At 44.2% G+C, this 41,974-nt stretch carries 35 protein-coding genes; 25 read left to right on the top strand and 10 right to left on the bottom strand.

The genetic code is table 11. The annotated features are described in order from the left end of the window. Positions 1-204 precede the first annotated feature (204 nt). Both V7L07_RS07410 and V7L07_RS07405 read right to left on the bottom strand, forming a co-directional pair. On the bottom strand, positions 205-1,158 hold the full coding sequence (locus V7L07_RS07410) for a heme o synthase (protein ID WP_335056407.1): 954 nt from the start codon (positions 1,156-1,158) through the stop codon (positions 205-207). 279 nt (positions 1,159-1,437) lie between these two features. Continuing rightward, positions 1,438-2,373, bottom strand: coding sequence for a COX15/CtaA family protein (locus tag V7L07_RS07405; protein ID WP_335056405.1), 936 nt, complete (start codon positions 2,371-2,373; stop codon positions 1,438-1,440). A gap of 593 nt (positions 2,374-2,966) precedes the next feature. Between V7L07_RS07405 and V7L07_RS07400 the strand changes: the two genes are divergently transcribed. From V7L07_RS07400 to V7L07_RS07380, 5 genes are all read left to right on the top strand, one after another. Next, on the top strand, positions 2,967-3,971 hold the full coding sequence (locus V7L07_RS07400) for a cytochrome c oxidase subunit II (protein WP_335056403.1): 1,005 nt from the start codon (positions 2,967-2,969) through the stop codon (positions 3,969-3,971). A 92-nt stretch (positions 3,972-4,063) separates the two neighbouring features. Next, positions 4,064-5,800, top strand: coding sequence for a cytochrome c oxidase subunit I (gene ctaD, locus V7L07_RS07395; RefSeq protein WP_335056401.1), 1,737 nt, complete (start codon positions 4,064-4,066; stop codon positions 5,798-5,800). A gap of 159 nt (positions 5,801-5,959) precedes the next feature. Next, the gene (locus V7L07_RS07390; protein WP_335056399.1) at positions 5,960-6,586 is read left to right on the top strand and encodes a cytochrome c oxidase subunit 3; all 627 of its coding nucleotides are present in this window, start codon (positions 5,960-5,962) and stop codon (positions 6,584-6,586) included. Positions 6,587-7,444: 858 nt separating this feature from the next. After that, the gene (locus V7L07_RS07385; RefSeq protein ID WP_335056397.1) at positions 7,445-8,683 is read left to right on the top strand and encodes a serine/threonine-protein kinase; all 1,239 of its coding nucleotides are present in this window, start codon (positions 7,445-7,447) and stop codon (positions 8,681-8,683) included. Between the two features lie 198 nt (positions 8,684-8,881). After that, positions 8,882-9,961 carry a PstS family phosphate ABC transporter substrate-binding protein gene (locus tag V7L07_RS07380; protein ID WP_335056395.1) on the top strand — a complete coding sequence of 360 codons (1,080 nt, stop codon included), beginning with the start codon at positions 8,882-8,884 and terminating at the stop codon, positions 9,959-9,961. Positions 9,962-10,161: 200 nt separating this feature from the next. Here the strand turns inward: V7L07_RS07380 and V7L07_RS07375 are convergent, their stop codons facing one another. The 6 genes from V7L07_RS07375 to shc form a co-directional block, all read right to left on the bottom strand. Further along, on the bottom strand, positions 10,162-10,425 hold the full coding sequence (locus tag V7L07_RS07375) for a hypothetical protein (RefSeq protein ID WP_335056394.1): 264 nt from the start codon (positions 10,423-10,425) through the stop codon (positions 10,162-10,164). After that, positions 10,376-11,554, bottom strand: coding sequence for a DNA double-strand break repair nuclease NurA (locus tag V7L07_RS07370; protein WP_335056392.1), 1,179 nt, complete (start codon positions 11,552-11,554; stop codon positions 10,376-10,378). Before V7L07_RS07370 ends, V7L07_RS07375 begins: the two co-directional genes overlap by 50 nt. Positions 11,555-12,206: 652 nt before the next feature. After that, positions 12,207-12,587: a hypothetical protein gene (locus tag V7L07_RS07365; RefSeq protein WP_335056390.1), complete on the bottom strand. Its 381-nt coding sequence runs from the start codon at positions 12,585-12,587 to the stop codon at positions 12,207-12,209. A gap of 56 nt (positions 12,588-12,643) precedes the next feature. Further along, the gene (locus tag V7L07_RS07360; protein WP_335056388.1) at positions 12,644-12,787 is read right to left on the bottom strand and encodes a hypothetical protein; all 144 of its coding nucleotides are present in this window, start codon (positions 12,785-12,787) and stop codon (positions 12,644-12,646) included. A 128-nt stretch (positions 12,788-12,915) separates the two neighbouring features. Further along, the gene (locus tag V7L07_RS07355; protein WP_335056385.1) at positions 12,916-13,614 is read right to left on the bottom strand and encodes an SRPBCC family protein; all 699 of its coding nucleotides are present in this window, start codon (positions 13,612-13,614) and stop codon (positions 12,916-12,918) included. Positions 13,615-14,365: 751 nt separating this feature from the next. Continuing rightward, complete coding sequence (gene shc / locus V7L07_RS07350; protein ID WP_335056383.1) at positions 14,366-16,282, bottom strand: squalene--hopene cyclase; 1,917 nt, start codon at positions 16,280-16,282, stop codon at positions 14,366-14,368. A gap of 657 nt (positions 16,283-16,939) precedes the next feature. Between shc and V7L07_RS07345 the strand changes: the two genes are divergently transcribed. From V7L07_RS07345 to V7L07_RS07315, 7 genes are all read left to right on the top strand, one after another. After that, a complete protein-coding gene (locus tag V7L07_RS07345) occupies positions 16,940-21,253 on the top strand; it encodes a CHAT domain-containing tetratricopeptide repeat protein (protein ID WP_335056381.1) in 4,314 nt (1,437 codons plus the stop codon). A gap of 34 nt (positions 21,254-21,287) precedes the next feature. After that, complete coding sequence (locus tag V7L07_RS07340; protein WP_335056379.1) at positions 21,288-21,662, top strand: hypothetical protein; 375 nt, start codon at positions 21,288-21,290, stop codon at positions 21,660-21,662. Positions 21,663-21,788: 126 nt separating this feature from the next. After that, complete coding sequence (locus V7L07_RS07335; RefSeq protein ID WP_335056377.1) at positions 21,789-22,820, top strand: hypothetical protein; 1,032 nt, start codon at positions 21,789-21,791, stop codon at positions 22,818-22,820. Between the two features lie 84 nt (positions 22,821-22,904). Then, complete coding sequence (locus tag V7L07_RS07330) at positions 22,905-24,359, top strand: right-handed parallel beta-helix repeat-containing protein (RefSeq protein WP_335056375.1); 1,455 nt, start codon at positions 22,905-22,907, stop codon at positions 24,357-24,359. A 145-nt stretch (positions 24,360-24,504) separates the two neighbouring features. Further along, entirely contained in the window at positions 24,505-25,725 is a 1,221-nt protein-coding gene (locus tag V7L07_RS07325) for a glycosyltransferase (RefSeq protein WP_335056373.1), read from the top strand. 153 nt (positions 25,726-25,878) lie between these two features. Next, positions 25,879-26,004 carry a hypothetical protein gene (locus V7L07_RS07320; RefSeq protein WP_335056371.1) on the top strand — a complete coding sequence of 42 codons (126 nt, stop codon included), beginning with the start codon at positions 25,879-25,881 and terminating at the stop codon, positions 26,002-26,004. A 454-nt stretch (positions 26,005-26,458) separates the two neighbouring features. After that, positions 26,459-26,605, top strand: a complete 147-nt coding sequence (locus V7L07_RS07315; protein ID WP_335056369.1) for a hypothetical protein — start codon at positions 26,459-26,461, stop codon at positions 26,603-26,605. A gap of 185 nt (positions 26,606-26,790) precedes the next feature. Here the strand turns inward: V7L07_RS07315 and V7L07_RS07310 are convergent, their stop codons facing one another. Continuing rightward, entirely contained in the window at positions 26,791-27,141 is a 351-nt protein-coding gene (locus V7L07_RS07310; protein ID WP_335056367.1) for an ArsR/SmtB family transcription factor, read from the bottom strand. 80 nt (positions 27,142-27,221) lie between these two features. On the opposite strand from V7L07_RS07310, the gene trxA reads away from it, so the two are divergent. From trxA to V7L07_RS07260, 10 genes are all read left to right on the top strand, one after another. Further along, entirely contained in the window at positions 27,222-27,545 is a 324-nt protein-coding gene (gene trxA, locus V7L07_RS07305; RefSeq protein ID WP_012412473.1) for a thioredoxin, read from the top strand. 184 nt (positions 27,546-27,729) lie between these two features. Beyond that, positions 27,730-28,524: an SDR family NAD(P)-dependent oxidoreductase gene (locus V7L07_RS07300; RefSeq protein ID WP_335056365.1), complete on the top strand. Its 795-nt coding sequence runs from the start codon at positions 27,730-27,732 to the stop codon at positions 28,522-28,524. Positions 28,525-28,639: 115 nt separating this feature from the next. After that, complete coding sequence (locus V7L07_RS07295; protein WP_335056363.1) at positions 28,640-29,752, top strand: alkene reductase; 1,113 nt, start codon at positions 28,640-28,642, stop codon at positions 29,750-29,752. Positions 29,753-29,924: 172 nt separating this feature from the next. Then, positions 29,925-30,590 carry a nitroreductase family protein gene (locus tag V7L07_RS07290; RefSeq protein ID WP_335056361.1) on the top strand — a complete coding sequence of 222 codons (666 nt, stop codon included), beginning with the start codon at positions 29,925-29,927 and terminating at the stop codon, positions 30,588-30,590. 119 nt (positions 30,591-30,709) lie between these two features. After that, a complete protein-coding gene (locus V7L07_RS07285) occupies positions 30,710-32,005 on the top strand; it encodes an MFS transporter (RefSeq protein ID WP_335056360.1) in 1,296 nt (431 codons plus the stop codon). Between the two features lie 4 nt (positions 32,006-32,009). Then, positions 32,010-32,699 carry an SDR family NAD(P)-dependent oxidoreductase gene (locus V7L07_RS07280; RefSeq protein WP_335056359.1) on the top strand — a complete coding sequence of 230 codons (690 nt, stop codon included), beginning with the start codon at positions 32,010-32,012 and terminating at the stop codon, positions 32,697-32,699. A 34-nt stretch (positions 32,700-32,733) separates the two neighbouring features. Next, positions 32,734-33,501: a class I SAM-dependent methyltransferase gene (locus tag V7L07_RS07275; RefSeq protein WP_335056358.1), complete on the top strand. Its 768-nt coding sequence runs from the start codon at positions 32,734-32,736 to the stop codon at positions 33,499-33,501. 921 nt (positions 33,502-34,422) lie between these two features. Continuing rightward, entirely contained in the window at positions 34,423-35,508 is a 1,086-nt protein-coding gene (locus V7L07_RS07270) for an ABC exporter membrane fusion protein (protein WP_335056356.1), read from the top strand. Next, positions 35,505-36,701, top strand: a complete 1,197-nt coding sequence (gene devC, locus V7L07_RS07265) for an ABC transporter permease DevC (protein ID WP_335056354.1) — start codon at positions 35,505-35,507, stop codon at positions 36,699-36,701. The genes V7L07_RS07270 and devC overlap by 4 nt, the downstream gene beginning before the upstream one ends. Before the next feature lie 26 nt (positions 36,702-36,727). Further along, entirely contained in the window at positions 36,728-37,864 is a 1,137-nt protein-coding gene (locus V7L07_RS07260) for an ATP-binding cassette domain-containing protein (protein ID WP_335056352.1), read from the top strand. A 233-nt stretch (positions 37,865-38,097) separates the two neighbouring features. Here the strand turns inward: V7L07_RS07260 and V7L07_RS07255 are convergent, their stop codons facing one another. After that, positions 38,098-39,063, bottom strand: coding sequence for a class I SAM-dependent methyltransferase (locus V7L07_RS07255; protein ID WP_335056351.1), 966 nt, complete (start codon positions 39,061-39,063; stop codon positions 38,098-38,100). 935 nt (positions 39,064-39,998) lie between these two features. On the opposite strand from V7L07_RS07255, the gene V7L07_RS07250 reads away from it, so the two are divergent. The 3 genes from V7L07_RS07250 to V7L07_RS07240 all read left to right on the top strand — a co-directional run bounded on the left by V7L07_RS07250 (position 39,999) and on the right by V7L07_RS07240 (position 41,902). Beyond that, positions 39,999-40,697: a glutathione binding-like protein gene (locus V7L07_RS07250; RefSeq protein ID WP_335056349.1), complete on the top strand. Its 699-nt coding sequence runs from the start codon at positions 39,999-40,001 to the stop codon at positions 40,695-40,697. Positions 40,698-40,748: 51 nt separating this feature from the next. After that, a complete protein-coding gene (locus V7L07_RS07245) occupies positions 40,749-41,018 on the top strand; it encodes a YciI family protein (protein WP_335056347.1) in 270 nt (89 codons plus the stop codon). An 89-nt stretch (positions 41,019-41,107) separates the two neighbouring features. After that, on the top strand, positions 41,108-41,902 hold the full coding sequence (locus tag V7L07_RS07240; protein WP_335056344.1) for a Tab2/Atab2 family RNA-binding protein: 795 nt from the start codon (positions 41,108-41,110) through the stop codon (positions 41,900-41,902). Positions 41,903-41,974 lie beyond the last annotated feature (72 nt).

Genomic DNA, 41,974 nt, shown 5'->3' with positions numbered 1-41,974 from the left:
AGAACAACAAGTTGAAGCCCGAATGATGCTCCTAATAGCTAAAGCTGAACGGGAGAGATTGGTGCTAGCGATCGCCTTACAAATCCGCTCATCCCATCGTAGACATCGCAAATCCGCAAAACTCTAATTATTATGTGTATTTTTTAATTTCTGAAAATGCGATCGCGCCACTTTACCAAACGCGATCGCGAAATTTTCCATCCCCTAACCTATAAAATGCAGCTGATTGATTGCTGCACAAATTAGATTATGGGTAACGGGAAGACTATCAACTACCATCCCCAGACACAACAGCATCATGTAGGAGATGGAATAGAGAAACAACTCTCTCGCGACAGTGCGATCCTCTGGATTTTGCAACAGCCGCCAAGATTTGTGAATAAATAATCCTCCCAGACTGACGGCGATCGCAGCATAAAGAATTCCACTTGCACCCAAGGGATAAACTAATAACACGGTTGCAAATACTGTCACCAGCGTATAATACCAAATTTGCTTCACCGTTGCCGTATCACCTTCAATCACAGGTAGCATTGGTATCCCTACCTTTGCGTAATCATCCCGAATCATCAGAGCTAAAGCCCAGAAATGGGGTGGTGTCCACAAAAAGACGATGGCAAAAATTAACCACGCTGACCAGCTTAAAGTGCCCGTGACAGCAGCCCAACCTACTAAAGCCGGAATTGCCCCAGCCGCCCCACCAACAACGATATTTTGAGTGGTGTGACGTTTTAGCCAGTGGGTATAGACCAAAATATAAAAGACAATACCAGAGAAGGCTAATAGGGCGGCTAACAGGTTAGCAAACACTGCTAGGAGTGTAAAGGAAATCGTCGCTAGTGCGATCGCAAAAATTAGAGCATCGCGTGGCTGCACCTTACCCGAAGGTATCGGACGATGGCGCGTCCGCTCCATGTCATAATCAATATCCCGGTCATAGACACAGTTAATCGTCTGGGCGCTTGCAGCAGCCAAAGTGCCACCAGTGAGAGTTACTAGCAACAGCAATGGGTCTACTTCTCCCTTAGCAGCAATCCACATACTCCCAGCCGTGGTAATCAAAAGCAACGGAATAATCCGAGGCTTGGTTAGCTGGTAGTAGCTTTGAACTACCTGTAAAAATGTTTCGTGGTGGCGAGAGACATTAGTCTCAATCATTTTGGCTCTGGTTCCTTATTTTTCAACAACTTACAGCAGAATTCAGAATTCAGGAGTCAGAATTCAGAAGTAAAACAGGTTTTATACCTGGCTTTGAGACGCAAGCTTGTGTACTTCACTTCTCTTGAAATCCGCTGTATATGCAGCCCCCGCTCAAGCTGGCTCTTTCAGACAAATGAAAACTGAGTGCTGAGTTAAGAGTAGAGACGCGATTAATCGCGTCTGTACAAGAGTTATGAATTAGGAGTTCTTTTCCTGCTCCCTCATCTCCTCCACTCCCTACTCAGCACTCAGCACTCGTGACTCAGCACTCACCGAGTCGCGTAGTGATAAAACTGTGAAAGCCACCAAAGTACCTAGTAAAGTAGCTCCTATAGCTTGATGAGAGACAGTGAGAGGCTCGACTTGGAGGTGTAATTTGAAGGTGGCGAATCCCAACAGGCTTTGTAATGTCAACAACCCACCAGCCATATTTGCCAGTCGCCGTAAGGCTGGATGTAGTGCTGGTGTCCGCCAACAGATAAATACCATTGCCAAGGTTGCCACTGTTGGCGGCACCAAACCAGCAATATGACTGTACATTACAGTACAAAGTTGAGAACCGCCAAGGCATTGGTGTAGCGCCCAGCGAGAGCCTACCAAAGCACCTAGAATACTTTGCAGGTAAACCAGAACAGCGGCAGTTAAACCAACCCAAGGCAACTTACCAACGGTTCCATTTCCCTGGTAGGGTGTGAGTGCTGTGCCAATAATCAGGAGGGTGGTAAAAAACAACAACGCTGTTCCCAGATGAGCGGTAACGATATCAAACCGCAACAGTTCGGTAACGGTGAGTCCCCCTAAGATACCTTGGAAGACGATTAGAAACAGGGCAAATGTGGATGCCCAAGGCAGCCAAGAGGGTAAGAAACGACGACGCCACCAGGACAAACCAAAAAGTGCGATCGCGCTTACACCAATTAAAGCTGCATCCAATCTGTGAAACCACTCCAAAAACACTTGGAGATTCATTTGCTTGGCTGGCACGAGTTCGCCATAGCATAAGGGCCAGTCTGGGCAAGCAAGTCCAGCATTCATGACGCGGGTGGCACTGCCTATGGCCATCAAAATTAAGGTGGCTATGCACATTTTCCACACCAAGCGCCGAATCATTTCCTTGGGCTTTTGCTGCTCAACTACCGCTTCATTTTGTTGTTGTAGGACAAATTCGCTCATGAACGATACCTTCTGCCCGCTCTTGGTGGATCTCTTAAAATTTTCAATTTTCTTTTAGTAGTGTCCCATCTTCACCCTAGCGTATAGGCTAAAGGTTTATAGATTAGCACTCACTTATACTTTGAATCACTCCAGCAATGTTTTGCCCGAAGCTTTAGGTATTTTTCAAGATGTCAGAAATTAATTGGACTGGGGACTGGGTACTGGCTACTGGGGACTGGGAAAGAAGAGTATTTTTCCCAATTTTGGTTAGTAGGGTTTGAATACCCATCAAAATTTTCCCAATCCCTAGTCCCCAATCCCCAATCCCGAAGCGCCCATTCCTCACCAACTTCAGCACAGAGAGTTGGCGATGAATGGGGGCGACCCGTTAATGGCAATTAATTTAAACATCCTAAATTTTTCCTTAAATTTTTTCACTGATTTACATCTATTTTTGGCGTTGTATGATAGTAAACTCATACTCAAAATCACTAAAATAGCCAAAAAAATTAATAAAAATTTCAGACCTTCCTCCCCCATGTCTGACAGCCTAGACTACCTTAGTAAGTGAGTAGCTTCGAGATAACATAGTAAATTCAATTAAGTAAGCCGTGAAGATTCCAAGTTCCATCTGGACATTACTCATTGGCATCGTGCTAACGCTAGCCAGCCTTTGGTACGGTCAAAATCACGGTCTGTTGCCAGCAGCCGCCACTGATGAAGCCGTCTTGGTGGATGGTCTATTCAACACGATGATGATCGTTTCCACAGGGATATTTTTGCTCGTTGAAGGTATTTTAATTTACTCTGCATTTAAGTATCGTCGGCGTGCAGGTGACAATGAAGACGGCCCACCAGTTGAAGGTAATATACCTCTAGAAATTCTCTGGACGGCGATCCCAGCAATTATCGTTATCGGTATTTCTGTTTACAGCTTTGATGTTTACAACGAAATGGGTGGCTTTGATCCCCATTCTATTCATGAAGCACCGATGAATCAGGAATCGATGAAAATGCCAGGGGCAGCGATTGCAGCAACTTTAAGCGATGCATCCACAAATACTGCATCTGACCACGATCATGCTCAAATGGTTCAACAACATTCTGTTACCATTGCTCAGAATGTTGAAGAAGAAGACAAACCAGCAGAATTACAAGTCAACGTCGCTGGTCTACAATATGCCTGGATTTTCACCTATCCTGAAACTGGGATAACTACAGGTGAAATGCACGTGCCCATCGGGCGAAAAGTGCAAATCAATATGACCGCCAACGATGTCATCCACGCTTTCTGGGTGCCAGAGTTCCGCCTGAAACAAGATGCGATCCCCGGCAGACAAAGTGAGTTTCGTTTCACCCCCAAAACAGCAGGAGATTATGTCCTGATCTGTGCCGAACTTTGTGGCCCCTACCACGGTGCAATGAGAGCAACAGTAGTTGTTGAGCCACAAGAAGCCTTTGACAAATGGGTGCAAGAACAGCTAGTTGCCAGCAAAGAAACACTCAATCAAGCGATCGCTGTTAACCCTGCCGATCTCTCCCCAAATGAATTTCTCGCGCCTTACACCAAGGACATGGGAATTAAGCCAGAAATCCTCCATCAAGTTCACCATTAATCAACAGTCCACCTCAAAAGTTTAATAAATAAGCACTAAGCACGGGCTAAACGCCCCACTACCGCTAACAGGACTCAGCACTCAGCACTCTTATGACACAAGCTCAGTTGCAGGAAACTGCCAATATCCCCGCCCTTCTTGAAGAACCAGGGGTCAGAAAATGGCAAGACTTCTTTGGCTTTCAAACCGACCATAAGGTGATTGGGATTCAATACCTAGTCACTTCGTTTATTTTCTACTGCATTGGCGGCGTCATGGCTGACTTGGTTCGTACTGAACTACGAACCCCAGAGATAGATTTTGTCACCCCGGAAGTCTACAATAGTCTGTTCACGCTGCACGCCACGATCATGATTTTCCTCTGGATCGTGCCAGCCGGGGCAGGGTTTGCTAACTATCTAATTCCCCTGATGATTGGGGCAAAAGATATGGCATTTCCTCGGCTGAATGCTGTTGCCTTTTGGATGATTCCCCCTGCGGGTGTGTTGTTAATCGCTAGTTTAGTGGTTGGCGATGCACCAGACGCCGGCTGGACTTCCTACCCTCCCCTAAGTTTGGTGACAGGACAAGTGGGTGAAGGCATTTGGATTATGAGTGTTCTGCTGCTAGGTACGTCCTCAATTTTGGGGTCGATAAATTTCCTGGTGACATTGCTGAAAATGCGTATCCCCAGCATGGACATTCACAAAATGCCCTTGTTTTGTTGGGCAATGTTCGCGACTTCGGCGCTAGTTTTGGTATCAACTCCAGTTCTAGCAGCAGGTCTGATTCTCCTTTCCTTTGACTTAATTGCCGGGACAACATTTTTTAACCCAACTGGCGGGGGTGACCCAGTAGTATACCAGCACATGTTTTGGTTTTACTCCCACCCAGCCGTTTACATCATGATTTTGCCCTTCTTTGGCGCAATTTCAGAAATTATCCCCATTCATTCGCGCAAGCCGATTTTTGGCTATAAAGCGATCGCTTATTCCTCTCTCGCTATTAGCTTTTTGGGGCTAATTGTTTGGGCGCACCACATGTTTACCAGTGGTGTTCCCGGTTGGTTGCGGATGTTCTTTATGATCACCACCATGATCATTGCCGTACCCACAGGAATTAAAATATTTAGCTGGTTAGCAACTCTATGGGGTGGAAAAATCCAGCTGAACAGTGCCATGTTGTTTGCCATCGGCTTTGTTGGCACTTTTGTAATCGGCGGGATCAGTGGCGTGATGTTGGCAGCAGTGCCTTTTGATATTCACGTTCACGACACTTATTTTGTGGTGGCACACTTGCACTACGTCCTATTTGGTGGTAGTGTGCTAGGGATTTTTGCAGCCATTTACCATTGGTTTCCAAAAATGACGGGACGGATGGTAAACGAATTTTGGGGTAAGGTTCACTTCGCCCTGACTATTGTCGGTCTAAACATGACCTTTTTACCCATGCACAAACTGGGTTTAATGGGCATGAATCGCCGTATTGCCCAATATGACCCCAAATTCACCACACTAAACGAAATCTGCACCTATGGTTCTTACATACTGGCAATTTCGACATTCCCCTTCATCATTAATGCAATTTGGAGTTGGTTATACGGCGAGAAAGCTGGCAATAATCCTTGGAGGGCGCTTACCTTAGAGTGGATGACGACCTCACCACCTGCGATCGAAAATTTCGATCAAACCCCAGTACTGGCTACAGGCCCTTACGACTACGGTTTGGAAAATGCTAGTGAGGGTGTACCCTTATCTGATCCCAATCCATTATTATCTGGTGGCCCCAACTCAGTATTAAGAGCAGAACCCGACCCAGCGGTTGCCGCCAATCCCGAAGACCGGAAATAAACAGGGGACTGGGGACTAGTGACTGGTGACTAGAGAATAAATTCAAAGTACTATTTTCCAATCCCCAATATCCAATCCCCAATCCCCATTACCCCTTATCCCCAGAGGGGGCCCCACCTTCCCCAATCCCCATTCCCCATTCCCCACTTATTAAAATTCATGCAAAGTCAAACTATTGACCCAGCTAAAACGGAACTGAATCATCACCACGAGGCGGAAGCGTCTGTTGGTCATCACGAAGAACATCCAGACCATCGCCTATTTGGGCTGTTTGTCTTTCTGATTGCTGAGGGGATGATTTTTATGGGACTGTTCGGAGCCTATTTGGCTTTCCGTGCAACCTTACCTGTGTGGCCGCCAGCAGGTACTCCAGAATTAGAACTATTGCTACCTGGAATCAACACCATCAATCTAATTTCTAGTAGTTTTGTCATACACAATGCCGACACTGCGATTAAAAAGAATGATACAAAGAGTGCGCGAATCTGGTTAGCAATTACCGCTACAATGGGTGCTACTTTCTTGGTGGGTCAAGTATATGAATATACCCATTTAGAATTTGGTTTAACTACCAATTTATTTGCTAGTGCATTTTACGTTTTGACTGGTTTCCACGGATTGCACGTTACCATTGGCGTTTTGGCGATTGTTGCTGTGTTGTGGCGATCGCGCGTTCCGGGTCACTATAGTAACGAAAAGCACTTTGGCATTGAAGCAGCCGAAATCTACTGGCACTTCGTTGACGTAATTTGGATTATTTTGTTCGGATTACTGTATCTACTGTGAGTATTAATTAATTAGTTGTTCAATCCACGCTGACAACATAATAAGCCCCCTAGTACAGAAAGGCAAAAGTAAAAAGGCAAAAGTAAAAGGAAAGAAAGCTTACAAAATAAGCATTCTGGCTATTTTAAATGGTTGCTTTATTTACACCGTGTCTTACTAGTAGGGGCTTTTTTATTTCATATAAAAATTTTTATGCTTGTACCATAGCAAAAAATTGTAGGTTGGGTGGAGGCTTTGCCAAAGCTAACATCCTGATATATGTTGGGTTGCGCTCCGCTCCACCCAATCTACAAATATTCTTAACCGAAACATATTAGAAGGAATATAAATAAATTTAGGGGATTTAACAAAGACGCTGTATTTCTTACAAGTGACATCAATTTCCCTCAAGGACTTAGCTGCTATTTTTTAGTTTTGTCGAACTCAGGTTGATATGACAAAGCGATCGCATTTAGTAATGATGAAAATCTGGTAACAAAATTGTGGCGCACACTGTAAGGTTATTTGTGCTTTAAATTCCACTTTTCTGGGTTTTGTTCAGTAATCAGACTGAGCCATTAAAATAACTAAGCTTCACGACTCCTGAATATTCTCTTCTGCTCACAGTTCTAAATACTGTGGATTAGTGTTAGATTTACTTAAGTGATAAAATTACAGACTATTCCAAAAATAAATTTTATATTAAGATACCTCTAAAGGTGTTGAATGAACCAATCAAGCGGCTAACCATCAAACAGATCCAAAGTATCGGTCGTCTAATCAGATGAATGCCTTAAATACTAGTAAATCTAGCCGCAGGTATTCATAACCTCGCCCAAGCTCTGAATGGTCAGTAAATTAAAAACTAGTATACGCCACATGAGCCAGAACCCTTTAGTCAGAAAAACACTCCGAAGTCGCTTTGAGACTGTCAAACTGATGGGAAGCGGAGGATCTGGTAGTACTTACTTGTTAGGAGGTGCTATACGTAATAGATATAGATACTCTATTGCCAGAAAAACACTTCGGAATCGGTTTGAGATTGTCAAACACTTAGGAAGTGGAGGATCTGGTGATACCTACTTAGCTGTTGACTTGGATTTACCAGGACAACCCCATTGTGTCGTCAAACATTTCCACCCAAAAGATTCCAATCCTGCTGTTCTACCCATTGCTAAAAAGCTATTTGCTCGCGAAGCAGAAGTTTTATACCAACTAGGCAACAACCACGATCAAATTCCGAGACTGTTTGCCCATTTTGATGAAGATGGAGATTTTTATTTAGTCCAGGAATTTATTGACGGTCATGCCTTAACTCAAGAAATTCTACCAGGTCAGCATCTTAGCGAGAATGCAGTCTTAAGTTTATTAAAAGACATCCTGGAAGTGCTGGCCTTCGTCCACGAACACAATATTATTCACCGAGATATTAAGCCTCAAAACTTAATGCGGCGGCACTCCGATCAGAAGATAGTGCTGATTGACTTTGGAAGTATTAAGAAAATTGGTGCTTTAGGAACAGGCTTAACAATTTCTGTTGGAACTCCTGGCTATATGCCAAGCGAACAGGCTAAGGGAAAGCCAAAACTTTGCAGCGATATCTATGCAGTAGGGATGATCGCCATTCAAGCTTTGACAGGTTTGATACCTGAGCAATTACCAGAAGATCCCAATACTGGAGAAGTTATCTGGCGTGATAAAGCACACGTAAGTGAGGCTCTGGGAAATATTTTAGATACAATGATTTGCGATCGCTATAACCAGCGTTATCAGTCTGCTACAGAAGCTTTGCAAGCGCTTAATTCTGCTCTGCTGTCATCACAATCCTTACAATCTGCTGTCATCAACCAAAACACTGATGATAGCTATTTGCTAACTTATAGAAACTTTATTTTGCTACTAGGTATAGGTCTTGGTGCCGCCACTAGTTTGATAGTATTAGTTTTAATCTATACATTTATTCATACGGGGACATCGCTTCCGAACCAACCTACTCAACTAAAGAGATTTCTAGAAAAATTTGTTGAGTTACCGTTAAATAATACAAATATCCTAGTAGACAAATCAGCAGCTAACAGAGGAGTTTGTCAAAACAATTGCACCATTGCAAAAGACTAAAAAAGAGCAAATTTAGTCTCACCACATTAGAAAGAATTAATCATCTAGTAGCAATCTTGAATAATTCTGTTTGATAAAACTAGATATTAACTATTTATGAAAAATTTATTTTAAATCTAAATATCTAAAGATTACTGTAGAATAAATACTTAAGTATTCCTGTAAGATAAATACAATAAACAATATTAAATTAAAAAAATGGATAATACAAATCAAAAAAAAGCTTTAATTAATGCCGAAATCGGACTATTTCTCAGAGGTTTGATTATTGGTAAAGTGCTGACACTTATGGTTATTGGCGGATTGCTTTGGTGGTTACTGAAGCCGAGTTTATCGTCCCGCAGTAGCACTGATTCTTCCTCCAATCAAAGTTTCAAAACTGTTTCTAGTAATGCATCAACTTTTGGGACAATTGCTGATGTTCCCCCTGCTTCATTCAACTACGGAGGTAGTACAGCTTGGGCATCTATCCGGCAATTAGTAGATTCTCAGATCCAGAGCGATCGCCCCGAACTACAATTACGCTATGTAAACCCTATTAATGGTAGCCCTGGTTCTAGCTCCGGTATTCGGATGTTGCTGGATGGGAAACTAGACTTTGCTCAGTCCTCCCGCCCTCTTACAGATGAAGAACAAGCGATAGCAAAAGAGCGAGGCTTCACCCTTGAGCAACGTCAGATTGGTATGGATGGGGTAGCAGTGGTAGTCAATCCATCACTCAAGGTATCGGGTTTAACTGTTGAACAATTGCAGCAAATTTATTTGGGGCAAATTACCAACTGGAATCAAGTAGGTGGGCCAAACCTAGCCATCACAGCTTTTTCTCAACGACCAGAGGACGCAGATACAGTAATATTCCCTAGTAACAGCAACTTGAAGGGGCAAGCACTTGGCTCTAATGTGCAGTATGTCTACTCGACTACAGAGGCAGTGCGCCAACTCAGTAAAAACCCTGGTGGTGTGTATTACGCTTCTGCCCGTTCAGTAGTATTTCAATGTAGTGTCAAGGCTTTGCCATTGGGTAGTACTTCTGGTCAGCTAATACCCCCCTATCGGGAGCCGATGGTGTCGCCTGAGCAGTGTCCACGTCAGCGCAACCAGCTAAATACTCAGGCGATCAAAAATGGCAGCTATCCTATAATCGCTAATTTGTTTGTGATTATTAAGCAGAATAAAGGTCGGGAGCAGCAGATTGGGGATGCATACACCAAACTTTTATTAACTGACCAAGGGCAAAGGGCAATTGAGCAAGCTGGTTTTGTCGGGGTTCGCCAGTAGATTAGCACAAGTATACTGATACTTGATGTACAGAGATGCGCTTACGTCAAGAGATTAATTATTAGTTATTCACGTATAGCATTTCCTACCTAATAAGGTACACCCGTAGGGGCACGGCAGTGCCCATTGGTGTCAACTTAAGTTGACACCAATGGGCAGGAGGGGGAGCCACCCACAAGGGTTTTTGTCCCCCAAAAATGCTAATCGCCCGCAAGGGGCGAGGCTTGAAACCCTCTTGGCTTCGTCAATAATCTTAATTCCTGCCTGCTACCTCCTGACTGGAAAGTGCTGTTAGCGGTAGCGGAGCGTTTAGCCCGTGCTGAGTGCTGAGTAAAAATACTAGTTCCCAGTCCCCAGTCCCCAGTTATTCTTTCATTCAAGGCTGTGAAACTTGTTTCATCAGGACTGCCTTCTTCACGCAATGCTCCCGCGCTTTCGGGCTTCTTTGTAGGAAGTTCCCACATTTTTTAAACCAGCTTTAATCATTTGTTGTTCGAGGAGGGCAAAGAAACGCGCTCGATCACCACCTTTTACCACTGCTTGATTATGGGCTTCAGCGATCGCTACAGGGTAGCCGTATCCTTTTTGCACTTGTGCTAACATCAGTCCCAGCGCTTGATCTAACATAGCTGCATTCTCCGCTACCCATGCCGGGACTTCAATTCGGGCGATTTCGGTGCCAACGTGGACATAACAAAAGTAAATTGTTTGATTGCCGTAGAGTTCGAGAATGGGAGAATTACTGCGCCACAAGGTACTGCGTTGTCCTGGTTTGAGTCGGGTTGCCCAAACAGAAGTATCTCGCAACTGTTCAAAAATTTTACAAGGTACTTTTTCTAGCTGATTTGGGCAATGACTTTTACAGTCTGGCGCTGAATGAGGACAAGCCAACAAGCGTAAAAAGTTCATTGTTTCGATACTGCGAGAGGCGCTAAGATAGCCCATCAACGGAATTTGAGCATCACGCATTTGCTGCCAAGCTTCGAGAATGGGGGGTAAAATGCGATCGCGTGCATCCATCGGCAACTGTTCTAAAAACCAGTAAATTAGCGAACCATCTACCATTGCTAGTGCTGGCGTTTCCTTTTGCGCTGCATCACACGCCAGTTCTGCCAACACCGTTGCTTCTGAGGCAGTGCGGCGAAAACTCATCCATTCCTCAGTTCTAATTCCCCACTGCCGAGACATATATAAATCTTCTGGGCGATAAAATACTTCTGGCAAACTATCGAGTAGCGGATGGCGATTTTGTCCGTAGTGCAAGACGACTCTGCCGATATTTAGGAGATAACAATAAGCAATTTCGTGATGGTTGGGGGCAATTTGGGAACCATCGGTAGCGATGACAGTATGAATTTTTGGGGGAACTGGAATATCAATGCAGGTTTCTAGCGGCTCGATTGGGGTAGCATTAGCAAAGAGAATGCGATCGCGCCATTTTTCCTGGCGATCGATTAAATCTTGTTGAGACTCGTAAGCATTTTTTAAATGTTGTTGTGCCAGTTCTAAACGCTGACGACTGGCAGCAGCTTCTAAAGTAAGATGCTGACTTAAACCCTGCATTTGTCGCGCTAGTTTTGTTAGGTCAAGCATAAAAGTTGAGTGCTAAGTGAGGAGTGAATATTTATCAATTAGAAATTTTCCTAATTCCTAATTATTTACCTATATCTTTTAAATATCTTGCTTTGCAGCCATTATGCTAGAAAATCAAAATAATTCGTAATTGATAATGACATTCTCATACTCATAGGACTTACGCACGAGTTAGGGAATAACGTAGACGCAGGCTTGCCGCAGGCTACTGCAGAGGCGCAGAGAACACGGAGAAATCAGAGTTTGAGAGATATTTTGCGTAACTCCTAACTCATACTAACTAATATCAATTCTCTGTGAAGCTGCACATTATTTTCACCCGCCTCTCTTACTGGCGGCAGAGCCGCTTTTGAGTTGCATTTCCAGCCTCCGGCTGAAAACGAGGTTTTAAAGAAGTTTTAGCTTAAGTTGACACCAACGAGCAATGCTGTGCCCTATTGTCTATTGCAGACGACAAAACCCGAACCAGCAAGTGCTTGATGGTTCGGGTGTATAGGTAAATATGCTTGGGTGAAGGGCTACTAGCAACAATTTTAGGTTTTCGAGACGCGATAATTATCGCGTCTCTGTAATTAATCAAAGCTTATTTGACCATGTGCAAGTCAAATTTTTCGACTCAAAATGTTCTACCAAATTAGCTGATATTTTTCAGTTATTTGTTAGAAGTATTGTGATAATAACCTTCTCTGTCTCTATTAGAGGATGAAGCTTTATCTTCGGTTGTGTTTTTTGTCGGATCAAAAAACTCTTTTGTAGCTTCAGGAGTTTTTTCATCCAAATTTAACTTTTCACGGATATTATCAACAGCACTTTTTAAGGGATTTTGGCTGTTTGTGATTTGGGTATCATTTCTAATTTCACCTTGCTCATTTGGTGTTCCCTTGTAATAAGTACCCTCTGGAGTTTTAACATCAGCTTGTGCTACGTTAACATCGCTAAAAGCCTGACCTAGTAAAAACATAAATCCGACTAGAAAAACTACAAGGATTTGAGAAATGCGAATATTTTGCAGCCATGAAATTACTCGATTCATAAAAACCTCAATTGCATTATGTTGGGTGTACAGTCTAAAATGCTGAATGACATTTATCATTCAGGTTTGAAGAATAACTTTGATGCAGTTATCCTTTTTTGTTGAAAAATGTGATAGCCTGCCAAACTAACAGCATCAATGTCACAGCTACCACTCATCTGTTTCAACGTTTCGCCAGCATTAACTTCTTGTGGGGTCATTTTCGGAGTTAATTATCTCTGCTTTGGCAAACTTTGTCGCCATTTCTAGGCGTTCGAGAAAGCGAATAAGAGCGATCGCTTTTTCGGCTCCCATCATCTAAACACTAGTCATGGGATTGGGTAAATAACTAACTGCGTCCAGAAGGTTGACCTTCAGTAGTGGCAATTTCGCCTGTTTCCATTAGCATCTTGAAGCGGTGCAATTCATCACCAATTTGCTGTTCTGGCTCTTCACCAAAAAGTTTAGCCACGGTAGACCCCAATGCCCCGCCAGGTGGGTTATACTCCAAGACAACCTTTACTTCCGTACCGCGCTCGCCTGGTGCTTTTTGGAAGCGGACAAAACCAGAATTATCAATATCTGCACCTTCCACAGAAGCCCAAGAAATAAATTCATTTTCCCGGTCTTCGAGAATTTCTGCATCCCATTCTACGCTGTTACCTAAAGGTGCATTAGCTATCCAATGAGAACGTTTTTCGTCGTACACCTGGACAGATTTAAGATGCTTCATAAATGTAGGCAGATTCTCAAAGTTGTGCCAGAAACGATACAATTCTTCTGCCGATTTATTAATTGTTATTGTCTTTTCAATTTTGATCGGTTGGTTTATACCTATTGCTTCCTGTGCTTGCTGGATTGTGCTTTGCTTCGTTGCACCTTGATAAATCAAACCGCCACCAGCTAAAGCTGTTAACACTCCCCGCAAAGAACCTTGCTTTAAACCCATCAACACCATAGCACCGCCACCGATGAGAGATGCCCAACGCTCTGTTTCACTAGCTTCGCCCTGGCTTGTACTTGGTTTATCGCCTGATATCGAAGTCACTTTTTTATCTCTCCATTACAGTAAATTAACCACTTTATCTCTGCGTTGTTCTCTATGAGACGTTAGGAAATACGCCTCGTTGGCTACGCTGATATAGCTGCCCTTGAAGTGGACAGTTAAAGATTCAATTAAAGAGTCAATGTTGTTATTTCTGCCCAATAAAAAACAGCTATGAGTGGGAATTTGGCTACTGAATAATTTCGGTTTGATAACTCCTAAGTTAATAACTAAAAACTTTAACTACAATTTGATTGACCATGAATTTATACTTACAATCCTATGGTGCGATCGCTAGTTTAGCTTCGTTCCCAGGGGATAGATTCATTTATTAGCTATACACCTCTAGTTAGACAAGGGATTTCCAGTTAAAAAAATATCCCATCCCTGTAGGATGCTCCACTGAACATAGGGGCGCAAGCACTTGCGCCCCTACAAAATATACAAATAATTTAGGATAATTTAACGTGAGTTCGATGAATCTCTCCCTCCCAACCTCCCTCTCCGAAACGGAAAGAGAGGAGCAACGAAAAATTAAGCTTTTTGCTCCCCTCTCCGACACGGAGAGGGGCTGGGGGAGAGGTCAAATAAGACTTGTCGAACTCACGTTAATTTATTTTTTGGAAGTCCCTGATTAAGAAGGCAGAAAAGAAAGCCCATAAATAAATTTAGGGGCTTTAAACCCTTTTAGCAGAGAGCAAAAATTATATTTTCTTCCTTATGCCCTCTGCTTTTCTTCGGTAAGAACAATTAACTAACCTTTTTGAATCACTGCTTGATAACGACCTAGCGCAATTAAAGGAAAGTATTGTTGATACAGATGATACTTGAGATAAAAATGGCAAGGGAAACCCGTACCTGTAAAGTCTGCCTCAAACCAAGTACCATCAGGTTTTTGAGTTTCTACTAGATAGCTGATTCCCCGCTCAATCACCTCAAGAGCTAATTTACCAGTGGCTTCACCTGCTGCTATTAACCCTATTATTGCCCAAGCAGTTTGAGATGCAGTACTATTTCCTTTTCCTTTGAGACTAGGATCGTTGTAGCTGCGGCAAGTCTCACCCCAACCACCATCTGGGTTTTGACAGCCAATTAACCAAGTGGCTCCCCGCTCTATATTGGGTTTATGTCTTTGAGGATCGATTAACGCCAAGGCTGATAGAACGCCACTAGTACCGTAGATATAATTTACACCCCAACGACCAAACCAACAGCCTTCGGTTTCTTGTTCGTTCAAAAGATAAGTAAGCGATCGCTCTAAATTATCACTATCAATTGACAAATCACAAGCACCAAGCATTTCTAGTACCCTAGCCGTAACATCTGCGGTGTTTGGATCAATCATGGCTTTTAAGTCGCCATAAGGAATAGAGTTGAGCCAATCTTGATCGTTGTCTAAATCAAAAGCAGCCCACCCACCTGGTTTACATTGCATAGATGCAATCCAGTTTAAGGCCCGAGCGATCGCAGCCTGCTTAATTTTTTCATTCGGGAGTTTCGCTAAATGTAGCGCCATCACCACCACCGCCGAGTCGTCTACATCGGGATAAAAGCGATTGTCAAACTCAAAAGCCCAAGCCCCTGGTTTTCCTTGGCGATTTTTGACAGCCCAATCTCCGTAATCTAAAATTTGTTTTTGCAACAACCATTCTCCAGCCTTGACCACAGCTGGATGATCTGGTGCAAAGCCAGATTCTACTAAAGCACGCATCACCCAAGCTGTATCCCAAACAGGTGAAACACAAGGTTGTACCCGGTAGCTATTCTCTGTTTCAATGGCAAAGTTATCAATTGCTTGCAAACCTCGTTCCACAATGGGATCGTTTCGGTCATAATCTAGACACCGCAAAGCTAGCATTGAATTCAGCATCGCCGGAATAATGCCGCCCCAGTCGCCTGTAGCCTCTTGGCGCTCTAAAATCCATTTTTCGGCAGCTTTGATGCCTTCTTGGCGAAAGGGTACTAAATTAAGGCTTTCTGCCAACTTGAATCCTTGATCGAGGGTGAGGAATAAATCTGTCCAATCGCCACTTTGGGGTAATTCCCATCGGACTTGATCAACACCTTCGGCGTATAGTTCATCTAGGTTGATCGCTGAATCGGTGAGAAAAACAGGTTTGCGATCGCATACAATCAGTAATGGTACTGTACTGGAACGTGCCCAGCTAGACATCTCGTAGATATTGACAGGGAAAGCTTTCGGCAATAGCATCACCCAAGCTGGTAGCGAGGGAATACCGCGCCAGTTGTAGCAACCAATCAAGGCTAAGTGCAACTTGGTAAAAATCCGAGTTTTGCTGATCCCACCTCGTTGGAGAATAAAAGTTTTCGCCCGAAGCATCGCCGGATCGGTTGCTGGTACACCTAGCAATCTCAGCGCCATATACGCTTCAACCGAGGTGCTAAGTTCTCCGCCATCACCGTAGTAAAGTTCCCAGCCGCCATGCTGCCGTTGTTCTTGACGCAAATATGCTTCAACTTTGTGTAAAGCTCTGGTTTGGTCTGTTCCCCAAATTTTATGTAGAAGGACGACTTCAGCAGTGATGGTGACATTAGATTCTAACTCTGCCCACCAGTAACCTGCCGGATTTTGAATTGAAAGCAGATATTCTTGGCTAGCTGCGATCGCTTCTGCGACTTGATTGACTTTTACTCTGTCTTGTGTTTGCATCAAATCCTATTTAACCTCAACACCCAACCCTAGTTTTGAATACGGCAATCCGATAAAAAAATTTTTCCTATATCAGTAGACATAGTATTGTGTCTGAGTCACTGAAAATTTGCAATAGACCTCTTGCAAAAGTCCCTAACATCCCTCCCCTTACCAAGGCTACCGTGTATACACAAGTCTGTTTTCCCCTTGTATCCCAAAACTACCCCCCTTAATCCCCCCTTATAAAGGGGGGAAAAAGAAATCTAGTTCCCTCCCCTTTATAAGGGGAGGGTTAGGGTGGGGTAATTCGACAGACTAATTGTGATTCGATAACAAGGGGAGGGGAGCGTTTGCTTTACTCAAATGCGGGGTGGGGTTCTTGATTTTTGATTTATGCAAGAGATCTAATAGATTTAGACTCCTTCGGTAGAAATTCCAACACCACACTAACTCACCAGATCATAAAAGCTCTCCCCGAAGTTCTTTCAAAAAGCGACCATCTTCAAATCTGGCTAAAATTATACAGGTGTGTAGCCAAAATTTCAGGAAAAGCCAATCCTTGTTTTGTAGTGTTTTTTTGTAACGGCACAGAGAGCGATCGCAGTCACTAAATCTAAATATCAGGGTAAGAATCGCAGTTAATTCCTAATCTTTGACTTTTGGAAACCTCTGGTTATGGATGAACAACGGATACGGGCTTATAACCTTATTGAGCGACTTTTAGATTGTGCTAATCGGGAAGAGTTAGCAGTAGTCTTGCAGCAGCACGCCGAGTTGGTGGATGCGGAACTGTTGGTGGTGATGCGGCAGTATGCGGCATATCTGGACAATCAAGGCAATGTGAATGTGGCACGGTGGCTATTGGGAATGGCGGAAGAGTTGGCAAAATCCTTGGGAATCACGGATGCTGGAGGAAACGAGTCGTCGAAAGATTCAGAGCAGTTTTTGCTGGCAGTGTTACAACTTGTAGCAGCTAGCCAAGGCGATGCCCAGCAAGTTTATCCGTTTTTAGCACAGCATCAAGATCGGCTGAATGAACAACTGCTGCAAACTTTGCCGGAAGTGGCAGCAAGTTTGATGGTGGGCGAATCAGACCGGCAACAGTTTTTTGCAGCTGTTATCGCTGAATTTGGCAACTTGATTAACCAGTTTCCGTTGGGAGAACGCTGGCTGAACCTGGAATTGGGCATCAGCGCCTATGAACTCGCCCTGCAAGTTTTTACCCGTGAAGCCTTTCCTATTGATTGGGCAGCCACCCAGAATAATCTGGCAAATGCCTACAGCGATCGCATCAAAGGGGAGAGGGCTGATAATCTCGAACTTGCCATCACTGCCTATCAACTCGCACTGCAAGTCAGAACCCGTGAAGCCTTTCCTATTGATTGGGCATTGACTCAGAACAATCTCGCAAATGCCTACAGGGAAGCGATTAAAGGGGAGAGGGCGGATAATCTCGAACTAGCTATCACCGCCTATCAACACGCGCTGCAAGTCAGAACCCGTGAAGCCTTTCCTATTGATTGGGCATTGACTCAGAATAATCTCGCAATTGCCTACAACAACCGCATTAAAGGGGAAAGGGCTGATAACCTGGAACTGGCGATCGCTGCTTTTCAACTCGCCCTACAAGTCAGAACCCTTGAAGCCTTGCCTGTTGATTGGGCAGCCACCCAGAATGATCTGGCAAATGCCTACAGCCAGCGCATCAAAGGAGAGAAAGCTGATAACCTCGAATTTGCCATCACCACCTATCAACAAGCACTGCAAGTCAGAACCCGTGAAGCCTTTCCACATGATTGGGCAGGTACTCAGAATAATCTGGGACTTGCCTATAGCAACCGCATCAAAGGGGAGAGGGCTAATAACCTTGAAGTAGCAATCACCGCCTATAAACTTGCCCTACAAGTTTATACCCGTGAAGCCTTTCCTGTTGATTGGGCAGGTACTCAGAATAATCTGGCACTTGCCTACGGCAACCGCATCAAAGGGGAAAGGGTTGATAACCTCGAACTTGCGATCACTGCCTGTGAATTTGCCCTGCAAGTCAGAACCCATGAAGCCTTTCCCGAACAGTGGGCAGCTACCCAGAATAATCTGGCAAATGCCTACAGCAACCGCATCAAAGGGGAAAGGGTTGATAACCTCGAACTTGCGATCGCTGCTTTTCAACTCGCCCTGCAAGTCAGAACCCGTGAAGCCTTTCCTGTTGATTGGGCATTGACCCAGAATAATCTGGCGAATGCCTACAACATCCGCATCAAAGGGGAGCGGGCTGATAACCTCGAACTTGCGATCGCTGCTTTTCAACTTGCCCTGCAAGTCAGAACCCATGAAGCCTTTCCCGAACAGTGGGCAGCTACCCAGAATAATCTGGCAAATGCCTACAGGGAAAGGATTAAAGGGGAGAAGGCTGATAACATCGAGCTTGCCATCACCGCCTATCAACTCGCCCTGCAAGTTCATACCCGTGAAGCCTTTCCACATGATTGGGCAGCTACCCAGAATAATCTGGCAAATGCTTACAGTGACAGGATCAAAGGGCAGAGGGCTAATAACCTGGAACTTGCGATCGCTGCGTTTCAACTCGCCATGCAAGTTCATACCCGTGAAGCCTTTCCACATGATTGGGCAGGTACTCAGAATAATCTGGCACTTTCCTACAGCGATCGCATCAAAGGGGAGCGGGCTGATAACCTCGAACTTGCCATCACCGCCTATCAACTCGCTCTGCAAGTTCATACCCGTGAAGCCTTTCCCCAAGATTGGGCAGGTATCCAGAGTAATATGGCAGGAAGCTATAAGAACCGCATCAAAGGTGAGAGGGCTGATAACCTCGAACTAGCGATCAAGGCTGCTAAACTCGCACTGCAAGTTTATACCCGTGAAGCCTTTCCTCAACAGTGGGCAGCCACCCAGAATAATCTGGCAATTGCCTACAGCGATCGCATCCAAGGGGAAAAGGCTAATAACCTCGAACTAGCAATCACAGCCTATCAACTCGCGCTGGAAGTCAGAACCCGTGAAGCTTTTCCCCAAGATTGGGCATTGACACAGAATAATCTGGCACTTGCCTACAGCGATCGCATCAAAGGGGAAAAGGCTGATAACCTCGAACTTGCCATCAACGCTTTTCAACTCGCCCTCCAAGTTTTAACCCGTGAAGCCTTTCCTGTTGATTGGGCTATGACCCAGAATAATCTGGCACTTGCCTACAACAACCGTATTAAAGGAGATAAGTCCGAGAACCTGGAACTAGCGATCGCAGCTTTTCAACTCGCTCTGCAAGTTTATACCCGTGAAGCCTTTCCCAAAGAATGCCTGGGAACTGCGCGTAACCTCGGCAACCTCTACTTTGAGCAACAAGCTTGGGCAGAAGCCGCTAGTGCCTATACCAAAGCCCTTGAAGCAGCTGAAATTCTCTACCAATCTGCTATCCTCCTTGATGGCAAAGCTGCCGAACTTGCCGCAACTAATAGCCTCCCGTCCCGCGCTGCTTACGCTCTTGCCCGCAGTGGCAACCTGCAAACGGCTGTGCTTACCCTAGAGCAAGGTCGCGCTCGTGGACTCAGTGAAACCCTAAACCAAGACAGAGCCGACCTCACCCAACTCCAGCAAATCCACCCCACCCTCTACACTCAATATCAAGACATCGCCACCCAACGCCGTAACTTCGACACCCAACAACGCCTGCGGATGACCTCAGATGATCGCCATAGCCTCACCCCCTCAGCCTTCCGCACCCAAGCCCTACAATTACACGAAACCTTGAGGAAAATCATTGATCAAATTCGTCAACTTCCCGGTTATGAAGACTTCTTAGCTCAACCCAGTTTCGATGACATCCGCCAAGCTTTCCGCCCTGGCATCCCCCTCGTTTACCTCATAAACACTCCTGCTGGCAGCCTCGCCTTGATTGTCACCCCAGACGGCATTGATGATCTTTGGTTGGATGACTTCACTCAAACTAGTCTAGGAGAACTCCTCATTACCTGGTTCAACGCCTATGAACAATCCCAAACCAACCGTCAGGCTTGGCTAAACGCGATTGACCAAGGTACTCGCCAACTCTGGGAACCGCTGATGTCTCCCCTAATCAACCACCTCCAGCAGCACAATTTCCAGCAAGCTACCCTCATTCCTACAGGTTTCCTCAGCTTCTCGCCCCTCCACGCTGCCTGGGTCGAAGATTCTACTACCCCCACAGGACGGCACTATGCTCTTGATTCCATCCACTTTACTTACGCCCCTAATGCGCGATCACTCTCAACGGCTCAGGAAATTGCTCAACGGACTTTCGCCGATTCGATACTAGCAATTGATGAACCCGAACATGAAGGCGCAAATCCCTTGCCCAACTCAAAACGAGAAGTTAAAGCGGCGATCGCCACTTTCCAAAGTTCCCAAGTCTTCCCTCAAGAACAAGCAACGAGAAAAGCCGTTCTCGCTGCATTACCCCATTACAAAGTTTTGCACTGTTCCTGCCACGGCAACGCTAATCTGCAAGAACCTCTCAAAAGTGGTCTTGCGATGACAGGTGAAGGTGAAGAAGCCGTCCTCACCCTGCGTGACCTCCTTGACCTCAAGCTGGTAGAAAATAATCAGGGAGGCATCCGCCTTGCCATCCTCTCCGCCTGCGAAACTGGACTGCCAGGAATTGAACTGCCAGATGAAGCCATCAGTCTACCTACAGGCTTACTTCAGGCAGGTGTTGCTGGAGTCGTCGCTTCTCTCTGGTCTGTCTCCGAGATTAGTACAATGGTTCTGCTAACTCGGTTTTACACACTTTGGCGTGACCAGCACCTAGAACCATCACAAGCTTTAATCACAGCCCAAAAATGGCTGCGGGATGCTGAACCCCGTGATTTAGTTGCTCATTGTCAAACATTTATTCCCGAACTCGCATCTAAGAAAGGAGATTTGTATAAAGATTTGCGAGCTTATTTCTCTCATCCCTACTACTGGGCAGCTTTCAGCTACATGGGAGTTTAAACATTATTGCAACCTGTTACTTATTCAAGCGACTATGACTGATAACCTCTCAATTTTAGAAACCGCCCTCGCCATTCGTCCCCACTTTTCCCAATTACTGGATATTGAAGCCGGAGAACAAATGCGTCAACAACTTGACCAACTCCTACAACAGGTTCAAGCTGGAGAATCCGTTGAGGACTCCATCTTGGAGTTACTGACGGACGAAAGAGCGACTGGCACCTGGGTGACAGAATTCCAGCAAGCGAATGCAACTCAAAAAGGATTCGATCCACTAGCTGGTAATATATCTAAAATTTCTGCCCCCAGATTTAAATGTCCTCTGTGCGACTACACTTGGTCACGCGATCGCATCGGTCGCCCCACGCCTCTGTGTCGCACTCACAATGTTCCCCTAGAACCCGCTTAACCATAAGGATACAATACTCCCACGCATCCTCGCCGTCTATGAACAAGAGAGCGTAGGCATCGCTTACCCGTCCCACCTTTTGCCGAATTCTTTAGCCTCAGCCCTATCAAGTCTCTCGGTCGTACCATGTCCGCAAAAATCCTGGAAAGCTTTGGCAGCAAACTCGCCGAACAATGGGTTGCCACCCTCCTCACCCCCGCTTTTGTCTTTTGGGCAGGGGGAGTTGCCGCCGGACTACAGCGCTTTGGCTGGAAACCTGCTAACACTTGGTTCAGTCAACAATCCGAACCCCTACAAATCGCCCTCCTCGTCGGGGGCTTCTGCCTGATTGTCGCCTCTGCTTTTGTGGTGCAACGCTTCGATTTACCTGTGCTGCGCTTTTTGGAAGGCTACTGGCATCCCTGGCTGCGTCCTTTGTGTCGTTGGTTGATTGCTAGAGGAAAGAAACGCAGTCAAGGGATTGAGGATCGAAAGCAAACACTGGAACAACTCGATGAGCAATCTCAGCAATTTGCAGCCCTTAATCTATTGCAGCTTACAGATCAGCAAAGGGATGAAGCCATACAGCTAATCTGGCACATAAAGAATCGACCCCAATCCCACAAAAAACAATTACAAAAACTCACCAACCAGGATCTAGCACAACGCTTCACCCAAGCGATCGCTGAACTAAAGGATGAGTGGATATCGCTGGACTGGCAACAACACTACCGACCCCTGGACAACCAACTTATGCCCACACGCCTGGGCAACATCCTCCGTGCTGCCGAACAGCGCCCCCTAGAAAAATATGGATTAGATGCGATCGTCTGCTGGTCACGCCTGTGGCTTCTCCTCTCTGATGCTGTCAAAAAAGACCTGCAAGAAGCCCGCGCTGACCTCAACGCTGCCATCCGTATCTGGCTGTGGAGTCTGCTATTTATCCTCTGGACAATTTGGGCATGGTGGGCGGCTCCTGTGGGCATCATCTCTGCTATATTTGCTTATTACTACTGGGCAGTTGATGCCGCCAGAAACTATGGGGAACTAATTGAAGCCACCTTTGACCTGCACCGCCATCTGCTCTATCAATCTCTGCGTTGGAATTTGCCCCCCGATCCAAACGAAGAACGTCGTGTGGGACGGCAACTGACCGAATACTTATGGCGGGGTTTCTGATTCTAGAAATAGGCGATCGCTTATCCCTTTGTACAACAATACCCGAACTGTGAGATATTAACTTAGAGAATATAAAAAAGCACTATGCAGGAACTGGTTGTCTGTCAGCGAGGTACAGGACAATATTCAACTATCAGTGAAGCCCTGGTCGTTGCTCAACCTAATTCACGAATTTACGTGCGGCCAGGAGTTTACGAAGGTATCAGCATTGGTATACCAGTAGAGCTTATTGCTGATGGCACTCAGGAATCAGTCGTGATCCAAAGCAAAGAGTTCAACTGCATTCAGATCATGACAGGTGGTGTATTGGTGCGGGGATTCACCCTGCGCGGCCGGTCTGGAACCAAAAACCTTTTTACGGTACATATTCCCCTGGGAAATTCCGTGTTAGAGGATTGCGATATTACCAATAATAACTCAGCTAGCTGTGTAGGGATTTCTAGTACTGAGGCTCATCCGACAATCCGACAATGCCGTATTCATGATTGCTCAGACGTGGGGATATATATAGATGAAGGCGCTCAGGGCACGATTGAAGACTGCTACATCTTCAATCATGCTTCCTCTGGAATTGGTATATATCAGGGAAGCTACGCAAATGTTCGCAGATGCCATATCCATAGCAATCAAGGGAATGGTATTTTGTGGACTGGCGAAAGTTCGGGAGTGATGCAAGACTGCGATATCTTTGCAAATAAGCTCGCTGGAGTAGGCATTTGTCAAAATAGCAACCCTTTGCTGTGGAGATGTCGTGTTTATGATGGAACGGATGCTGGTATAGTTATCAACGAATCTGGTAAAGGAAGCATTGAAGATTGCGATATTTTTAATAATTATCTTCAGGGGATCTACGTAGATAAAGAGAGTGAACCAAAATTATGGAATTGTAATATTTATCACAATCAAGAAAATGGTTTTCTCTTTATTGGTGGTAGCAAAGGACTCATTGAGAACTGCAATATTTTTGATAATACCTACCCAGAGATTTGTATTCTCTACGGAAGCAAGCCAACGTTTCGCCGTTGCCGCATACATCATGGTCAAAGGAATGGAGTCTGGGTGAATGAAAATGGCTATGGTGTAATTGAAGAGTGCGATATCTATGACAACAAGGCAGCAGGGATTGGTATTGAAAAGGGGAGTGACCCCATCATTCGCGGCTGTCGAGTTCACGGTAATACTGGGCAAGCGGTATGGGTTGCTAATAAAGGGGCAGGTACAATTGAGAACTGCAATTTAACAGGTAACAAAGCTGGGGCTTGGTACATTGAGACAGGGTGTTTGGTGCAACGTAACCGAAATGAGGATATTGAAGCATCTGGCTTCTCTCCTGACCCAAATGAACAGATAAAACCACAGCCAAATGATTCCAAAGTTAATAACAATTGGTATGAAGAAATTCGACTTTGGGCCAATAAATTAGGAAGAAGACCACATAAACAAGAAATCAAACAGAAGTGGCACGAATTAACAGGACAAGAATTAAACGAAAAGGGCGTTACCCTACTGCTAGAAAATCTGGGCTACCTGGACAATTAGACTGGGATGCTCGGTACGATGAGGCATCAGCTTCCGTTTTAGAGGTAGATGTCGATAGATAGCGATCGCAGTTCACCTCATCTAAAATCAGCATCCCGTAGGGGTACAGTGATTTTGAATTTTGCACAGGGAGATAGCGACGGTCATGAGTGTAATTATATTAGGATTGATGCTCTTATCCTTGACAATTTGGTTAGGATTACTCTGTTTTTGGGGACAATTTTGGCGGACAGACCAGCAATTAGAGGTTACAGAAACTCAGCTACAATCGCTACCTGTGGTTTGTGCCGTCGTTCCAGCCCGTAATGAAGCTGAGTTGATACCAATCACCTTGCGATCGCTCCTACTCCAAGATTATCCTGGTTCTTTCAACGTATTTTTGGTAGACGATCGCAGCACAGACCGGACAGCAAATTTTGCTGAAGGGGTTGCACACGCTGTCGGTAAACCCCAACAACTGCATATTATCTCAGGTGAATCACTACCTCCTGGTTGGTCGGGCAAACTTTGGGCAGTTGAGCAAGGTATCAAGAGCGCTAGTAAACTTACACCTGACTATTTTTTGCTGACTGACGCAGACATCGAACACGATCCTGAAAATCTCCGCCGACTGGTTGCCAAAGCTGTCCAAGAAGATTTAGATATGGTTTCGGTAATGGTGCGACTCAGGTGTAAAAGCTTTTGGGAAAAACTTTTGATTCCAGCCTTCGTCTTTTTCTTCCAAAAACTCTATCCTTTTCGCTGGGTAAATAATCCCAACAATCCCACAGCCGCCGCCGCCGGGGGATCTATTCTGATCGCCCGTGAAGCTTTAGAGCGAATTGGGGGTATCCAAGTCATTTGCCAAGCTTTAATAGACGATTGCGCCCTAGCTCAGGCTGTTAAGAACAGTGGGGGAGTGGTGGGGGATAAGAGGACAAGCCCAATGCCCAGTCAAGGGCGTATCTGGCTAGGATTGAGTACTTTGACTTGCAGTCTGCGTCCCTATGATTCGCTGGTGACGATTTGGGATATGGTTGCCCGTAGTGCCTATACTCAACTGAATTATTCTCCATTACTACTATTGGGAACTTTAGTAGGAATGCCTCTGATTTATCTAGTTCCACCTGTGTGTGTAATTCTAGGTGCAGTTTGGGGCAATTGGGCGATCGCACTTACAGGTTTATTAGGATGGCTATTGATGACTTTCGCTTACTACCCAACGATCCGCTTTTATAAATGTTCTCCCTGGTTCGCGTTGAGCTTACCTGCGATCGCTTTTCTTTATACTTTAATGACTTTAGACTCAGCACTCCGTCATTGGCAAGGGCGCGGCGGCGCTTGGAAAGGAAGAGTTTATCCTAGCTCGGATAATACCAGTTTTTAATCTAAAATAAAAGTAAGCTGAAAGTGGTTCAATAGAAGAGTTATGACAACCGCAACACCAATAAATAATCCTGTTATTGTTCCCAAAAAGCTGCCTTTTCTGGAGTCAATTTGTTAGCAGACAGTCGATGTCTATCGGTTTACTCCAGAACAAATGCTGAGTCGCTACGAGCGTGGTTGGCAATATCGCAACCTATTTAATAATCTTGAAGGTGAAGAACTCAATTTTCTTCAGGAACTCGCCAGACGCTATAAATCCTGGTTGCAAGTTTGTTTATGAAATTGAGGTTTGAACACCATAAAAAAATTATCACAGTTCTTGAATGCTTAGATTCTGACATACTTAGGAAGGGTTCTGCTTACTTCAGTGGCGGAACCCTTCTTGCACTTGATTTTGAAGAATATCGCTGGAGCAATGACGTTTATTTTATCGTAAATTAAAGGGTTTAAGAACCTGCAATCTATATGTAGCACCCATTAGACATCTCCAGAAAAGAAAAAAGACCCCCCTCCAAACCTCTCTCCGTTTCGGGGAGAGGCTTTAAAACCCCACTTCCCTACAAGGGAAGGGGGGAAGGGGGGTTAGGTCTGCGTGCAAATTTGTGGTCTCTAAATCTTTTCCGGAGATGTCTATTTCAATCGGGGTTTAAATCCCCGTCTGAAATTTTTTGAATTTTGAATTTTGAATTTTTAACGCGTCTGTTGGTACAGAAGGCTACAAATACCTGCGGACAGTGGTATTTGATGGTGGGCATGAAGCATTATTTCGGGATTTAAGTAAAATCCAAGTTGGACGTAGCACAACTGACCAATATGGAATTCGGATGCTCGTTTTTGTAGACGATGTGCCGATTAAAACGGAAGGGAGAAATGCTTTCTGAGTCTGCAAGTCGATCAAGCTCAGATACCCAAAATTATCGATGGTATTGATTTACTCTCTACAGATTTAGGTTTATCTCACACTCCAAGGACTCTTCGAGAACAACACCATATCTTTGCTGATTTAGAAATACAGAAAGAAAAACGAGAAGATTCTTAAACAATTTATACCCAATGACCAATGCCCCTAAATCCTTGAAGCTATTTGTTTAGTACTAACAGGGCTAACAGGCAATGGTTGAGCCGCTTTCAATACTGCATCCAGCAACCCTGGAAACAACACCTCTAAATCTTCACACCGTAATATGTTAATATGATGTGTCCCTTCTTTGCGTGTCAAGACTATCCCCGACTCGCGCAAAATCTTGAAGTGATTGGACATTGTAGACTTAGCGATCGCAAAATCAAATCTCGCACAGCATTGTTCCCCCTCAGTGGCCAGCAGCCGCACAATCTCTAGCCGCACTGGATCGCCCAATGCATATAACACTCCCGGTAAAGAAATATTTTTTCGATCTGGATGATAAAGAAATCTCATAGTTGCATTATCTCATCAGGTGGCATATATTTTTATTATTCGATAATATCGAATTATAGAATTAATTAGGAAGGCAATTTATGTCATCCATTACAAATGTCACAGAAGCCACATTCAAGCAAGAAGTCTTGGAAAGTGAAATTCCGGTATTAGTGGACTTTTGGGCCCCGTGGTGCGGCCCTTGCCGGATGGTTGGCCCAGTCGTCGATGAAGTTGCTGCGGAATACGAAGGACAGGTGAAATTTGTGAAGCTGAACACAGATCAAAATCCTACTGTCGCTAGCCATTACGGAATTCGCAGCATTCCGACGCTGATGGTTTTTAAGGGAGGTCGGCAGGTTGATACTGTCGTCGGGGCAGTCCCAAAAACTACCTTGAATAAGACCTTAGCACAGCATCTTTAATTTGAGTGCTGAGTTAGGAGTGCTGAGTTAGGAGTGCTGAGTGCTGAGTTAGGAGTTAGGAGTGAGGAGTGAGGAGTGAGGAGTTTTGTTTATCCCCCTCATCTCCCTCATCTCCCTCATCTCCGCTACTTCCTAGTTCCCAGTCCCCTGCTCATTTTGTTTCAATTAACGGGGAAAGAGCGAAATGGACTTGAAACTGCATGGTAAATCCGCATTGGTGAGTGGCTCAACCGCAGGCATTGGTTTGGCGATCGCTCTTGGGTTGGCTCAAGAGGGTGCATCAGTAATTGTCAATGGTCGGTCTGAAGAAAGAGTAGCTCAAGCGATCGCTAAAATTAAGCATTCTACACCGGATGCGAAAGTTTCTGGTGTTGTTGCTGACACCGGCACGGCCTCAGGGGTAGAGCAACTTTTTGAAAAAGTTCCTCACGTTGATATTCTCATCAACAATTTAGGTATTTATGAGCCAAAAACCTTCTTTGATATTACTGATAAAGACTGGTTAAACATATTTGAGGTTAACGTCCTCAGTGGAGTCCGCTTGAGTCGGCAATATCTGCAAAAGCAGCTAGAGCAAAACTGGGGACGGATAATTTTTATCTCCAGCGAATCTGCTATTCAGATCCCAGTGGAAATGATTCACTATGGCACAACCAAGACAGCGCAACTAGCTATTGCACGAGGACTAGCAGAAATCACTGTGGGCACTGGAGTCACAGTAAACTCAGTCCTACCAGGGCCAACCCGCTCAGAAGGCGTTGAAGAGTTTATTTCTCAACTAGCACAGGAACGTGGTATTAGTCCAGCAGAAGTAGAGGCGGAATTTTTTCAGAACGTGCGTCCAAGTTCCTTAATTAAACGCTTTGCAACTAATGAAGAAGTAGCAGCGCTCGTAGTTTATCTTTCTAGTCCCGTAGCATCAGCAACTAATGGTGCAGCTTTGCGGGTAGATGGTGGCGTTATTCGGTCGATTGTTTAGGGACTGAGGACTGGGGACTGGGGACTGGGGAGATGAGGGGGATAAACAAAACTCCTAATTCCTAACTCCTAACTCCCAATGCCCAATGACTAAAAATAATTTGGAGATATAACCAATGACAACTGATATCAACTTATTCTCTCCCTACCAATTAGGGAATCTGGAATTACCTAATCGGATAGTAATGGCACCCTTAACCAGAAATAGGGCAGCTAAGGGAAACGTCCCATACGAACTTAATGCTACTTACTATGCTCAACGTGCTTCCGCCGGACTGATTATTTCTGAAGCAACACAGGTAACTCCTGAAGGGCAAGGCTATCCCGCAACACCAGGAATTCATTCACCAGAACAAGTGGAGGGATGGAAGTTAGTAACCAATGCCGTACATCAGCAGGGAGGAAGAATTTTTTTGCAACTATGGCACGTCGGCAGAATTTCTCATCCTGACTTACAACCAAATGGAGTTTTACCTGTAGCACCTTCTGCGATCGCTCCTAAAGGTGAAGCTTCAACTTTTGAGGGGCCAAAACCTTTTGTTACTCCCCGTGCTTTAGAAACATCGGAAATACCGCAGATCGTCGAACAGTATCGTCAGGGAGCGGCAAATGCTCTAGCGGCTGGGTTTGATGGGGTGGAAATTCACTCAGCTAATGGTTATTTAATAGATCAGTTTCTCCGGGATGGTACTAATCATCGTACAGATAAATATGGGGGTGACATTGAAAATCGTGCCCGATTCCTGTTGGAAGTGACAGAGGCGGTAACTAGTGTGTGGGATTCTAACCGAGTTGGGGTACGTTTCTCTCCTAGTGGGACTTTTAACGATATCCATGACTCCAATCCTCTGGAGACATTCGGTTATGCAGCTCAAGCATTGAACCAGTTTAATTTGGCATATCTACATATTTATGAGGCAACAGAGGCAGACATCAGACATGGCGGAATAATTGTACCCACCAGTCATATACGCGATCGCTTTACAGGTACTCTCATCGTCAATGGTGGTTATACTCGTGAAAAAGGCGATGCTGTACTGGCAAGCAAAGCCGCAGATTTAGTTGCCTTTGGCACATTATTTATATCAAATCCTGATTTACCCCGACGCTTGGCTTTGAATGCACCACTAAATCAACCAAATCAAGCAAGCTTTTATGGTGGCGGTGAACAGGGATATACAGACTATCCATTTTGGTCGGCTGCTAATGAAGCGGTAGCTAATGTGTAATTCGTAATTCGTAATTCATTATGACTTGATGACTGTTCCCTTGGGCGTACTATAGGCAAGTTGTTTGTTCGGGAACAAGGAATAATTTTTATTTTTGTTTCATGAATAAATACATTCGCTTGTATGCTAATTACGAATTGTTTGGTCATAATCCAACCATCAGGAGAATCTCATGAGTACCGTCATCCAAACCCAAGCTTTAGATGTACCTAGCGCGATCGCTAAACGTCGTTCCATCAAAACTTTTAAAACAGACCCCATTGCCCCAGAACTACTCAAGCAACTGGTAGAGTTAACCGTGGCAGCGCCCAGCAGCTATAATATCCAGGGCTGGCAAATTATTCTTGTGCAAGATGAGGCGCAAAAGGCAGCACTCTCAGCCGCATCTTTTAATCAACAGCAAATTGTTCAAGCACCTGTTACCTTTGTGTTTGCTGCCGATCCTAATGCAGACAAACAAAACTTGACCCCAATTTTAGAGCAGGGACTCGAAACTGGAGCATGGAATGAAAACACGGTAAACTACTTTAAAACCGCCGTCCCGCAATTTCAAGCTGGGCTAGGCGACAAGCGACGCGAATATGCCATCAAAGATGCGATTATCGCTGCTACCCATTTAGTATTAGCGGCAGAAAGTCTGGGATTATCCACTTGTTTTATGAACGGTTGGATTGAGGATCAGGTAAAGCAAGTAATTGGTGCTGGGGATAATCCAGATTTAGCGATCGCTGTTTTAGTCCCTGTTGGCTATGCAGCCGAACCACGCTTAAATCCCGGTCGTTTGCCATTCTCCTCTAATGTCTCTGTAGACAGAATTGGCAACCCTTATGCAGGGTAAATTTTCCTCAATTGGGAATTGGGAATGAGGCATAGGGCATAGGGCATAGGGCATAGTTGTCCCCCTTGTCCCCCTTGTCCCCCTTGTCCCCTTGTCCCCTTGTCCCCTTGTCCCCACTCATGTCCCTAGCCTCCTTCCTAGCGCGTCGTTCGTTCCACTATGGCTGGATCGTTGCAGGTTTAACATTTTTAGCCTTGCTGGTGGCAGCCGGAATTCGCTCTGCTCCTGGAGTTTTTATAGTGCCTCTCGAACAAGAGTTCGGTTGGAGTAGAGCAACTATATCTTTGGCAATCTCCATTAACTTGGTACTCTACGGATTAATTGGCCCTTTTGCTGCCACCGTTATGGAGCGGATCGGCATTCGGCGGATGATGGTGTTTTCGCTTGCTATCATTGCCCTTGGTGTCGGTTTAACCACTTTGATGTCAGCATCTTGGCAGCTAGTCTTGCTGTGGGGTGTGGTAGTCGGTTCTGGTAGCGGAGTTATCGCCCTGGTTTTGGGTGCTATTGTTGTCAATCGCTGGTTTTTAGAAAAGCGGGGTCTAGTTCTGGGCATCTTAACCGCCAGTACGGCTACGGGGCAACTGGTGTTTTTACCCATGCTGGCTTCAGTCGCCGATCGCTTTGGCTGGCGAACTGCGGCTCTAGGTCTTAGTGGTGCAGCACTTTTAATTATTCCAGCGATCACAGCCTTTATGCGCGATCGCCCAGCAGATGTTGGTTTGCGACCCTTTGGTGACACCAGCGAAACTGTAGAAGTGTTACAGCCGAAAGTCAATTCCATCGCCTCCACTCTTAACGCCCTCTGGCTGGGAATGCGTAATCGTGACTTCTGGCTGCTATTTGGTAGCTTTTTTATCTGTGGTGCTAGCACAAATGGGTTAATTGGTACTCATCTGATTCCGGCTTGTATTGACCACGGTATCCCGGAAGTCAAGGCGGCGGGGCTTTTGGCAATCATGGGACTATTCGATTTTTTCGGAACTACTATGTCCGGTTGGCTATCTGATCGCTGGAACAATCGCTACTTATTGTGCTGGTACTACGGGCTGCGGGGTTTGTCTTTGATTTTCTTGCCCTTCAGTTTCAACTTTTCCTTCTATGGACTTTCCATTTTTGCCGTCTTCTACGGACTTGATTGGATTGCCACCGTACCACCAACAGTCCGTCTGGTTGCCAACGTCTTCGGTAAAGAAAATGTCGGCGTGATGTTCGGTTGGATTGTCGCCGGACACCAGCTTGGTGCAGCCACAGCAGCATTCGGAGCCGGAGTCTTGAGAACTTGGACGGGTAGTTATTTACAAGCGTTTATTTTATCAGGCGTTCTCTGTCTGATTGCCGCAGTTTGTGTACTGCAAATTGGTCAAAGTCCCACTAAGGGCAATTCACAATTATCTTCAGTTATGGAGAATTAAATTTATGGCAACAACAGCTTTAATTGTCGGTGCAGGTAATGGACTAAGCGCTTCTTTAGCTCGCCTATTTGCTAAAGAAGGATTTACCGTAGCTTTAGCAGCTCGCCAAATTGAAAAACTCACTCAATTGAGCAGTGAAATTGGGGCGACTAGTTTCGCTGCTGATGCCTCAAAGCCGGATGAAGTAGAACAGTTATTTATTGATATCGAGCAAAAAGTCGGTTCCCCGAATGTTGTTATTTACAATCCCAGTTTTCGGGTGCGGGGGCCTCTGGTTGATCTAGACCCTGGTGAGGTGGCAAAAACCCTAGATGTCACTGCTTATGGTGGCTTTCTTGTAGCCCAAGCTGCTACCAAAAGGTTTTTGCAACTTGGTGGCGGGGCTATATTTTTTACTGGAGCCTCAGCCAGTGTTAAGGGTTATCCGCTGTCTGCTCCCTTTGCAATGGGGAAATTTGCACTGCGCGGTTTGGCTCAGAGTATTGCTAGAGAATTAGCACCAAAGAATATCCATGTAGCGCATTTCGTGATTGATGGTGGAATCCGTTCAGCAGTTCGCCAAGATCCAGTAGATAATCCTGATAGTACTCTTGACCCGGATGCGATCGCTCAAACTTATCTCAGCATTCTCCGCCAACCTCGCAGTGCTTGGACTTGGGAAGTAGAACTACGTCCGTGGGTAGAGAACTTCTAACCTAGACAATTGTTACAAAAATAGTTTTGCAGGTATGAAAATTGATTTTGGTGCAACTGCTACTGATTATGCAAAACACCGCGCTGGCTTTCCCAGTTCATTATTTAATAGACTGTCTGAATATGGTATAGGTTTACCAGGGCAGAATATTGTTGACCTTGGTACAGGAACAGGAACACTAGCGCGGGGCTTTGCTGATAGAGGTGCTTATGTAATCGGCATCGACCCATCAGTGTCACTTTTAGAACAAGCCAAACAGTTAACCGAATCTGTCCAACTCCAAGTAGATTATCGAGTCGCAACTGCTGAGAATACCGAGTTACCAGATGCCAGTGCTGATGTGGTGACAGCAGGACAGTGTTGGCATTGGTTTGATCGTCCGCGTGCCGTCCAGGAAATTACTCGGATCTTGAGAAGAAATGGCTCGATCGCGATCGCTCATTTTGATTGGATACCTTTAAAAGGTAATGTCGTTGAAGCCACAGAACAACTGATCGAGGCTCATAATCCCGCCTGGAATATGGGCGGCGGTAATGGCTTGCATCCTTTGTGGTTACAAGATATTGGCGAAGGAGGATTTAGAGAAATCCGCACATTTTCTTACGATGTATTTGTACCTTATACACAGGTCGCTTGGCGGGGACGAATTCGTGCTAGTGCCGGTGTGGGAGCCAGCTTGACACCAGAAAAGGTAGAAGTATTTGACCAAGAATTGGCGACGTTACTCGAAGCAAGATATCCTACAGAAATTCTTGAAGTTCATCATAGAGTTTGGGCTGCGATCGCTAAATCACCGCTATAAAAAAGTATAATAGTCGCTGCCATTGCAGTCCCCGACAAGTGATAAATTTAGCGCTCCAGTCCAAGCATCTTTACAACTCAGCTAACTATGCGTGTCCATACTGAAAGTAGAGTTGCTTAAAACCAATTTGCAGATGTCTGACTATATTTGACTATGTGATTTGAAACTATTACAACTCAGTTTCGTAGTGGCGTGGCAAGCTTAAAAATACGTGAATTCGACGAACCTCTCCCTGCCTTGAACTAAAGTTCAAGTCTGTCCCTCTCCGTGTCGGCTACGGTGTACACACAAGTTGTATCTACAAGGGTTTCAAGCTTTCTAGACCCAATAAATTGTCATTACGAGCGGAGCGAAGTAATCGCATAATCCCGTAGTTTTTGCGATTGCTTGTCTGCGACACGCTCTTGCGTTCGTCGTTCCTCCTCTCTACGAGACGCACTCGCGTTCGCAATGACAAGCTTTCGGAGCGATCCAACAGCTTAGGGATAAACGACGAAACCAAGTGTGAGGTGTAATTTCAAGACTTGTGTGTACACCGTAGCCCTCTCCGTTTCGGAGAGGGAGGTTGCGAGGGAGAGGTTCATCGAACTCACGTTATATTAGGATGTTGGGTTACGCAAAGCCACCACCCAACCTACAATTTTTTTTGCAATATTTTAGCCTTGCCACGCCACTACTAGAGTGTTTTTCGACTTGTGTGTATACTGTAGCCTCTACACCCTACCCTCCACACCCTTCTTGTTGACTCAGTTTTTTGCAGAAGTCAGTATAAACCGATTTACAGTAATAATAATAACAATATATATTATAAGGATAAAAACTTCCCTAGATAATTTATGCTTTTAGATTTTACTTTATCAAGGTGAAGTTGACTTATATCCTATATCTAACAATAGTTTGATACTCTAAGCCAGAATAATTATGACAAATTTATTCATCCGCAATGGCAACAGTAAAAATACTATGTCATTCGTAATAATAAATACTATACTTTTTGGTGGAATCGCGCTGAGTGGGGTGATCGTGTATCGGATGATGGAAAAGAATCAAGCAGTCAAACCTCAGCCAGTGGTTGAAACTCCAGTGTTGCAAGCGGTGACGGCTTTGGGGCGTGTGGAACCAGAGGGAGAAGTTCTGCAAGTGTTTCCGCCTTCTTCAACAGAATCAGCCCGCATCCAACAGCTACGGGTGAAGCAAGGGGATTGGGTGAAGACGGGGCAAGTACTTGCAGTGTTAGATAATTATACTCGTCGTCTAGCGACTGTGAAAGCGGCGCAAGAAGAGGTGGGAGTAGCCCAAGCGCGATTAATGCAGGTACAAGCAGGGGTTAAACAAGGAGATTTACAGGCTCAACAAGCAGCGATCGCTCGTCTGGAAGCAGAATTGAAGAATGCTGAGGTAGAGGAGTCACGGTATCGCAGTTTGTACCGTGAAGGGGCGGTTTCAGCTTCCCAGTACGATAGCAAACGCTTGGGGATGGAAGCGGCACAACGACAGGTGAATCAAGCTCGTGCTTCTTTGAATAGTTTGGCAGAAGTGCGGCTAGTAGATGTCCAGTTGTCTCAAGCAGAGGTGAAACAGGCACAGGCAAAGGTGTTACAGGCTCAGGCGGAATTAGACTTGAGTGTGGTGCGATCGCCCCAAGCTGGACAAATCCTCAAGGTACAAACGTTTCCTGGTGAAATGGTGGGGACAAAAGGCATCGTCAGTTTAGGTAATACGATGCAAATGGTGGTAGTAGCAGAGGTTTATGAAACAGATATCCCCAAAATACATCTAGGTCAAACAGCAACTATTACCAGTCCCAGTCTCACTAAACCGCTCTTGGGAAAAGTATCCCAAATAGGTTTAGAAATTGGTAAACGCGATGTTTTAGATACGGATTCCGCAACAGATGTGGATGCTCATGTGATAGAAGTGAAAATTCGCCTGGATCGGGAAACTAGCCGGGTTGTAGCAGGAATGACGAATCTCAAAGTTGATGCATCAATAGGGCTTGAAGAATGATCAGACGTTTTTTAATTGAACTTCAAAAAATTCCGATCGCCTGGTTGCAATTGAGATATCAACGTAATCAAACTATTGCAGGAATTGTGGGAATTTTTTGCATTACATTTCTCATTTTTATGCAGCTTGGACTGAGAAATGCCTTTTTAGAAGGGGCGTTACAATTACCTTTGAATTTTAATGCAGATATTATTTTAGTTAGTTCTCTCTCTTCAACTGTACTGCAACCAGTAACTTTTTCCTCCAGACCTTTATATCAAGCACTAGCGTTAAAGAATGTTGAATCTGTCGCACCACTTTATATTACTTCAACCCAATGGTATGACAGAAATCAGTCTCTTTATCGCATTAGAGTAAACGTCATAGGCATTCCTTCTAATATCCAAACACTGAATCTCCCTGGAATTAAAGAGAATATTGAAAAACTAAACAAGGAAAAATTTGCTTTATTTGACCGGAATGCCAGAAATGAATTTAGTCCCATCATTACTGAATTCAACGAAAAAGGAGAATCATCAGCAGAGGTTTTAGCAGGAACTACTGGCTCATTGCGAAAGCTGAGAATTGTTGGACTTTTTGAACTCGGAGTTAATAATGCTTATGATGCTAGTTTTATCATCAATCCAATAACTTTTAGTCAATTATTTGGACGCAGCGTCACAAAAATAGATGCTGGCTTAATTAAATTAAAGGTAGATGCCAATATAGATAAAACTGTTGAGCAATTAAGAAGTTATCTGCCTGCAAATATTAAAGTTTTCTCAAAATCGGAATTAATTACAAGAGAAAAAATATTTCACGAGAACAATTCACCGATGGGCTTTATCTTTCGGTTTATTTTGATTGTTGCTGTAATTATCAGTATTTTTATACTATATCAAATACTTTATGTAAAGGTTACGCATAATCTTGCCAATTATGCAACTTTAAAGGCTCTGGGGCTTAGTCAAAAATCTCTAGTTTCTATAGTTTTTCAAGAGGCAATATTTTTAGTTATTGCCGGATATATTCCAGGTGGAATAATATCATGTCTGGCTTATGATTACCTAGTTAAAGTTACCAAGATATTTATCCAAATGACTATAGAATCAGCATTTTTTGTTTTAGGATTAGTCTGTATGATTTGCCTAATATCAGCAGGGCTGTCCTTATTAAAGGTTAGAGATGCAGATCCAGTTGATGTTTTTAAGTAAATTTAATTCATTAATTTTCTAGATTTATGAATCAGGTAATAACTATTAAAAAGCTGAATCATTATTATCAGGAACCTAAAAATAAAAGACAAATTTTATTTGGAATTGATCTAGATATTTACTCAAAAGAAGTTGTTATTTTAACTGGGGCATCTGGTTCTGGAAAAACAACGCTACTATCTCTAATTGGCTGTATGCGTTCTGTTCAAGAGGGTAGCCTCAAAGTCCTGAATCATGAACTGAATGGAGCCAACGAAATTCAGCGAATGCAAATCCGGCGAGGTATCGGCTATGTTTTTCAGCATTTTAACTTACTCGATTTTATGACTGTCCAGCAGAATGTGATGGTTTCGCTGGAACTACAGGAGAATTTCACGCCTCACCAAGCCAGAAGCCAAAGTACGGAAATCCTGAAAGCGGTAGGGTTAGGGCAGCATTTGAATGCTTATCCCAGGGATCTCTCTGGGGGGCAAAAACAACGGGTTGCGATCGCCCGCGCCCTTGTTCACCGCCCTCGATTACTTCTGGCTGACGAACCTACATCCGCTTTAGATCGGCAAACAGGACAAGAAGTTACCGAACTGATGACGACACTGGCGAAAGAACAAGGAAGTGCGGTTTTGATTGTTACTCACGACAGTCGGATCTTTGGGGCTAGCGATCGCATCGTGCGTATGGAAGATGGCAAACTTGATGTGGACTATGAGGGTCAGCTATCTGTTGCTTTACCAACCTTAACGGATAAGCAATTAATTCAGTTGATTCCCAGGTTAAAAATGTTGACCTTCCAGCCGGGTGAAATTGTTATCCGTCAGGGTGAAGTGGCTGATAAATTCTATATCTTGATTGAAGGAGAGGTAGAAGTCATTCAAGAGTTTTCAGGGTCGGAATCAAAACTATTAAAAACATTGGGGTCTAATAGCTATTTTGGTGAAATAGGATTACTGCACGAAACTACACGTAAAGCAACTGTACGTGCGGCAAATCACACCACGATCAAAGTTATTGCCATTGATCGTTCCGATTTCCATGAAATAGTCGTCAGTTCAAAAATGACTCATGCACTTTTGGACTACCAAGCAATAAAATTGTTCTATCAAGACGAGCTACAGGGGCATGATGAATTGAAGCTCTATGTTTCATCTAGAGAAAGCCATGACTAGCGACACATAGCTAAGAAGGCAAAAGTAAAAAGGCAAAAGTAAAAAGAAAGAATACTTATTTTGTAAGCATTCTGGCTATTTTAAATGGGTGGTTTATTTACGCCGTGTTGTACTATTCGCCCAATACGGTTCGGTTAAAGGGGAAAGGGGAATAAAAAACCTTTAACCCTTACCCTTTTCCCTTTTCCCCAAACCCTATTCTGACTTCAAAATGCTTATCCGAACCGTATTGGCTAGTCGCCCTTGATAGGTTTCATTCTAGCGATCGCTTGTAGTAACATTTTTGGCAGCCAAAAAAGATAACAATATACTTGTTTTGCCTGACTATAAAGCGAAAATAACTTTCCTTCACTCAATAAAGTATATGGTTGAACTGCCCTGAGAATTTCTGCAAATTTATCTTCCGTCGCAGTTTCAACTGAACCACTTACACAATAACCTTGTAAATGTGGAGGTAAGCGCCAGTTAATTTTAGGATCTGGCTGATGTATTACAGGCTCAACATTTCCCCGCCATGCAACTCCCATAATTTGCATAGTTTGATAGACCATTGTGTTCCATCCTTTATCTTTGATGTAGTCCAAGCCTTGGCCTACGTCGGGAGAAGCCAAATCATGAAATAAAATTAAAGCATCTGCTTCTGCAAATTGTTCGCAAATAATTGCATCATTGAGCGGAGCCGGTGCTTCGTGATTACCATCTATAAATATCAACGACCATTTCCGTTGATATTTATTTGCGATCTCTTCTACTTTTTGAGGGCTATGTCCTGCTATTAGATTTACAGATTCTCTTACACCTGCTAATTTTAGTGACTCTGTGACACTTTCGTTAAATAATTGTTGGGATAGCATCGGATCGATTACATCTAGCTCTACTCCTCCTAGAGCCAAATGACAAGCTGACCAACCCATCCAGCAACCTATTTCTAAAGCTTTTTTCCCCTGAAATTTTAAGGCTGTATTATATATAATATGAGCTTCATCTCTACTGACAAATCCTACATTCTGTTTTCGCTTATCCACATACCAGTTATGAGTAATATCCCGCCGTAAATAAAGCCAAAAAGAATCATATTTATTGCCTAAAGTTATATTGGGAAAATATGAATCTGGCTGGATAGTCGAAAATCCTGACGAAACATAATCTCCTTTTGGCAATAAGTTTACTTCCATCACTTTTACTGTTTTTTCACTCATAAGTTACTCTCTAAGTATTTGAAATTCTCAGTTTGGGGGTTAAATTTTAACCTCACTAATTTTGCAAAAAGCGCCATTTTCTCTACAGATAATTTTCGGATTACACCTCCATCGTTAACAATTCCAAATTCAAGCATTTTAGACATTTTCAGAGGATGTTGAAAAGTTTAGGGCGAATATAATGAGACTGTTGGTCAATTCACGGTGGGTTTGACCCCTCACCCCTAAAACATTGGTTTGGCGTTGTTTTCCCGCCCTGAAATAAATTTCGGGCTAATAGCTCAAGTCAGTTGAAACTGACCCAAATCAGACTAATGAGTTAGACCCCCTATTAATTCGCCAACAGTCTCATATAATTCGCTACTACACTGGCATTGTCCGCCTGCGTGGACTAACCAAAAACTAGGTCTTTTAAACCCACGGAGGTGGGTTTCGTCTGTATAGCCAAGCCAGTGTGGTCTTCTCCCAAAGGGAGAGGCTAGCGCCAAGGGGGTTTCCCGATGAGCAACTAGCGTGCGATTTCTAATCGCCAGGGCAGTACTAATTTAGGCTTTTCAAATAACCTCTCAGACGGGGATCTAAAATAGGTTTAACCACGTAGCCTGAAGTTATCGATTTGAGATTGACCTTTAAACAAGGATTCCCAGGCAAAACCTGAAAATATCAAATCCAGAAACTAAAAAGTTAATTTTTTTAACCATCTCGTCTTTTTTGGTAATACAAAATCAGTAATGGCGCAGCACAATAGTCAAGTATGGGGCTGTAGCTCCATTCCTGACATAGGACAATACTTTTAGGTATTAAGTGCTAAAATGCTTACTGTATATACATTTTCGCAACTTTTGCCTCCTGTTTTCAGATTTTGTGAGAAATCCGAAACAGGTGTCCGCACTATTCACTTAAAAAAGAATCGCACAATTTGAGGAAAAATAACCATGATTGAACTTTATTATTGGACAACCCCCAACGGTCATAAAATTACGATTTTCTTGGAAGAAGTCGGCTTACCCTATACCATAATTCCTGTGAATATTGGGGCTGGGGATCAATTTAAGCCAGAGTTTTTAAAAGTTTCTCCTAACAATCGGATTCCAGCGATCGTTGACCACGAACCAGCAGATGGAGGTGCGCCAATTTCGGTATTTGAGTCTGGGGCAATCTTGCTATATTTGGCAGAAAAAACTGGGAAATTAATTCCCCAAGATATACGTCATCGCACTCAAGTTTTAGAATGGCTGTTCTGGCAAATGGCAGGACTAGGACCAATGGCGGGACAAAATCATCACTTTAGCGGCTATGCTCCCGAAAAGATTGAATATGCCATTAACCGCTACGTGAATGAGACAGGACGCTTATATGCAGTACTGAATAAGCAATTAGCAGATCGAGAATTTGTAGCTGGCGATTATTCCATCGCCGATATTGCCGCCTATCCCTGGATTGTGCCCCATGAACGCCAAAGTCAAAATCTAGAGGATTTTCCTCACGTCAAGCGCTGGTTTGAGACAGTTAAAGCCCGTCCGGCAACAATTCGCGCCTACGAGAAAGCCGAAGCCTTGAAAACTCAAGCGCTCGATCCAGATAAATCACGAGATTTGTTATTCAACCAGTCGGCGAAAACTATTCAGCTTTGAGCATTCTGGGATGAGTAATATCTTATTAACCAGTAGGAGTAACAAGCAATTATGCCTAAATATGTACTTTGGGGGACTTACAGCGAAGATGTTCTCGAAAAACGCGTCCCCTACCGTCAAGCTCATTTAGACGGATTAGCAAAACAGAAAGAATCCGGTGTGCTGATTACTATCGGCCCTACCAAGGATGTCACAAAAGTTTTTGGGATTTACGAAGCCGAAGACGAAGCCACTGTGCGCGAGTTAATTGAAAATGATCCCTACTGGAAAAATGGCATCTGGACTGAATATTCTGTCAAAGAATGGATTCAGGCTTTTTAAATTAGTCATTAGTCATTGGACATGGGATGGGGTATTGGTTATTTCTCCCTCATCTCCCTCATCTCCCTCATCCCACTCCCCACATAAATATGAAAATTTGGCAGGTTGATTTTTATCGTCGTCCCTTACAGGATGCATCTGGACAAATTTTATGGGAGTTGTTGATTTGTGACGCAACTCGCAGCTTTAAGTACGAAGCTACCTGTCTCCAGTCAGCAGCAAATTCTAATTGGGTTGCTGCTCAACTTGAACTAGCAGCTGGGGAAAAATTGCCGGATGTGATTCAGGTGTTTCGTCCTCAGTCTCTCAGTTTAATTGAGGCGGCTGGACGGAATTTAGGTATTAATGTCGAACCTACCCGCTACACCTTGGCATTAAAGCAGTGGTTACAAGAAAAGCAATATCTTTCAATGCTGGATAAACCACCCCCAGCGCCATTACCCGAAAATCTCTGGGGTGAACAATGGCGTTTTGCGACTCTAGCTGCTAGTGATGTAGAAACGAGATTTAGCGATCGCCCCATCCCCATTTTGCACATCCCAGAACATCTCAAACCCATCAATTTGGGTTTAGCGTCAACATTACCCGTCCCTGGTGTCGTAATTTATGGTGGACGGCAATCAATGCGCCTAGCACGCTGGTTGCAGCAAGCCCGTTCTGTAGCATTAAACTATATCTCTGGCGCACCAGATGGCTTAATATTAGAAGCTGGTTTAGTCGATAGGTGGATTGTTGCCACATTTGAAGATCCAGAAGTTACAACAGCAGCCCAAGCATTTGAACAACGCAAAAAGCATTGCCGAGGATTGCATTTTTTGTTAGTGCAACCAGATGATTCTGGGATGACTTATAGCGGTTTTTGGTTATTGCAGACAGAAAATTGATATTAATTGCCAAAAATATTGTTCCGTTTCTTCTTGCCTATTTTTCGGTAAATAAAGCGAAGGTATTGTAAA

It is taken from the genome of Nostoc sp., assembly GCF_036916985.1.
GTDB lineage: Bacteria > Cyanobacteriota > Cyanobacteriia > Cyanobacteriales > Nostocaceae > Nostoc.
This window is presented reverse-complemented; position numbering and strand designations above follow the sequence as displayed.

Excerpts from the sequence above, each read along its gene's own strand:
- ctaD (WP_335056401.1), top strand. The coding sequence starts at position 4,064 with ATGACACAAGCTCAGTTGCAGGAAACTGCCAATATCCCCGCCCTTCTT.
- V7L07_RS07285 (WP_335056360.1), top strand. The coding sequence starts at position 30,710 with ATGTCCCTAGCCTCCTTCCTAGCGCGTCGTTCGTTCCACTATGGCTGG.
- V7L07_RS07300 (WP_335056365.1), top strand. The coding sequence starts at position 27,730 with ATGGACTTGAAACTGCATGGTAAATCCGCATTGGTGAGTGGCTCAACC.
- V7L07_RS07380 (WP_335056395.1), top strand. The coding sequence starts at position 8,882 with ATGGATAATACAAATCAAAAAAAAGCTTTAATTAATGCCGAAATCGGA.
- devC (WP_335056354.1), top strand. The coding sequence starts at position 35,505 with ATGATCAGACGTTTTTTAATTGAACTTCAAAAAATTCCGATCGCCTGG.
- V7L07_RS07275 (WP_335056358.1), top strand. The coding sequence starts at position 32,734 with ATGAAAATTGATTTTGGTGCAACTGCTACTGATTATGCAAAACACCGC.
- V7L07_RS07335 (WP_335056377.1), top strand. The coding sequence starts at position 21,789 with ATGTCCGCAAAAATCCTGGAAAGCTTTGGCAGCAAACTCGCCGAACAA.
- V7L07_RS07270 (WP_335056356.1), top strand. The coding sequence starts at position 34,423 with ATGACAAATTTATTCATCCGCAATGGCAACAGTAAAAATACTATGTCA.
- V7L07_RS07280 (WP_335056359.1), top strand. The coding sequence starts at position 32,010 with ATGGCAACAACAGCTTTAATTGTCGGTGCAGGTAATGGACTAAGCGCT.
- V7L07_RS07260 (WP_335056352.1), top strand. The coding sequence starts at position 36,728 with ATGAATCAGGTAATAACTATTAAAAAGCTGAATCATTATTATCAGGAA.
- V7L07_RS07255 (WP_335056351.1), bottom strand. The coding sequence starts at position 39,063 with ATGAGTGAAAAAACAGTAAAAGTGATGGAAGTAAACTTATTGCCAAAA.
- V7L07_RS07290 (WP_335056361.1), top strand. The coding sequence starts at position 29,925 with ATGAGTACCGTCATCCAAACCCAAGCTTTAGATGTACCTAGCGCGATC.
- V7L07_RS07390 (WP_335056399.1), top strand. The coding sequence starts at position 5,960 with ATGCAAAGTCAAACTATTGACCCAGCTAAAACGGAACTGAATCATCAC.
- V7L07_RS07240 (WP_335056344.1), top strand. The coding sequence starts at position 41,108 with ATGAAAATTTGGCAGGTTGATTTTTATCGTCGTCCCTTACAGGATGCA.
- trxA (WP_012412473.1), top strand. The coding sequence starts at position 27,222 with ATGTCATCCATTACAAATGTCACAGAAGCCACATTCAAGCAAGAAGTC.
- V7L07_RS07360 (WP_335056388.1), bottom strand. The coding sequence starts at position 12,787 with ATGACCCCACAAGAAGTTAATGCTGGCGAAACGTTGAAACAGATGAGT.
- V7L07_RS07250 (WP_335056349.1), top strand. The coding sequence starts at position 39,999 with ATGATTGAACTTTATTATTGGACAACCCCCAACGGTCATAAAATTACG.
- V7L07_RS07245 (WP_335056347.1), top strand. The coding sequence starts at position 40,749 with ATGCCTAAATATGTACTTTGGGGGACTTACAGCGAAGATGTTCTCGAA.
- V7L07_RS07365 (WP_335056390.1), bottom strand. The coding sequence starts at position 12,587 with ATGAATCGAGTAATTTCATGGCTGCAAAATATTCGCATTTCTCAAATC.
- V7L07_RS07370 (WP_335056392.1), bottom strand. The coding sequence starts at position 11,554 with ATGCTTGACCTAACAAAACTAGCGCGACAAATGCAGGGTTTAAGTCAG.
- shc (WP_335056383.1), bottom strand. The coding sequence starts at position 16,282 with ATGCAAACACAAGACAGAGTAAAAGTCAATCAAGTCGCAGAAGCGATC.
- V7L07_RS07330 (WP_335056375.1), top strand. The coding sequence starts at position 22,905 with ATGCAGGAACTGGTTGTCTGTCAGCGAGGTACAGGACAATATTCAACT.
- V7L07_RS07410 (WP_335056407.1), bottom strand. The coding sequence starts at position 1,158 with ATGATTGAGACTAATGTCTCTCGCCACCACGAAACATTTTTACAGGTA.
- V7L07_RS07385 (WP_335056397.1), top strand. The coding sequence starts at position 7,445 with ATGAGCCAGAACCCTTTAGTCAGAAAAACACTCCGAAGTCGCTTTGAG.
- V7L07_RS07375 (WP_335056394.1), bottom strand. The coding sequence starts at position 10,425 with ATGTGGGAACTTCCTACAAAGAAGCCCGAAAGCGCGGGAGCATTGCGT.
- V7L07_RS07295 (WP_335056363.1), top strand. The coding sequence starts at position 28,640 with ATGACAACTGATATCAACTTATTCTCTCCCTACCAATTAGGGAATCTG.
- V7L07_RS07340 (WP_335056379.1), top strand. The coding sequence starts at position 21,288 with ATGACTGATAACCTCTCAATTTTAGAAACCGCCCTCGCCATTCGTCCC.
- V7L07_RS07405 (WP_335056405.1), bottom strand. The coding sequence starts at position 2,373 with ATGAGCGAATTTGTCCTACAACAACAAAATGAAGCGGTAGTTGAGCAG.
- V7L07_RS07325 (WP_335056373.1), top strand. The coding sequence starts at position 24,505 with ATGAGTGTAATTATATTAGGATTGATGCTCTTATCCTTGACAATTTGG.
- V7L07_RS07310 (WP_335056367.1), bottom strand. The coding sequence starts at position 27,141 with ATGAGATTTCTTTATCATCCAGATCGAAAAAATATTTCTTTACCGGGA.
- V7L07_RS07345 (WP_335056381.1), top strand. The coding sequence starts at position 16,940 with ATGGATGAACAACGGATACGGGCTTATAACCTTATTGAGCGACTTTTA.
- V7L07_RS07320 (WP_335056371.1), top strand. The coding sequence starts at position 25,879 with ATGCTGAGTCGCTACGAGCGTGGTTGGCAATATCGCAACCTATTTAAT.